Source organism: Nonomuraea maheshkhaliensis (assembly GCF_039529435.1).
GTDB lineage: Bacteria > Actinomycetota > Actinomycetes > Streptosporangiales > Streptosporangiaceae > Nonomuraea > Nonomuraea maheshkhaliensis.
The window spans coordinates 1-56,984 of record NZ_BAAAMU010000051.1 but is presented as its reverse complement, the minus strand read 5'-3'; the positions used below and the strand labels follow the sequence as shown (position 1 = coordinate 56,984).

Genomic DNA, 56,984 nt, shown 5'->3' with positions numbered 1-56,984 from the left:
GTGGCGGCCGACCTCGGCCGCGGTGTAGGCGTGCTCGCCGACCTGCAGGGCCCCAAGATCCGTGTCGGCACGTTCGAGGAAGGCCCCGTCAGGCTGGGCTTCGGTGACGTCTTCACCATCACCACCGAAGACGTCCCTGGCGATCGCGAGCAGGTCTCCACCACCTACAAGGGGCTGCCCAACGACGTCCGCCCCGGTGACACGATCCTGGTCGACGACGGCCGGCTCGTCCTCGAAGCCACCCGCGTCGACCCCGAACGCATCGTCACCCGCGTCGTCATCGGCGGCATGATCTCCGACAACAAGGGCCTCAACCTGCCGGGCGTCAACGTCAGCGCCCCCGCGCTCACCGACAAGGACGAGGCCGACCTGCGCTGGGCGCTGCGCACCGGCTTCGACATGATCGCCCTGTCCTTCGTCCGCCGCCCGTCCGACGCCGACGTGGTGCGCAACATCATGGAGCAGGAGGCCGTCCGCCTCCCGCTGATCGCAAAGATCGAGAAGCCGCAGGCAGTCGACCGCCTCCCCGAGATCGTCGACGCCTTCGACGGCATCATGGTCGCCCGCGGCGACCTCGGCGTCGAGCTGCCGCTCGAAGAGGTCCCGATCGTGCAGCGGCGCATCATCGAGCTGTGCCGCGAGAAGGCCCACCCGGTCATCGTGGCCACCCAGATGCTCGACTCCATGATGAACGCCCCGCGCCCCACCCGCGCCGAAGCCTCCGACGTCGCCTACGCCGTCATGGACGGCGCCGACGCGGTCATGCTGTCGGGCGAGACCTCCGTCGGCAACTACCCGATCGAATCCGTCAACACGATGGACCGCATCGCCTGCGCCGCGGAGAAGTCCTTCCTGCACGCCACCCACACCCTCGAACGCATGCCCGAGACCACCGGCGGCGCCATCGCCAGGGCCGCGGCCGAGGTCGGCGCCATCGTCGGGGCCAAGGCGCTGATCGCGTTCACGATGTCGGGAGAGACGGCGCGGCGGCTGGCCCGCTACCGCTCACCGATCCCGCTGCTCGCCTTCACCTCCGCGCCCCACGTGCGGGGGCAGCTGTCGCTGACGTGGGGGGTGGAGACGTTCCACGTGCCGTTCGTGCACCACACCGACGACATGGTGCGGCAGGTGGAGGCGTCGCTGCTGTCCTCGGGACGGCTGGAGAAGGGCGACAAGGTGGTCATCGTGGCCGGCTCCCCGCCTGGCACTCCGGGCTCCACCAATGCTCTGCGCGTCCACACGATCGGCTCGGCTGTCTCTCACGCACACTAAAGCGCTATTTTTTTTTTACGCTGCGACGTGGTCTGCCACCCGACGTAGATCGCTGAGGGCCCTCCAGGGAAACGGCCTCTGACCCTTCACGGGCCGGGCACCGATACGGCGCGCCCTGTGGGCCCTCTCCATGGTCGATGTGGGCTGTCGCGCGTCGTTCGCCGGCGGGGGATCGGTTGCCGGCCGGGGCACTGGCCGGTGTGCGGCGGGCTACGGCCGATCCCATGGTGAGCGACGACCGGCCACCCCATGGTGAGTGACGGCCGGTCACCAATCCCATGGTGAGCGACGGCCGCCACCCCCATGGTGGGTGAGGTGACGGCCGTCGCCGGGCCCGGGCGGTTGAGGCCCGGGTCAGTTGGCGTGGAGGGCGGCGTTGAGTTCGATGCCGTCGCCCTTGCGGGGCACCGCCTCCACCGCGCCCGACTGCGAGTTGCGCCGCAGCAGGACGCCGTTCGTACCCGACAGCTCGGCCGCCTTCACCACCGTGCCGTCAGGCAGGGCCACCTTCGTGCCCGCCGTCACGTACAGGCCCGCCTCCACCACGCAGTCGTCGCCCAGCGAGATGCCCAGCCCCGAGTTCGCGCCCAGCAGGCAGCGCTCGCCGACCGAGATCACCTGCTTGCCGCCGCCCGACAGCGTGCCCATGATCGACGCGCCGCCGCCGACGTCGGAGTGGTCGCCGATGACCACCCCCGCCGAGACCCGGCCCTCGATCATCGCCGCGCCCAGCGTGCCCGCGTTGAAGTTCACGAAGCCCTCGTGCATCACCGTGGTGCCGTCGGCCAGATGCGCGCCCAGGCGCACCCGGTCGGCGTCGGCGATCCGCACGCCCGCGGGCAGCACGTAGTCCACCATGCGCGGGAACTTGTCCACCCCGTACACCGACACCGGCCCCTTCGTCCGCAACCGCAGCCGCGTGTGCTCGAAGTCCGCCACCGGGCACGGGCCGAAATTCGTCCACACCACGTTGGCCAGCAGGCCGAACACCCCGTCGAGGTTGGCGCCGTGCGGCCGGACGAGGCGGGAGGAGAGCAGGTGCAGGCGCAGCCAGACGTCATGCGTGTCCACCGGCGGTTCGGCGAGGTCGGCGATGCCGGTGCGCACCGCCACCACCTCCACGCCGCGCACCGGGTCCGGGCCGGCCAGCTCGGTCAGCTCCCCGTCCAGTTGCCCCGCCTCCTCGGCGGAGAGCCGTTCGGTGCCCTTCACGGGCGGCGCGCCCAGCTGGGGGGCGGGAAACCAGGTGTCGAGTACGGTGCCGTCGGCGGCGATGGTCGCGAGGCCGACGCCGAAGGCGCCGGTCGAGTCGGGAGCGATAGCAGTCACGGGCCCAAAAATACCGTTTCGCAGGTCAGCCCACGGCACTTGGGAGGCCAGCGGCGCTTCGCAGGTCGGCGGCGCTTCGCGGGTCAGCCCAGGGCGCCGAGGTCCGCGGAGAGCCAGTGCTCCGGTCGCATCCTGAACGTCACCAGCACGTTCAGATCCGAGCCCTGCACATATCCCGACACGGCGTCGGGCGGCAGGTAACGCCCCGAGATGCAGGTCAGCTCCTCCAGCGTCGTCGGCCCCGACCGCACGACCGGCCCCTCCACCGAGACGTACCGGTAGGTCGGGCTCGCCCGCTGCACCAGCATCGAGAACCGGCCCGCCTTCGCGATCAGCCTGGCCTTGTGCGAGTCGCCGTCGGTCAGGAACCGGATCTCGCCGCCGGGGCTGTAGTCGTACCAGACCGGCACGGTCAGCGGCGCGCGCCCCTCGCCGGACTCCACGGCCAGGCTCGCGATGTGCGTCTCCGCCAGAAACGCCTCCCGCGCCGCGACACTCAACGGCATCCCGCCCACCCCCGTATTCATCGATCTTGAAACGGCTATTCCCCATGGGAGCGATCCCGAAAAGTCCCCACCCCGCGCACGGACCCTCCGCGCCAACTGTTAGCAGTGTTATAGTCGAAAACAAACAGTTGGAGGTCGCCGTGAACCGTTCCGCCGATCTCGCGGCACGAGGACGCCTGCGCCGCCTGATCCTGACAGTGCTTCCGCCCCTGCTCGTGGTGGCCGTTCCCATGATCACGGTCAGCTGGTACGGCGACCGGCTCCCCGACCGCGCCTACGTCGACAGCTGGTCGGCCCTGCCCCAGTACGCGCCCTCCTGGGAAGGCTGGCTCTCTCAGCAGTGGATGTCCCTGGTGGTGTTCGAGGCGGCGCTCATCCTCCCGTTCGTCTGCTACCGGAGCCTTCCCCAGTTGCAGCGCGGCGTGGTGGCCCTGGCGTTCTTCGTCGGCGTCTCCCGCGCCACGGCCGTCGTTCTGTCCGTGGCCGCGCTCGCCGGGCAGCCGGGCCCCGTTCCCTCACCACCGTGGCACCGCGCCGTGGAGATCGCCGTGACCGTCACCGCGGTCGCGGTGGGCTACCTGGCCGCCGGCCCGGTCCCGAAACCGCCCGAGGCCGAAGTCGCGCCACCCGCGCACGCGCCCGCCATGGCACTCGGACCGACGCAGCGCGCCCTCTTCGTGACGTCGGCCTGGTCGCGGCCCAGGCTGGTCGCCGCCGCCGTGCTGGGCACGCTGACCGTGCTGAGCGCGCTCACAGGCTCCGACACCTGGCAGGGCCCCGTACTGCTGGCCGCATGGACGCTCTTCGAACTGGCCCAGGCACGCACCCGCCTCCAGATCGACGACGCGGGCATCACCGTACGAGCCGCCTGGCTGCCCGCCCTGCACCGGACCCTGCCCTACCGCCTGATACGGTTCGCCCAAGCCAGCGTCGGCCGCCCGCCAGGGCGCTACCGGCTGCACGACGGCGACGACGGCTGGGGAATCACCAGTGGGAGAGGACCGGCCCTGGTGGCGAGGCTGAGCGACGACCGCCAGTTCGTCTACTCCACCCGCGGGGCCGAGACCGCGGCGGCACTCGTCAACGGATGGCTGAGCAGGCAGCGCCAGGGGGAGACGGCGTGATGCGCAGCGGACAGCGCCAAGGAGAGACCGCGTAATGCTCATCAGCATCGACCCGGCCTCGCCCCAGCCGCTCGCCGACCAGGTGGCCGCCTCCGTACGGGCCGCGCTGGCCGGCGGCACGGCCGCACCCGGCGACCGGCTCCCCTCCGCCCGCAACGTGGCCGCCGCCCTCGGCATCAACCTGCACACCGTCCTGCGCGGCTACCAGCAACTCCGCGACGAGGGCCTGGTGGAGTTGCGGCGCGGCCGGGCGGCCGTCATCACCGACAACGCCGACCGGCTCCGGCTCCGGCTCGCCGAAGCGGCCGAGGAGTTCGCCCGCGCCGCACTCCACACCGGCGCCTCGGAAGAAGAAGCCCTGGCGGCGGCCCGCACGGCCTGGCAGACCCTGCGTCGCTGAACGCGGGCCGGGGCGGTCAGTATTTGGGGCCGACATGCAGGTCCAGCAACGCCACGGCCTCCCCGCCTGGCCACGGACAACTCGTTGCGGTCGTTGAACCGCCAGGCCACGCCGAGCAGATCGAGCGCCGCGCAACACAGGGCCATGATGTCGCGGGACTCGTTCTTGAAGTGGTAGCGCGGATAGGCGTACCAGCGGACGCCGCTGGACAACTGGTGGCGGACGCGGTTGAGCCCCCGGTAGCCGTCGGAGCGGATGAGCCCTCTGAGGAACGGCCCCGGATGCGCCGAGACCACCTCTTGCTGCCAGGGATCGAGCACGATCGCGCGCTCGTGCTTCTTGCCAGGGCCGTGCTGCGGGAACAGGTGCGGCCAGTGCCTCGACATGCTCTTGAGCTCGGTGCAGCCGTTGCGCGGACGGCGGGTGACGGGGGAGGCGGGCAGCGCGAGGGCCATCGTGCGGGCGGCCTCCTCCATGAGGCCGGGCCAGTGGTCGTCGCAGTAGATCGAGAGCTGGTAGACGTTGGTGGTGCAGCGCAGGAGGTAGCCGTCGCCGAGGTAGAGGCCCAGGAGATGGGCGTAGCTGCCGGCGGGCGCCATTGGGAGGGGCACGGGCGCGCAGCGCGGGCAGACAGCCGACGCAGGCGGGGTGTCCCCGGCGCGGTCGCGCCAGAGCCGGATGATGGAGGCGCTCGCGCCGGTCTGGCGGCTGGCCTCGGCGACACTGAGCCCGAAAGCCAGCAGCCGCGGCGCCTGTTGGCGTACGGTGATGCCGTGCATGCGCAGAGTGTCGCGGCCGGGTCCGACAAAACCGCCCGGCCGAACGGCCGGGCGGCCACGTCAGTGCCCCGGGTGGGATTCGAACCCACACTGAATGGATTTTGAGGCCATCGACTCTGCCGATTGGTCTACCGGGGCGGCATATGTCCGGTCTGAGATCTCGTAGCGTAACGCCCCGAGCCGCACCGGCGTGGATCTAATCTACCGGACGTCTGTACTCTTCTGCTCGTGAGTACGCAGCGGCGAGTAGTGATCGCGGAAGACGAGGCGCTGATCCGCCTCGACCTCAAGGAGATGCTCCAGGAGGACGGCTACGTCGTCGTGGGCGAGGCCGGAGATGGTGAGCAGGCGATCCGGCTGGCCGCCGACCTGAGACCCGATCTCGTGATTCTGGACGTGAAGATGCCGGTGCTCGACGGCATCTCGGCGGCCGAGCGGATCGTGGCCGACCGGATCGCTCCCTGCCTGATCCTGACCGCGTTCTCCCAGCGTGATCTGGTGGAGCGGGCCCGGGACGCGGGGGCGATGGCCTATCTGGTGAAGCCGTTCACGAAGGCGGATCTGGTGCCGGCGATCGAGATGGCGGTCAGCAGGCACGAGGAGATGGTCGCGCTGGCGGCCGAGGTGTCGAGCCTGTCGGAGCGGCTGGAGACGAGGAAGCTGGTCGAGCGGGCCAAGGGGCAGTTGATGGCGCAGCACGGCTGGAGTGAGCCGCAGGCGTTCCGGTGGATTCAGAAGGCGTCGATGGATCGGCGGCTGAGCATGCGTGAGGTTGCTCAGATCGTTATCGACGACGCGGCGGAGCGGTCGTGAGGGAGCCGGCCGTCGATCTCAGCGCAGTACGGCCGTCAGCACGTCGGCGCCCAGTGCCGTCAGGTCGGTGAGGTTGACGCTGTAGCGGACGTAGCGGCCGTGCCGCTGGGTCGTGAGCAGGCCCGCGCGGCGCAGGACGGCGAGGTGGCGGGAGACCTCCGGGGGTGTGAGTTCCCAGGCGTGGGCCAGTTCGCCGGTGGTGTGGGGGCCGCGGGCCAGGGTGCGGAGCAGGCGTAGCCGCACGGGATGGGCGAGTGCCTCCAGGCGCAGGGTGACGGTTTCCAGCGTGACCGGTTTCGGCGGGTTCGTCGCGGTGACGGGGTACTGCACCACGGGTGGCCATCCGGGTGCGTGGATGGCGACCAGGTGTGGGCGGCCGAAGACGCTGGGCAGGAAGGTGATCCCGGTGTCGTGGGCGGTGGTGGCGTGGTCCTGGAGTTTGTCGACGGCGATGTGGTGGCCGTCGGGTGTCAGGGTGAGGGCGCCGGAGATCGACGTGAGTGCGGCTGCGATGCCCTGATGCCGCAGCAGGTCGTTCTTGACGCGCACGTCGGTGGTGAGCTGGGGGACGACGCGTGCCCAGGTGGCGTCGAAGAAGGCTTCCGCGCACTGTTCGAGGGTGTGGCGCACCCGTGCCCGTACGGCGGCGGGGTCGGCGAGCAGGCGTTCCGCGAAGGCTTCTTGGAGGGTGCCGCGGGCCTGGGCGAGGTGCAGGGCTCGCTCGCGGGCGGTGCCGTCGGTGAGCGGTGAGGGTGTGGCGAAGCGGACCCGGTTGCTGCCGCAGGTGGTGACGAGTGCGGCGGTGACGTAGGTTTCGTCGTCGATCCGGTCCACGTCGTCGAGTTCTTCGGCGAGGGTGGGCCGGGGGCGGGCGGGGACGAGGAAGTCGGCTCGTGAGGAACGCCAGAGGAACTCGGCCTCCCGCAGCCGTTCGGCGAGTTCTGGCCGCAGCCCGGCCCAGACGTCGCCGGCCCAGCAGGCCAGTTTCGGGTGGTGCCCGGGCTCGGCCAGGACGTGCAGCATCGCGGTCAGCTCGGCCAGCGGGGAGGCGGCGAACCGCAGGCTCCGCGGCGGCAGGCCGCTGATGTCGATCCTCAGCGTCACCCTCCCATCATCGCTGGTCGGAGGGGCGGTGGCGGCATCGGTTGACGGTCTCCGTCAATCGTCGGGGCGGGTCCGGTGGGCGGACGCACTGTTGACGCCATGGCTACCACCACCACGCGGGCCCTCATCCGTGCTTCCGGCGGTCCCCGCTATGTCGCCGCCCTCGGGGTGGACGCGCTCGGCACGGGCCTGCTGCGGCCGTTTCTGCTGCTCTACGGTGTGACGGTGCTGGGGCTGTCCGCGCCGGTCACCGGGGTCGCGATGACGGCCGGCGTCGTGACGGGGCTGGTGTGCGTGCCGGCGGCCGGGCGGTGGCTGGACCGGGGTGCGCGCAGCGCGGTCGTGGCGGCGTCGATGCTGGTACGGGTGCTGGGTGTGGCGCTGCTGGTGGTGACCCCGGCGGGGAACGTGGGGTTGTTCGCGGCGGCGGCGTTGTTCCTCGGCATCGGCAACCAGGTGTGGCCGGCGGCCCATGCGGCGCTCGTGGCCACGCTCGCTCAGGGGCGGGATCGTGACGCCGCCCTCGCGGCGGGGCGCGCGCTGCGTAACGCCGGGCTGGGTGCGGGGGCGTTGCTCGCCACGGCGTGTCTGGCGGGTGGCGCCACCGGGCTGCGGGTGCTGGCGGCCGGCACGGGGCTCGCCTATCTCGCCGCGGCGGCTCTGGCGTGGTCGGTGCGCGTACGCGCTCGTCCGGCCGCTGCCATGGACGGGGACGGGGACGGGGACGACGGGCCCGCGTCCGGGATGGGCGTGCTGCTGGCCGCCAACGTGATCTACGTCTTCTGTCTCAACGTGCCCGAGATCGCGCTGCCGCTGGTTCTGGTGACGCAGTTGCACGCCTCGCCGGTCTGGCCGGCGGCGGTCTTCGTGGCGAACACGGTGCTGGTGATCACTTTGCAGGTTCCGGTCACGGTGCTGTTGTCCCGCTTCCGCCGGCGGACCGTGCTGGCTCTCGCCGGTGTGGTGCTCGCCATGTCCTACCTGGGCTTCCTCGCGGCCATGTCGCTGGGGGACGGCTGGGGCGCGCCGGCCGTCGCCGTGGTGTCGGTGGTCTGCACGCTCGGCGAGATCGTCTATGCCGGCAGTGCCACCGCGCTGGTTGCCGCGCGGGCCCCGGCGCGGGTCCTGGGACGTGCGCTGGCCCGTTTCCAGCTCTCCACGGGCTTCGGTCTCGCGGTCTCCCCGGCGGTCCTCACGGCTCTGGCGCCGTACGGTCCTGCCGTGCTGTGGGGCGGGCTGGCCGGTGCGACGCTGCTGTCGGCGTCCGCCGTCGCGGTCGAGCCGTCGCCGTCGAGCCGGATCGGGGAACCGGATCGGGGAACCCGGGAGCGGCCCGAGCATGACGGGAGTTGACCGGGTAAGTCAGCGCCGGCAGCGCCGGTCGGCGGAGGCCGGGCCGGTCGCGGCAGGAGGCCGGCGCTGTTCGGGGCTCGTGACCTCACCTTTTTTGTGCCGGCGTCCCGAGGCGACATCCGCGGGTTGCGGCCGGGCCTACTCACATTTCTGTCTAGATCCGGAAATATCGGATCAGGTCATCCCATAACGGGGGGTGTCCGTAACTCTCATGAAACATACCATTACTATGGGTGTTTAGGACATTACGAATCGGCATAAAAGCCTCAGGAGAACTCCCCACAACCGCCCAAAAGGGGCATGCTGAGCTCGGAAAACTGGCGAAGGTGATCGTCACTTCGCTGAGATAGGGGGAGTCTCTTTCATGATGCGCATTGCTCCAGCGGGGCGCTTGCTGGCCGTCGCGGCCGCGGCGAGCCTGGCCCTGACGGCCTGTGGTGGTGGCGGCGACACGGCCGCCGAGCAGTCCGGGACCGCCGCGCCGTCCACGGCGGCCTCTTCGGCGCCGGCGGCTGCGGGCGACGGCACGCTGACCATCGGCACGGTGCTGCCCCAGACGGGTTCGCTGGCCTTCCTCGGCCCGCCCGAGTTCGCGGGGGTCGACCAGGCGGTCAAGGAGATCAACGAGGCCGGGGGCGTGCTCGGCAAGCCGGTCGAGAAGCAGCACACGGACTCCGGCGACACGACCACGAACATCGCCTCGCAGTCGGTGGACAAGCTGCTGACGCAGAAGGCCGACGCCATCGTCGGCGCCGCCTCCTCGTCGGTGTCGGAGTCGATCATCGACAAGATCACGGGCGCCGGTGTGGTGCACTTCTCGCCGGCCAACACCTCCGACAAGTTCAGCACGATCAGCGACAACGGCCTGTACTTCCGTACGGCGCCGCCGGACAAGCTGCAGGGCCGGGTGCTGGGCGACCTGATCGCGGCCGACGGCAACGACACCATCGGCATCATGGCGATGCAGGACTCCTACGGCTCGGGGCTGGCCGACCAGGTCACCAAGACGGCCGAGGAGGCCGGCGCGAGCGTCGTCGAGCGGGTGGACTACGACCCGAAGGCGGCCGAGTTCTCCGCCGACGTCGCCAAGATCAAGGCCAAGAACCCGAAGGCGATCGTGCTGATCGGTTTCGAGGAGGGCGCCAAGGTCGTGGCGGAGCTGGTCAAGCAGGGCCTGACCGCGGACAAGCACAAGTGGTACATGGTGGACGGCAACATGTCGAACACCAACTACCTGAAGATGCCCAAGGGCACCCTCAAGGGCGTCAAGGGCACGATCCCCGGCGCCGAGGCCCCCGACGCGTTCAGGAAGAAGCTCCTGGAGCTCAACCCCGAGCTCGACGACTTCACCTACGCCGCCGAGTCGTACGACGCGACGAACCTGATCGCGCTGGCCGCGGAGGCGGCCAAGGACGACACCGGCAAGTCGATCGCGGCCAAGCTGCCCGAGGTGAGCAAGGGCGGCGAGAAGTGCAAGAGCTTCAAGGAGTGCGCCGACCTGCTGAAGGCGGGCAAGGACATCGACTACGACGGTGTCAGCGGCCCGATCGAGTTCAACGAGGCCGGTGACCCGGCCGTGGCCACGATCGGCGTCTACGAGTACGGCGACGACAACAAGTACCCCGGCAAGGCGCTGGAGTACCGTACCGGCAACATCGAGGGCTAGGAGCCGAGCCCGCAGGCGGCCATCGCGTAGATGATGAGCCCCTCCTGCTGCGGCTTGGACGGCGTGACGATGACCACGCGCTCAGGCCCGCCGTCCACGGCGGCCCGCACCGGGAACTGGAAGGCCTTCTTGGCCTCGGCGAACGCGTGCGGGTCGCACCGGCCGGGGGTGAGCTCGACCGGCGCCTCCAGCCGTTGCTCGCCGGCTTTCAGCACGCCCATCGGCCTGTTTCGCGGGGTGGCGATGTAGTGGGTGGTGCCGCCCATGTCGTTCAGCGCGACCTCACCCGGCCCGCGCCTGGTGACCACCAGGCTCCCGCGCATGACCTTGCCCGACTCCTTCCAGTCCGGGCCGAACTCGATGCTCACCGCCTGCTTGATGAGGAACTCGGAGCATTCGTCGCGCAACAGCCTGGTGAGCAGGGGGTCGGGGTGCGGCACGTCGAAGACGACTCTGTGCGGCTGCTGCGAGCCGGTGGCGACGTGGGCCACGACGGTGGCGGGGCGGAGCTCGGGCAGGTCGCCGGTGGAGCAGTTGGCGGCGCCGTACGGGATGGGCAGGTCTGTGCGCTCGGTCTTGCCGATGACGGCGTCGGCCCGTCGCGGCGGGAGGGTCTTGAAGGACTCCGTGACGAGCTGGACGTCAGCGAAATAAACAGGTGTTTCACTAGTATTTCGGACGGCCACTTGAAGCGCGTGCACCGGCTCGTCGGAACGCCATTGGGCCAAGGAGACCGACACGCCGGGAGGCGGTCCGGCCGGCGAGGGGGACGGCAGGGGAGAGGGTCCCTGGGCCGAACCGCAACCGGCGGCGAGGACGGTCAGCGCCAGGAGGGGCATAATGCGCTTCACCCGTCGCACATTAGGCGTCCTTACGCAGGTCCGTAAGTTGAGGAGTGATTACGACTCCGCATCCAAGTGCCGACAGTTCCCACGGGGACCTAGTTACAGTCCTTCACCATTTTGTACGTTTCCGTCATTCGATCGGGAACGCTCGGCGGTGCTGACGGATCCCGGCCTGGATTGAAGGAGACACTTCATGATCCGCATTGCTCCCGTGGGACGGGCGCTGGCTGTCGTGGCCGCCACGAGCCTCGCCCTGACAGCCTGCGGCGGTGGCGGCGGCGACACCGCCACGCAAACGTCCCAAAGCGCTGCGCCGGCCTCGTCCGCGCCCGCGGCGCAGGGGGACGGCACGCTCACCCTCGGCACGCTGCTGCCCCAGACCGGTTCGCTGGCATTCCTCGGCCCGCCCGAGTTCGCGGGTGTCGACCTGGCTCTCAAGGAGATCAACGAGGCCGGCGGCGTGCTCGGCAAGCCCGTGACCAAGTACGACACGGACTCGGGCGACACGACCACCAACATCGCCTCGCAGTCGGTGGACAAGCTGCTGGCGCAGAAGGCCGACGCCATCATCGGCGCCGCCTCCTCGTCGGTGTCGGAGTCGGTGATCGACAAGATCACGGGCGCCGGTGTGGTGCACTTCTCGCCGGCCAACACCTCCGACAAGTTCACCACCATCAGTGACAAGGGCCTGTACTTCCGCACCTCGCCGCCGGACAAGCTGCAGGGGCGTGTGCTTGGTGACCTCGTGGTGGCCGACGGCAACGACACGGTCGGCATCATGGCGATGCAGGACTCCTACGGCACCGGCCTGGCCGACCAGGTCCAGAAGACCGTCACCGACGGCGGCGCCGAAGTGGTCGAGCGCGTCGACTACGACCCGAAGGCGGCCGACTTCTCCGCCGACGTCGCCAAGCTCAAGGCCAAGAACCCGAAGGGCATCGTGCTCATCGGCTTCGAGGAGACGGCCAAGGTCGTCCAGGAGCTCGTCAAGCAGGGCCTGCCCGCCGACAAGCACAAGTGGTACATGGTGGACGGCAACACGTCCAACACGAACTACATCAAGATGCCCAAGGGCACGCTCGAGGGCGTCAAGGGCACCATCCCCGGCGCCGCGGCTCCGGAGGAGTTCCAGAAGAAGCTGCTGTCGGTCAACAAGGACCTCGAGGACTTCAGCTACGCCCCCGAGTCCTACGACGCGGCCAACCTGATCGCGCTGGCCGCCGAGGCCGCCAAGAGCGACGCGGGCGTCGACATCGCGGCGAAGCTGATGGAGGTCAGCAAGGGCGGCGAGAAGTGCACCAGCTTCAAGGCCTGCGTCGACCTGCTGAAGGCCGGCAAGGACATCGACTACGAGGGCGTCAGCGGCCCGGTCGAGTTCAACGAGGCCGGTGACCCGGCCGTCGCCACCATCGGCATCTACCAGTACGGCGACGACAACAAGTACGCCACCAAGGCGCTGGAGTACCGCACCGGCAACATCGCCGGCTAGCCGGTCACCAGAACCACCGCGAGGGGCCCGGTCGTCCGCGACCGGGCCCTTTGGCGTGCGCTCAACGCATGGCGTCGAGCGCACGCGCGGCCCACGTGTGGCCCCCTGCGGCCCCCCTGCGGCCCCCTGCGGCCCCACGTGCGCTCCAGCGGGCCTCATCGGCAGCCGGCCACGATCCGGTCGGCCGCCTGCCGGTAGCGCTTCAGCAGCGCCACCTGCCGCTCCCTGGGCACGTCGTTCCTGGACAGGCTCGCGGTCGTCGTCCTGACGGTCTCCACGGCCTCCTGGAGCGAGCCGGGCAGCCTGGGGCCGAACTCCCGCGTGGTGCCGTGCACCTCCGCCAGGCGGCCCGTCAGGGCGTCCTCGAACGTCTGCCGCTCCTCCTGGCCGGCCGGCCCCAGCATGAGGCCCGCGTACCCGATGGAGGAGACCACGCGGGCGCACGGGCTGTCGGCGGGGTCGCCGCCGGTGCTGAACTTCTCGGCCGAGGAGGCGTCGTCCTGGCACCCGACGAGCAGGACGGGCAGTATGAGCGCGACTGTCGCCAAACGTTTCACATCGGGTATTAAAAAGCAGCGAAGGGGCCCCTCGGGAGGAGCCCCTTCGCCTTCTCGACCGTTTCGTTACCCGCGAACTACCGGAGAACTACCGGCCAACGCGGTCCTCCGTCATGCCTTGGCCAGCGTCCCGAGGTAGAGCTCGATGACCTTGGGGTCGTTGGCGAGCTGCTGCCCGGTGCCGGTGTAGGCGTTGCGGCCCTGGTCGAGCACGTAGCCGCGGTGGCAGATCTGCAGGCAGCGGCGCGCGTTCTGCTCCACCATGATCACCGTCACGCCGGCCTTGTTGATCTGCTGGGCCTGGATGAACACCAGGTCCTGCAGCTTGGGCGACAGACCGGCCGACGGCTCGTCGAGCAGCAGCACCGAGGGCTCGGTCATCAGGGCCCTGGCCATGGCCACCATCTGCCGCTCACCGCCGGACAGGGAGCCGGCGCGCTGCTTGCGCCGCTCCGCGAGCGCGGGGAACAGCTCGGCCACGAACTCGAAGCGCTCCTTGAACTTCCCCGGCACCTGGTAGGCGCCCATCTCGAGGTTCTCCTCGATGGTGAGGCTGGGGAAGACGTTGTTGGTCTGCGGCACGTAGCCGACGCCGCGGGAGACCAGCGAGTGCGCCTTCATGTTCGTGATGTCCTCGCCCTTGAGCAGGACCTTGCCGCTGCGGATGTTGACCAGGCCGAACATGGCCTTGAGCAGGGTCGACTTCCCGGCGCCGTTGGGGCCGATGATGCCGATCAGCTCGGCCTGCTTCACGTACAGGTCGGAGCCGTTGAGGATGTTGACGCCCGGCAGGTAGCCGGCGATCAGCTCGTCGCAGCGCAGCACCGCGTCCTCGGCCCCGGCCAGGTGGGCGGAGCGGTCGGTGACGGCCGCCTTCGACTCGGCCGGCTCTTCGGCGTTCACTTCTGCGTCTCCTCCTCGATTTCGGCCTCCAGAGCGGCCTCAGCCTCCTGCAGCTGAGACTCCAGCTCGGTGTCCGAGAGCGGAGCGTCGTGGTGGGCGCCCAGGTAGGCGTCGATCACGCGCTCGTCCGACATGATCGTCGAGGGCGGGCCCTCGGCGATGACGGCGCCCTGGGCCATGACGATCACCCAGTCGCTGATGTCGCGGACCATGTCCATGTCGTGCTCGACGAACAGCACCGTCATGCCCTGCTCGCGCAGGTCCTTGACGTGGCCGAGCAGCGACTGCGTCAGGGCCGGGTTGACGCCCGCCATGGGCTCGTCGAGCATGACCAGCTCGGGCTCGACCATGAGCGCGCGGGCCATCTCCAGCAGTTTGCGCTGGCCGCCGGAGAGCGACCCGGCGAAGTCCTCGCTCTTGGCGTCCAGCTTGAAGCGGACGAGCAGCTCCTCGGCACGCTGGGTGATCTCGTCCTCCTGGCCGCGCCAGAAGCTGGGGATCATGGCCCGCCAGAAGCTCTCGCCCTTCTGCTTCTGGGCGCCCAGGCGCATGTTCTCCAGCACCGTCAGGCGCGACAGCGCCTTGGTGAGCTGGAACGTGCGCACCATGCCGTTCCTGACGACCTTGTGCGCGGGGACGCCGTTCATGGACCGGCCGTTGAACGTCCACGCGCCGGAGTCGGCCGTGTCGAAGCCGGTGAGCTGGTTGAAGAAGGTGGTCTTGCCCGCCCCGTTGGGGCCGATCAGCGCGGTGATGGAGCCCCGCTGGATCTCGACGTGCTCCACGTCGACGGCGGTCAGGCCGCCGAAGCGGCGCACGACCTTGTCGACCACGAGGATGGGGTCGGGCTTGGGCACGCCCGGCTCGCGCGGCATGTCCTTGAACGCGGCCAGCGCGGACGCCTTCCTGCTGGCGGTCATCGTGTCATCGGGCATTGATGGCGATCTCCCTCTTGTCCCCGAAGATGCCCTGTGGCCGGATGACCAGCAACAGGATGAATCCGAGACCGACCAGGGCGTACCGGATGGGGCCTACCTGGGTGGTGGTCATGAACGGGATGAACCCGTTGCGGACCAGCTCCGCGAGGGTGTTGCCGACGAAGACGAACAGCACCCAGAAGACCATCGCACCGACGACGGGCCCGAAGACGCGGGCCGCGCCGCCGAGGATGACGATGGTGTAGGCGAAGAAGGTCATCTCGGTGCCGAAGATGTCGGGCTGCACGGCGCCGTTGTAGAGGCCGTAGAAGAAGCCGGCCAGGCAGCCGATGATGCCGCCCAGCATAAGCGACTGCATCTTGTACGAGAACACGTTCTTGCCCAGGGCGCGTACAGCGTCCTCGTCCTCGCGGATGGCCTTGAGCACGCGGCCCCACGGGCTCTTCATCAGCAGGTAGACGACGAGGCAGCTGAGCAGCACCACGGTCCAGCCGACGGTGAGGAACCAGATGACCCGCTCGTCGAAGCCGAACGGGCCGACGCCGTAGTGGCCGGGCGGGAACGGGTTCATGGCGTAGAAGTCGCCGGTGAAGCCGCGCCGGCCGTCGGAACCGCCGAAGATGTCCTTGAAGTACACCGAGCGGAACACGAGCCGGACGATCTCGGCGGCGGCGATGGTGACGATCGCCAGATAGTCGGCGCGCAGCTGCAGCGTCGGGATGCCCAGCAGGAGCGCCAGGATCGCCGCTGCCGCCAGGCCGATCACGATGCCCATCCAGAACGGCAGGTTCATGACGGTGACGGCGACGGCCAGGCCGTAGCCGGCTACGGCCATGAACGCGGCCTGGCCGAAGTTGAGCAGGCCGGTGTAGCCGAAGTGGATGTTGACGCCGATCGCGGCCAGGCCGTAGACGACGGACTCCCAGCCGATGGCGGCGTGAACGGTGGTGGTGATGATCGTGAGCCAGTCCATGGTTACCCCCGTCACCCGATCCGCTCGCGGCGGCCCAGGATGCCCTGCGGCCTGAAGAGAAGCACGATGATCAGTACGGCCAGCGCGCCGACGGACTTCAGCTCCGGCGGCACCCACAGGGTGGACACCTGGATGAAGATGCCGACCACGAGCGAGCCGACCAGGGCGCCGAAGGCCGTGCCGAGCCCGCCGAGCGTGACGCCCGCGAAGATGAGCAGCAGGATGTCCTGGCCCATGGTGAACTTCAGCGACTGCGACAGGCCGAGCATGATGCCGGCCAGCGCGGCGATGGCGGAGCCCGAGGCCCAGATGATGCGGATGATGCGGTCGACGTTGATGCCGGAGGAGGCGGCCAGGGCCGGGTTGTCGGCCACGGCGCGCGCCGCCTTGCCGGTGCGGGTCTTCATCAGGGCGATGCCCACGACGATCAGGACCGCCAGCTCGATGCCGATGGCCCAGAGGTTCTTGGGCGCGGCGCTGATCGGGCCGATCTCGATGCCGGCCTGGGTGTTGTAGTCGGTGTAGCTGTCGGTCTGCGCCCCGAAGAAGAACTGGATGAGGTTGCGCAGCAGGATCGCGACGCCGATCGAGATGATCATCATGGCGATGGTCCCGGTGCCGCGCTTGCGCAGCTGCCCCCAGAACAACCGGTCCTGGCCGTAGCCCAGGGCTCCCGAGACGATGATCGCGATGATCGCGGCCGGGATGAGCTGGAGGCCGAATCCGACGTTGAAGGCGTAGGCGATGACGGCTCCGAGCGTGATCAGCTCGCCGTGGGCGAAGTTGGTCAGGCCGGTGGTGCCGTAGATGAGCGACAGGCCGAGCGCGCCGAGGGCGATGATCAGGCCGAGGTTGACGCCCTCGAAGGTCAGCTGGGCCGCCTGCTCCCAGAACGTGCTCTGCCCGGTGTCCTCAGGGGCCGCCCCGGGGGCTGCCTTGGGCTGCAGCGCGAACAGCACGGTGGAGCAGTTGCCCTCGTAGACGGTCGGCGTGCGGACGTTGCTGCCGCCGCGGACCTCGGAGTTCGCCGGCAGGCTGCTGGGATCCAGGGTGACCTTGTACTTGCCCGGATCCTTGACCTGAACGTCCCACGTGCCTTGTGCGTTACTCGTTACCTCCTGGACGGGTTGTCCGCCTTCGGTGGTGACAGAGATCTTGGCGCCGTTCACTGGCTGGCCTTGGAGTTTGAGTGTTCCCCTCAGTCCCTGACAGTCGGCCGGATCCGCATGGGCGGGCACGGCCAGCAGGAAGATGAGTCCACCCAGGAAGGCCGTGAACGCGATCACGGCTCTGCGCAATGGTGCTCCCTCGAAAGTAAGTCAAGGCGGGGTTGTACCCCTCCATCTCGACACGCGCGCATCGCAGGCACAACTGGGATGCAATGGCGGGAGCCTATTCTGGTGCCGCCCGTTTCAGTATCGTTCGTCACCAATTAGAGACATGTGTGTGTCACTGATGTGAGCAAACGTCGAGCCAGGTCAGGGGCTAAATCGGGCTTGACGCCTGGCGCTTCGACGGAACGAATCGGTAACGATCGCGGGGGAACGCGACGAGCCCGCGGGGTGGCCTTTGGGGCCGTGTCCGGTCTCATCCCTCTACGTGCGCGGAAGACCTCCGCGTACGCGGGGCCGGACACGTTTTCTACTAAGCCTCCCCGCGGGCTCTGGTGAAACAACCGTAGCGACCCGCGGGGGGCATGCGCAAAGGGTCGGTGAAAGTGACGTAAGGGTCAGCGGTCACGCAACATGCACGTGAGCCGCGCCGTGCAGACCCGCCGCCCCTGATCGTCGGAGATCTCGATGTCGTACGTCGCCAGACTACGGCCTCCGTGCAGCCTGGTCGCGATCCCCGTGACGTGGCCCGAGGTCGCCGAGCGGTGATGGGTGGCGTTCAGCTCGATGCCGACGGCGATGCGGTCGGGACCCGCGTGCACGGCCGCGCCCACCGAGCCCAGCGTCTCGGCCAGCACCGCCGAGGCCCCGCCGTGCAGCAGCCCGTACGGCTGGGTGTTGCCCTCGACCGGCATCCGGCCCACGACCCGCTCGGGGCCGGCCTCGAGGAACTCGATGCCCATCCGGTCGGCCAGCGTGCCCTCGTGCAGGTCGTTGAACAGGGAGGCATCGAGCGGATGGTCCAGGGGATCGGTCTGCGTCAAGGGGACGCCTCCACTCTTTCGAGCTCAGGTTTTCTGTCGCAGACGCAGACTAGGCTGCGTACGTGCCGAAGAGTGAAGTGACCCCCAGCCGCCCGTGCCTGCTGCTGCTTGACGGGCATTCCCTGGCCTATCGCGCGTTCTACGCGCTCAAGGACGCCAACCTGATGACCACCGACGGTCAGCACACCGAGGCGGTCTACGGGTTCACCTCGATGCTGACCAACATCCTGCGCGACGAGCGGCCCACGCACGTCGCGGTGGCCTTCGACCGGTCGGAGCCGACGTTCCGGCACGAGGAATACGCCGACTACAAGGCCAACAGGAGTGAGACGCCCGAGGACTTCCGCGGTCAGATGCAGCTCATCTACGAGCTGCTCGTCACGCTGCGCGTGCCGCACCTGTCCAAGGCCGGCTTCGAGGCCGACGACCTCATCGCCACGCTGGCCACCCGCGCCGCCGCCGAGGGCATGGACGTCCTCATCGTCACCGGCGACCGCGACGCGCTGCAACTGGTCGACGAGCACGTCACCGTGCTGATGACCCGGCGCGGCATCAGCGACATGACCCGCTTCACGCCCGAGGCGGTCGAGGAGAAATACGGCCTCACCCCCGCGCAATACCCCGACTTCGCCGCCCTGCGCGGCGACCCCAGCGACAACCTGCTCAGCATCCCCAGTGTGGGGGAGAAGACCGCGGCCAAGTGGGTGCGCGAGTTCGGCTCGCTGACCGCGCTCGTCGACCGCGTCGACGAGGTCAAGGGCAAGGTCGGCGACAAGCTGCGCGAGCACGTCGCCCAGGTGCTGATGAACCGGCGGCTGACCGAGCTGCTGCGCGACGTCCCGCTGGAGGTGGAGCTGGGCGACCTCGTCCAGGGCGCCTGGGATCGCGAGGAGATCAACAAGCTGTTCGACACCCTGCAGATCCGCGGCGAGCTGCGCGAGCGGGTCTTCAAGGTGCTCGGCACCGGCGAGCAGGAGCCCGAGCAGGGCTTCGAGGTCGAGACCGTGCTGCTCGGCCCCGACCGGGTCCAGGGGTGGCTCTCCGCCCTGCCCGAGGGCCGCGCCGGGCTCGCCTTCAAGGGCGTCTACGGCAGCGGCACCGGCCGCATCGACGGCATCGCCATCGCCTCGCCCGACGGCACCGCCGCCTACATCGACCCCGTCAAGCTCACCGAGGCCGACGAGGCGGCCCTGCGCGCCTGGCTGGGCGACGAGACCAGGCCCAAGGCCGTCCACGACGCCAAGGGGCCCATCCTGGCTCTCTGGGGTCAGGGCATGGAGCTGCGCGGGCTGAGCTGCGACACCGCGCTGGCCGCCTACCTCGCCATGCCGGGGCAGCGCACGTTCGCCCTCGAAGACCTCGCCCGCCGCTACCTCCACCGCGACCTGCGGGCCGAGGAGGAGCCGAGCGGGCAGGCCGCGCTGTTCGGCGACGACGAGGACGCCCCGGCCAAGGACCTCGCGCTGCGCGCCCACGCCGTGCTCGAGCTGGCCGAGAGCCTGGAGACCTTCCTGGCCGGGCGCGGCGGCACCCAGCTGCTGGCCGACGTGGAGCTGCCGCTGCTGTCGGTGCTGGCCGAGATGGAACGCGCGGGCATCGCCGTCGACAGCGCCTACTTCACCGGTCTTGAGGCCGAGTTCGGCGCCGCGGTCAAGCACGCAGTCGAGGAGGCCCATCGCTCGGTCGGCGAGCAGTTCAACCTGGGCTCGCCCAAGCAACTGCAGGAGATCCTGTTCACCCGGCTCAACCTGCCCAAGACCAAGAAGATCAAGACCGGCTACAGCACCGACGCCGACCAGCTCGCCTGGCTCGCCACCCAGACCGAGCACGAGCTGCCGACGATCATGCTGCGCCACCGCGACCAGCAGAAGCTGCGCACCACCGTCGAGGGCCTGATCAAGGAGATCTCCGACGACGGGCGCATCCACACCACGTTCAACCAGATCATCGCCGCCACCGGCCGGCTGTCGTCCGAAAAGCCCAACCTGCAGAACATCCCGATCCGCACCGCCGAGGGCCGCCGCATCCGGCAGGGCTTCACGGTCGGCGAGGGCTACGAGACGCTGCTGACCGCCGACTACAGCCAGATCGAGCTGCGCATCATGGCCCACCTGTCCGGCGACGAGTCGCTGATCGCCGCGTTCGAGTCCGGCCACGACTTCCACCGAGCCACCGCCGCCCGCGTCTTCGACCTGCCGCCCGAGCAGATCGACGGCGAGCTGCGGGCCCGCATCAAGGCGATGAACTACGGCCTGGCCTACGGGTTGTCCGACTTCGGGCTGTCCGGGCAGCTCAACATCCCGGTGGCCGAGGCGCGGGCGCTGAAGGAGGAATACTTCCAGGAGTTCGGCGGCGTGCGTGACTTCCTGCACGCCATCGTCTCCCAGGCGCGCACCGACGGCTACACCGAGACGATCATGGGCCGCCGCCGCTACCTGCCCGACCTCACCAGCGACAACCGCCAGCGGCGCGAGATGGCCGAGCGGATGGCGCTCAACGCGCCGATCCAGGGCTCGGCCGCCGACATCATCAAGGTCGCCATGCTCCACGTGCACCAGGCGATCCGCGAGGAGAGGCTGGCCTCCCGGATGCTGCTGCAGGTGCACGACGAGCTCGTGTTCGAGGTGGCGCCGGGCGAGCTGGAGACGCTCAAGCAGCTCGTCCGCGACCAGATGAACGCCGCCTACACCCTGCGGGTGCCGCTGGAGGTCTCCGTGGGCGTCGGGCGTACGTGGGAGGACGCGGGCCACTGAGCCCGGCGGGCTGTTTGAGCCTGTGGCGGTGGGCCGCTTGAGGCGGCGGTGAGGTGACGGTGGCGCGCCGCCGGTCATGACGGCGGGCCACCGGGTCCTGGCGGCCGGGCGGGCGGCTTCTGCACTAGTCTGGAGCGGATTTCACCGATCGGCCGGGAGTTCTGTGCGGCTACCAGCTTCCCTCATGCGCATCATTGGGCTGGCGAACGTGGTGGTGATCTCGATCGCCATCGTCGGGCTGAGCCTCTTACCCGGCGAGCCGCGGCCGCACGCCGAGCCCCGTGAGACGGCCACCGTCGGGGGCGGCGACGAAGGCGCCCGGCCGCCCGCCACGCCCACCCCCGTCGGCCTGCCGCCCGGCGGGGTCTCCACGCCGGAGTTCGCCCGCCAGGTGCACGCCAACGAGGCGGGGCTGGTGCCGGTCCTGATGTACCACCGCATCCTGGCCAAGCGGCTCGCCTCGCTCGACCGCACGCCCGCCCAGCTCAGGAAGGAGCTGGAGAAGCTGGCCAAGCGCGGCTACGTGCCGATCACCGCCAGGGAGTTCGTCCGCGGCGAGATCCACGTGCCGGCGGGCAAGTTCCCGGTCGTGCTGACGTTCGACGACGGACATCCCAGCCACTTCGGGCTGGACGCCCACGGCAACCCCCGGCCCGACACGGCCGTCGGCGTCATCCACGACGTCGCCTCGCGCTATCCCGGCTTCCGGCCGGTCGCCACGTTCTGGGTCAACAAGGAGCCGTTCGGGCTGCGTGACCGTGACTCCCAGGCGGCCGCCGTACGGTGGCTGACCGAGCACGGCCACGAGGTGGCCAACCACACCTGGACCCACCCCAACCTGCGCGTGCTCAAACGCAAGAAGGTCCGCGAGCAGATCGTCAGGATCGAACGGCTGCTGAAGAAACTCGGCGCGCCGCCGTCGGAGACCATGGCCCTGCCGTACGGATCCATGCCGCGAGGCAAGAAGTCCGCCAGAAGCGGATCATGGGACGGTACGAGGTATGATTTCGCGGGCGTGTTCCTCGCGGGAGCCGAGCCGTCACTTTCGCCCTACGCGAAAAAGTTCGACCGTGGTGCGATCCAGCGCATCCAGAGCAACGGCAAGAAGGGCGAGTGCCGCAAGTGGTGCTCGCAGTACTGGCTCGACTGGCTGGACAGGCACCCTGGTGAGCGCTATGTCAGCGACGGCGATCCGGACCGGATCTCCATCCCGGAGAAACGACGCGGTAATATCGTCGCCAAGCGAGGGCTCCAGGTCATCGCCTACTGAGTCCTCCCCGGATTGACCCAGTGGCGATGGTCTCATATGCTGATCGCTGCGCTGTGGGCTCGCGCGCGCCTCAGACGGAGCGGGCTCGCGCTCGGTCACGTCGATGTCGTAATTCCTCGGCTTGATGCGGAAGAGGGCCTGCCGCGCATCCGCCACATCGACATCCTGTCCGCGTTCGGAGCAATTCCACACATGACGTCCAGCACTGAGGCCACCTCGAGCACCCCGCAGGTAGCGGTCAACGACATCGGGTCCGAGGAAGCCTTCCTCGCGGCGATCGACGAGACCATCAAGTATTTCAACGACGGCGACATCGTCGAGGGCACCGTCGTCAAGGTCGATCGAGACGAGGTTCTTCTCGATATCGGCTACAAGACCGAGGGAGTCATCCCCTCGCGCGAGCTTTCGATCAAGCACGATGTCGATCCTGCTGACGTCGTGGAAGTCGGAGAGCACGTCGAAGCCCTCGTCCTCCAGAAGGAGGACAAGGAGGGCCGGCTGATCCTGTCCAAGAAGCGCGCTCAGTACGAGCGGGCCTGGGGCACGATCGAGAAGATCAAGGACGAGGACGGCATCGTCACCGGCACCGTCATCGAGGTCGTCAAGGGCGGCCTCATCCTCGACATCGGCCTGCGGGGCTTCCTGCCCGCGTCCCTCGTCGAGATGCGCCGGGTCCGCGACCTGCAGCCGTACGTCGGCCGCGAGCTCGAAGCCAAGATCATCGAGCTCGACAAGAACCGCAACAACGTGGTTCTGTCGCGCCGCGCCTGGCTGGAGCAGACGCAGTCCGAGGTCCGCCAGACGTTCCTCAACACCCTCCAGAAGGGGCAGGTCCGCAAGGGCGTCGTCTCCTCGATCGTCAACTTCGGTGCGTTCGTGGACCTCGGCGGCGTCGACGGTCTGGTCCACGTGTCCGAGCTGTCCTGGAAGCACATCGACCACCCGTCCGAGGTGGTCGAGGTGGGCCAGGAGGTCACGGTCGAGGTCCTCGACGTCGACATGGAGCGCGAGCGCGTCTCCCTGTCGCTCAAGGCCACCCAGGAAGACCCGTGGCAGCAGTTCGCCCGCACCCACCAGATCGGCCAGGTCGTGCCGGGCCGCGTCACCAAGCTGGTGCCGTTCGGCGCGTTCGTCCGGGTCGAGGAGGGCATCGAGGGCCTGGTCCACATCTCCGAGCTGGCCGAGCGCCACGTGGAGATTCCGGAGCAGGTCGTCCAGGTCGGCGACGAGATCTTCGTCAAGATCATCGACATCGACCTCGACCGTCGCCGCATCAGCCTCTCGCTGAAGCAGGCCAACGAGGGCGTCGGCACCGAGGTCGAGTTCGACCCGACCCTCTACGGCATGGCGGCCACGTACGACGACCAGGGCAACTACATCTACCCCGAGGGCTTCGACCCGGAGACCGGGGAGTGGCTCGAGGGCTTCGACAAGCAGCGCGAGGACTGGGAGCGGCAGTACGCCGAGGCCCAGACCCGCTTCGAGGCCCACAAGAAGCAGATCGAGGAGGCCCGCAAGGCCGAGGCGGAGGCCGGCGAGGCCGCTCCCTCGTCCTACAGCGGCGAGACGCAGGCCCCGCAGGGCGGCTCCTCCTCGTCGGCTCCGGCCAGCGGCGCGCTCGCCTCTGACGAGGCGCTCGCGGCTCTGCGCGAGAAGCTCGCGGGCGGCCAGAGCTGAGGTCCCTGACCTCGGCCGCCTGAGGCACCGCTAGAAACGAAAGGCCCCGCATCCGTGCGGGGCCTTTCGCGTTTCCTGCCGGATCCTCTCTCGCGTGCCCGTACGGGAAACGTTCCGAGCCTTTTGCGTGCCTGCCGCATGACTTGTTGCGGTGCCTCCACGGGAAAAACCGCCGCGCGAAGACGGGTGACGCGGAAGCGGGCTTTCCGCAAGGTCTTCTACCGTCACCGGCATGGACGAGATCAACCCCTTCCGTATCGATATCCCGCAAAGCGACCTCGACGACCTGCGCGAACGGCTGCGGCGCACCCGGTGGGCGGCGCAACTGCCCGGCGGCTGGAGCAGAGGCGTGCCCGTGGCGTACCTGCGGGACCTGGCCGGCTACTGGGCCGACGGGTTCGACTGGCGCGCCCAGGAGGCCAGGCTGAACGCGTTCGCGCAGTTCACCACCACCATCGACGGCCAGCCCATCCACTTCGCGCACGTGCGCTCACCCGAGCCGGACGCGCTGCCGCTGATCATGACGCACAGCTGGCCGAACTCCGTCGCCGAGTTCCTCGACGTCATCGGGCCGCTCACCGACCCGCGCGGGCACGGGCTCGACCCCGGCATCGCCTTCCACGTCGTGGCCCCGTCGCTGCCCGGCTTCGGCTTCTCGCCGTTCCCCGGCCCCGCCGACGAGCGGCCGTGGAGCGTCGACCGCGTGGCCCGCACCTGGGCGGAGCTGATGCGCCGGCTCGGGTACGAGCGCTACGGCGCGCACGGCAACGACGCGGGCGCGCTGGTCACCCCGCGGCTGGCCGCCCTGGCCCCCGAGCACGTGGCCGGCTCGCTCATCACGGCCGGGCTAGGCATCCCCACCGGCGACCCGGCGGAGCTGGAGGGGCTCTCCGACGAGGAGCTGGCCGAGCTGAAGGAGCTGACCGCGTGGATGGGGCAGGGCAGCGGGTACGGGCCGTACCTGGCCGCCAGGCCGCAGACGCTCGCGTACGGGTTCGCCGACTCGCCGGTGGCGCAGCTGGCGTACCTGGTGGAGCGGTACAAGGAGTTCGACGGCTGGGGATCGGGGGCCGAGCCGATCGACCGGGACCTCGTGCTGACCAACGCCGCCCTGTACTGGCTGACGGAGACCGGCGGCTCCTCGTCGTGGACGTACTACGAAGGGGCGGCCGGGCTGCCCGCCGACCAGCGCGCCGTGCCGACCGGGGTGACGCACGGAGGGCCCGCGGCGATGCGGCGGATCGCGGAGCGCGGGAACGACATCGTCTATTGGGGGACGGCGCAGAGCCCCAGTCACATGGTGGCCATGGCGGCACCCGGCCCGCTGGTGGACGGCATACGCGCATTTTTCCGGATAGTTCGCTGAGGGGTGGCGAGATTTTACCCACCGCTCTTTGCAAGGCTCTGACCTGCGGGGTTGAGTCCTGGGAGACTGTCGTCCTGCTGTTGGTCACGACTTTCTCGGGGGCTACGCGGTGGGTATGGTTCAGCGATCTCTCCGGGCTGCACCCCTCCGGCCGCTCCTTCTGACGGCCCTGGCGACGGCTCTGACAACGGCTCCGGCAATGCCGCCGGCCACCAGGGTTACGGTCGGCGCCGCTACGGCCTCGCCGCCGACCTCCGGTGCGGTGACCCGCAATCACGGGTCTTCCGGGCCGCAGGTGCGTGCCTCCGGGCTTGCCGGCATGCCCGTGGTGGCCGGGCTCTTTGGTGTGCCTGCGGCGGGCGGGCTCGTGGGTGTACCCGTGGTGGGCGGGCCTGGGGGAGCGCGGCCGTGGGTTTCTCCCTCGCCGCCGCCTTCGGGTGGTCTCGTGGGCGACGGGAGCGGGGTGGTGTGGCGCGACTGCGGTGACGGGTTGCAGTGCGCGAAGCTGTCCGTGCCCGTGGACTGGGCCGCTCCGCGCGGTCCCCGTACCGAGGTCGACGTGGCCAGGATGCCCGCGCGTGACCCCGCCCGCAGTCTGGGCCCGCTGGTGGTGAACATCGGTGAGGACTCCACCGTCCAGGGTGTGCGTGCCAGGCCCGACACCGTCAGCGAGCTGGCGCGGTGGTTCGATGTCGTGTTCGTCGAGGGGCGCGGGTTCGGTGACCGGGGGAGCGCCGCCATGGTGCGGTGCTCCGTGCCGCCGCCCGACCCGCGCCGGATCCAGCTCGTCCCCGGCCCGGCCGCCTGGCGCGCCTACGCCCGCGACAACGCCGCCTACGACCGCAGTTGCCGGGTCGCCGCCGGTCCCGCGTACGCCGGCTTCACCTCCTGGCAGGTGGCGCACGACCTCGACGCCCTGCGCGCCGCGCTCGGCCAGGACCGGCTGCGGTACTTCGGCAACGCGTACGGGGCGGTGTACGGGCGGGCGTACGCGGAGCTGTTCCCGCGCCGGGTCGGGCGGATGTACCTGGAGGGGCTGCCCGACCACCCCGGGACCGGCCTGGGACGGCGGTTGATCGCCCACGCCCGCGCGGCCGAGCGCCGGCTGTCGGCCTTCGGCGACTGGTGCGCCAACCAGCCGGGCTGCCCCCTCGCGGACGACGACGCCGTGGCGGTGCTCGACGCCCTCCTCGAACGAGCACCGTCGGCCGCGAACCCGTCCGGCCGGCTGGGCCAGGCGGGTCCGGGGCAGGGGAGGGGTGTGGTGAGCGGCTACCAGGTGGTGGCCGCCGTGCTCGCCGGGCTCACCCCGCAGCGCTGGCCGGAACTGGCCCGGGCGCTGGCGGCGGCCGAGGCGGGTGACCTGCGCGCGCTGGCCGCGATGGCGTCCGTGTCACGCGCGGCGGAACCGGGGACGGTGGCCCGCTCGACGTGGTGCCACGACTTCATGCCCGTCGTGCCCGGCTACCGGCGTTTCCTGGCGATGGAGTCACGCCTGCGCGCCGTGGCCCCGCGCGTCGGCTGGCTGACCGGCCGCCACGAGCTCGCCCGCTGCCTGGGCCTGCGCCCCCTCCCACCCCGCCCCGCGACACCGGCCACAGCGATGGACGAGGGCCAGGGGAGTGCCACCGGGCGCGAAGACACCACGGCGCGGATGACGGCGCCCGGGATCGGGGGCCCGACGGTGCGGGTGCCGGCCGGGGGCGACCGCTCTGCGGTGCGGCGGGTGACGCCTGGAGACGAGGGCTCTGTGATGCCGGTGACGTCTGGCGACGAGGGCTTCGCTTTGCCGGTGTGGGCGGCTGAGGGTGAGAGATTCGTGGTGCCGGTGGTGGCTGCGGGGAGGTCGTCGGTGCTGGTCGGGATCGGCATGCTGGATGCGGGCAATCCGCCCGCCGCCGCTGCCAGGGCGGCCAGGCGGATCCCCGGGGCGAGGGTGCTGTGGCACGGCGACGGTCAGGACGCGTACCTGCTGCAGGGGGCCGGCAAGCTGCGTGCCGCGTGCCTGCGTGCCCGCGTCCACGGCTACCTCGTCAACGGCGTGCTGCCCAGGCCGCGCACCCTGTGCCCCGGAGAGCTCACAGCCGGGCGCTTCCACTGAGGCGAGCGCGCGGTCGGGCGTATCCCCCTGAGATAGGGTGCTGGACGTGGTGATCGAACGGGCGGTGGCGGCGGACGCGGGCGAGATCCTCACCCTGCAGCGGGCGGCTTACGTCAGCGAGGCGCAGCTCTACGGAGACCCGTACATCCCGCCGCTGGTCGAGTCGCTGGAGCAGGTGCGCAAGGTCATCGAGAGCGCGGTCGTGCTCAAGGCGCTCGACGGAGCCCGGATCGTCGGCGCGGTGCGCGGGCAGATGTCCGGCGCGACCTGCCTGGCCGGCCGCCTCGTCGTCGCTCCCGACCGGCAAGGTCAGGGGGTGGGTACGGCGCTGCTGCGCGCGTTGCACGAGCAGGTGCCGGAGGCGACGGCGTTCGACCTGTTCACCGGTCACCTGTCGGAGGGAAACCTGCGGCTCTACCGCCGTCTGGGCTATCGGGAGACGAGCCGCGAGCGGATGGACGACCACCTGACGATGGTCTACCTGCGCCGGACGCCGGAGGGAGCCCTTCCGCCTCGATGACGACGATCGATCTCTCGTGATGGACCCGCGCGCCCCGAGGGTGGATAGGCTGCAACGGTGCTGAAAATCGGGCTTACCGGCGGCATCGGCTCCGGCAAGAGCGAGGTGTCCAAGCGGCTGTCGGCCAAGGGCGCGATGGTGATCGACGCCGACAAGATCGCGCGTGAGGTGGTCGAGCCCGGTACGCCGGGCCTGGCCCGGGTGGTGGCCACGTTCGGCGAGGAGATGCTCCGCCCGGACGGCTCGCTCGACCGGGAGCGGCTCGGCTCCGTGGTGTTCGCCGACTCCGAGCGGCTGGCGGCGCTCAACGCGATCGTCCACCCGCTGGTCGGGGAGCGGGTGGCGCAGTTGCAGCGGGATGCCGACGACGACACGATCATGGTCTACGACGTGCCGCTTCTGGTGGAGAACAAGCTGGCGCCGATGTACGACGTGATCATCGTCGTCGACGCGCCGGACGAGCTGCGCATCAGGCGGCTGGCCGAATATCGCGGCATGCCGGAGGCCGACGCCAAGGCCCGCATCGCCGCCCAGGCGAGCCGGGAGGACCGGCTGGCCGCGGCCGACATCGTGATCCCGAACGACGGCCCGCTGGAGGAGCTGGACGAGCGGGTCGAGGAGGTCTGGGCCGAGCTGCTCCGCCGCGCAGCCCGCGGTTGACCGGGTCTGGGCCGGGCTGCTGAGGTGGCGGCCGCGGTCGAGCCGATTCGGGCCGGGTTCGCCGCACCGAGCCGCCCGCGCTGGAGCGAGTCCGGCCGTGCCGTCCGCCGGTTGACGGGATGACTTTCTTCCATGACCATCGGAAAGATCGTCCGACAAGGTTCGTGGAAGGACCCGCCGATGCCGCGCTCAACGCCCTGGCGTGCCGCCTTACTCGCCTTGACCCTCACCCTGAGCGTGATCGTCCCCGGGCTTCCGGCCGCCGCGGCGACGCAGTCGTTCCGCAACCCGGTCAACCCGTCGGCGGACCCGAGCCTGATGTACCACGCGGGCGACTACTACGTGGCCACCACGCGCGGCGACCGCATCGGCATCTGGCGCTCGTCCAGCCTGGCCACGCTGCTGGCCGCTCCCGAGCAGGTCGTCTGGCGCGACAGTGACGGCAGCCGCGACACCCAGATGTGGGCCCCGGCCTTCCGCCACGTCGGATCGCGCTGGTACATCTACTACACCGCCTCCGACGGCGTGGACGCCAACCACCGCATGTACGTGCTGGAGTCCGCCGGTGACGACCCCATGGGCCCGTACGCGTTCAAGGCCAAGATCGCCGACTTCGGCGAGTACGCCATCGACGGCGAGCCCATCACCCACAACGGCCAGTCCTACTTCGTCTGGACGGGGCCGGGACGCGGCATGGGCGGGCCCGCGCAGCTCTACATCGCCAGGATGAGCAACCCGTGGACGGTCACCGGCGGCCGGGTCTCGATCCCGGCCGACGGCGGCTGCGCGGAGGTGCGCGAGGGGCCGACGCCGCTCTACCGCAACGGCAGGACGTTCCTGACCTACTCCACCTGCGACACCGGCAAGCCCGACTACCAGCTCTGGATGAAGAGCATCGCCGACGGCGCCGACCCGATGGTGGCGGCGAACTGGCGGCAGCACGCCGGGCCGGTGTTCTCACGGAACGACGCGACGGGCGTGTGGGGGCCTGGCCACCACTCGTTCTTCCGCTCGCCCGACGGCACCGAGGACTGGATCGCCTACCACGGCAAGAACACGAGCACGTACACCTACGACTTCCGCACCACCCGGGTGCAGCGGTTCGGCTGGAACGCCGACGGCACCCCGGACTTCGGCCGGCCGCTCGCCGCGGGCGCCACGCAGCAACTGCCGTCAGGCGACCCGGGCGCGGCCACGTCGGTGATCAACGATTTCGATCCGCAGGTCGTCTACGCCGGCTCGTGGCAGTCCGGCTCGGGCTGCGGCAACCAGTGCTTCTGGAGCAACGACCACTGGAGCGGCCAGGCCGGCGCGACCGCGACGGTCAGTTTCACCGGCACCCGCGTGGCGCTGCTGAGCGTGCGCGACCGGGGCAACGGCATCGCGGCCATCTCCATCGACGGCGGCCCCGAGCAGCGCGTCGACTACTACAGCGGCATCCGGGTGGGCGAGCAGCTCAACTACCTGAGCCCGGTGCTGGCACCTGGCGCGCACACGCTGCGGGTGCGGGTGACCGGCGAGCGCAACCCCGCCTCGGGCAGCACGGTGATCAGCATGGACCGCGTCGAGATCTTCTGAGTCAGAAGGGGGAGTCGAGCGGCACCTGCCGTACGCCAGGCAGGTAGGGGTCGAGCTCGCCCAGCTCGAACCGCGACATCCCGACGACGTGCCAGAACTGCCCGGCGTAGTCGCCCTGCACCTTGTAGCGGCCGTCGGGCGCCAGGGCGGCCCAGCCCTCGGCCAGGCCGAGCAGGGTGGCCCGCCGTTCGCCGCCCTCCCAGAGGATGACCACGCCGTCGTCGCCGGCGCTGGCCAGCAGGTCGGAGACGGGGCTGTAGGCGACCGAGAGCACCCGGCGGGCGTGCCCGGCCAGGGAGTGGCGCGGCCGTCCCGTGGCGGTGTCCCAGACGCGTACGAGCAGGTCGTCGCCCCCTGTGGCCAGGTGGCGGCCGGAGGCGTCGAACGCCACGCTCCACAACCGCCCGCCGGCATGGGTGAGCGTGTGCAGCAGGCGCGGCTGCCACGGCTGGCCGGGGCGCAGCTCCCACAGCAGGGCCCGGCCGTCGTTGCCCGCGCTGGCGAGGTGGCGGCCGTCGGGGGAGAAGGCCACGGAGTAGACCCGGTCGGTGTGCCCCTCCAGGGTCGCCACCCGGCCGCCGGAGGCGACGTGCCACAGGCGGACGAGCTTGTCGTCGCAGCCGGTGGCCACGTAGCCGCCGTCAGGGCTGAACGCGATCGAGCGCACCCGCCCCCGGTGGTCGGTGAGGTGGCCCGCCAGCCGCCCGGTCGGGCGGTACCAGATGCGCACGCTGTCGTCGTCGTTGGCCGTGGCCAGCAGGTCGCCGCCGGGGCTGAACGCCTCGGCCCACACGTGCTCGGTCTCGGCGTGCAGCTCGCGCTCGTAGTCGCCGGTGGCGGCGTTCCAGAAGTGCACGCCGCCGTCGTTGCTGGCGGTGGCCAGCGTCGGCCCGGCCGGCGAGAACGACGCCGAGACCAGCCGGTCGGCGGTGCCGGTGAACTCGCGCACCCGCCGCGCCGTGCGCGGCTCCCACAGGCGCACGATGCCGTCGTTGCCGCTGGTGGCCAGCATCGTGCCGTCGGCGCTGAACCTGACCGAGGAGATCCGTCGCCCGTGGCCGCGCAGCACCCGCTGGCACTGGCCGCTGTCGGGGTCCCACAGGCGCACGGTGCCGTCGTTGCTGCTGGTGGCGAGCTGGCGGCCGTCGGGGCTGAACGCGAACGGCCAGACCGAGCTGCGGTGCCCGGTGAGCTCGATCCGCTGGCCGCCGCCGAGCCGCTGCAGGCGTACGGAGCCGTCGGAGTCGCCGGTCGCCAGCACCTGCCCGTCGGGGCTGAAGGCGACCTGGTAGACGGCCGCCGCGTGGGTGAGGTGCACGCCACGGGACTCGCCCGACGGGTCCCACAGGCGGACGCTGCCCGCCGTGTCGCCGGTCGCCAGCAGCGAGCCGTCGGGGGCGAAGGCCACGCAGTAGACGCTGCCCAGGTGGCCGTGCAGCTCGTGCAGCAGGCGCCAGGTTGTGGTGTCCCAGAGCCGGACGGTGCCCGCCTCGTCGCCGGTGGCCAGCAGCGAGCCGTCGGGGCTGTGGACGGCGCGGTAGACGCTGCCCCGGTGCTCGCCGAGGGTCTCGCGCACCTTGCCCGAGCGCAGGTCCCAGACCCGCACCACGCCCGCCGAGTCGCCGATGACCAGCGACGAGCGGCCGAAGGAGGCGGTGAAGACGGGAGCCTGGTGCCCGGCCAGCTCGTGCACGAGCCGGCCGGTGGCGCTCTCCCACACGCGGACGACGCCGTCGCCGCCGCCCGCGGCCACCAGCTCGCCCGAGGCGTCGAAGCGGACCGGCCAGACGCCGTCGGGGTGGCCGCGCAGGCCGCGCAGGGGCTCGCCGGTCATCGCGTCCCACAGCAGCACGTTGCCGTCGCTGGCGCCGGTGGCCAGCAGGCCGCCGGCGAACGTGACGGCGTACACCCGGCCCTGATGTCCCTGCAGTGTGCGCACGGGGGCGCCGCCCGCGCACAGCAGTACGCCGCCGTCCTCGTTGCCGATCGCGAGCGTGGAGCCGTCAGGGCTGTAGGCGATCGGCTCGGGCAGGCGGCTGGTCTGGAAGTGGTAGCCGTACGGGACGCCGATGCCGGCCGGCGCGAACTGCACCTCGACCGGCAGCCCCGGCAGCACGGCCGCGCCCGGCAGGTGCGGCAGCGTGCCGGTCACGTCGATCAGCGCGGCCCGGTGCCAGCGGGCGCCCTCGACCGCGGCGTCGCTCAGGTCGACCCGCGCCAGCCGCGCCCCCGACAGGTCGGCGCCGCGCAGGTCGGCCCCGGTGAGCTGGGCGCCGTCGAGCCGCGCGCCCACCAGCCTGGCTTCGCGCAGGGTCGCCCTGGACAGGTTGGTGCCCGCGAGCGTCGTCTCCGACAGGTCGGCGCCGGTGAGGTCGACCTCTCGCAGGTCTCTGGCCGACAGGTCCTCGCCCTTCAGGTTGGCGCCGCGCAGGTCGGTACGGGCGGGCGTGCGCAACCTGGCGGCGATCTTGACCGCGTTGGCCTTGGCCAGGTCGTCGGGCTGGGGATCGGCCACCCAGGCGCGCAGCGCGCGTACGTCGGCCAGGTCGCACAGGAACTCCACGGTCAGCGCCGACAGCGGCCGCAGCGACAGCAGCACCGGGTTGTCCAGGGTGGTGGCGATGTGGCGGGCGATCAGCCACTCCATCACCGACGCGTGGATGAACCCGAACATCCCCTCCTCAGTGCGGACCAGCAGGCTGCTCGAGCCCATCCGGAACGCGGCGTGGGCGGCCGAGAGCTGCCCGTCGGCCAGGTCGGTCAGCGTCTCGCCGATCTCGGTCAGCTCGTCCACGCCCAGCAGCGACTCGCCGCTCTCCCACAGCCGCACCGCCAGCGCCGTCACCACCCGCCACAGCTCCTCGACGGTCAGCGCCACCGCCGAGCCGGGGACCCGGGCCCGCCGCTCCTCGAAGGCCAGCCACGAGGTGAGGATCTCCTCGTACAGCAGGGCCGGGCTGATCGTGTGGCGGGCCTCGGCGACCGTGCGCAGCCGGTCGGCGTCGAGGTCGGCGATGAAGCTCAGCATGCGCGGGTTCTGCGCCAGCGCGAGCAGGTCCTCGATCTCGGACATCAGCGACATGCGGGCGCCGGCCTCGTCGCCGTCGGCGAACCTGTTGGCCAGGTAGGAGCGGATCTGGTCGTGCGTGAAGTCTTCAACGCCCAGGACCCGCCGCTGCGGCAGCACGCCCACCATCTCGCCGAGCGAGGTCAGCACCTGGCTGTGCGACTTGAAGTGCTGGGTGCGGCTGGCCACCACGATCTTGGCCTTGTCCTCGGCCGCCGCCAGCAGCGTGGACAAGTGGTCGGCCGCGCGGTCGTAGGTCAGCCGGGTCACCAGCTCGTCGAACCCGTCGAACAGCAGCACGATCCGGCCCTGCCGCAGCAGGTAGCGGAACGCCTTGAGGTCGATGACCTCCTCGCCGTGGCTCGCCAGATGGGCCGCGACCAGCGCGTCGACCGAGTGGGCCTTATCGAGGGCGCGCAGCTCGATCAGGATCGGCGTCAGATGCGGCAGCTCGGCGGGGATGCGGCGGGCCAGCTCGCGCAGCGCGAACGTCTTGCCGTGGCCGAAGTCGCCCAGCAGCAGCAGGAACCGGCCGTGGTCGGCGGCCAGCAGCCGCATCAGCTCGTCGGTCAGGCCGTGCTTGACCTGGCTGCCGGGGCGGTCGAGCTCACGGTAGCGCTGCGGCACGTACAGATGGGGCGGGTAGCGGCGGTCGTTGGTCAGGCGGGCGGTCTGCTCGCTGACGTAGCCGCTCAGGTCGAGCAGCCCCTGGAACTCGGTGAAGCTGCGCAGCCGCACGCCCTTGCGCATCAGCTCGTCGCGCAGTGCGCGGGAGGCGGGCGGACCCTGGTAGACCAGCTCGGCGGGCAGGCCGGCGGCGTGGGCGCGCCGGGCGAAGTCGTTCGCCGCCTCCTCGGCGGCGTCGCCCCTCCCTCGGTGCCTTCGCCCGCGTACGCGCCGATCATCGTCTGGCGGACGAACCCGTCTTCCGGGTGGGTGACCACCAGATGGGTGTCGAACCTGCGGATCCTGGCCCGCTCGTGCCGGGCCTCGCAGACCTCGGTGATGCGGTCGAGCAGCAGCTCCACCGGGCTCGGCTCGCGCTCGGCCGCCCGGGGCGCGGGCGCGGCGGCGGGCGGGCTCTGGCCGGTGAACGTGGTCCCGGCGGCCCGCCAGCGGGAGCGGACCAGCTGAGGCCGCCCGTCGGGCTGCCCGTCCGGCCGCCAGAGGCGCAGCCCGTCGGGGCCGATCTCGACGACCTGGTGCCGCCCCGAGCGCGGCGCGGCGATCCGGCCTTCGGTCCCCTCCCCGGTGCCGCCGTGCAGGAGCAGGTTGAGCCGGTGGCCCAGCAGCCGTTCGAACGTCTGGAGGTCGCGCAGCTCGCCCGGCGGATGGCCGAGCACGCCGAGACGCAACCAGGCGTCCTCCTCGAACTGCCGCAGCCGCTCGGCGAACCACGCCGCCTGGCCCTCCCCGAGCAGCGCGTACGCGTCGCGCTCCAGATGACTCATCGCCATCGTCGAGTTGAGCCCCGCCACGACCACCTTCAGATCGGGCACCTCGAACAGCGTCCACGGCTGCGCGGCGTCGAACACCCGGTCGTCCAGCCCCTGGTAGACCTCGCCGAACAGGGTCGCGAAGTGGCGCCACTTGGGCCAGTAAGGGGGTTGCGGGCTGACGTCGTCGGCCTCGCACGTCATGAAGTACGCGCTCGCGGCGGCCTTGGTCACGTCGCGCGGGCCGGGCAGCAGGATCAGCCGGTGCGGCTCCAGCCCGATCAGCAGCCGCAGGTCGGTGATGAACCGGGTCGCCTGCCCGAACTGCCCGAGACTGCCCGACTCGGTCAGGTCGCCGCTGACGACCATGAGGTCGGGGCGGGGCATGCCGCGGTCGTACATGGCGGTCAGATCGGCCCAGATGCGCGCCTGCATGTCCTCCGGCGTGAACGGGTCGCCGGGGTCGGGCAGCGCCCGGCCGAACCTGGGGCCGCCGATGTGCAGCACGCTGATCGACTCGCGCCCGCGGTCGTCGCCCGCCGCCGGCGGGAACTTCGGCGCGGTGACCGGCGAGCGCCGCGCCCTGGCCCGCTCGGCGGGCGGCGGCAGTGTCGGCGGGGACGGCGGCACCCGGGACCCGTCGGGGAAGGCCGGCGCGGCCTCCGGCTTGGCCCGGCCGGACATCGCCTCCCCGACCCGGCTCAGCAGCTGCGCCCTGGCCTGGCCCGGGTCGGTGACGCCGAGCAGGTCGACCCACGTGATCGTGGACAGCAGGCCCTCGACCTGGACGTCCTCCAGCCTGATCGTGACGAGCTTGTTGGACGGGTTGTCGGGGTCGGCGCGCAGCGCGGCCTGCCACTCCATGCGCCCGTAGCGGGAGCCGAGATAGTTGCGCGAGAGCACGGCCACGACCAGCTGCGCCTCGCTGACCCCGCGGTCCATGAAGTCGATGAAGTTGGTGCCGGGCACGAAGTCCCACGCCTGGATCATGGTCTTGTAGCCGGCCGCCTCCAGCTCCCAGGCGATCCAGGTCGCCCATGCCGTGTCGGCGGGGGAATAGCTGACGAAGATCTCGGTCGGCCTGCCGTCACGTGCCATCTGCCCAGTATCCCCCGGGGATGCGGGCACGGGATCGGCATTTTTCCCTGCGGTGGTGCTCAGGTGTCGCGGCCTCCTGGTGGTGTGCCGTCATCCTCGGGTATCGCGTCTCCCGGCGGTGTGCGATCATCGTCGGGTGTTGCGGCGTCTCGGTGTGCTCGACCTGATCAGGGTCGGGCTGCTGCTTCTCGGCCTGGTCTTCGTGGCGACCGGGCTGCTGCCCTGGGCAGAGGCGGTCGAGAGCCTCACCGAGATCGGCCCGCTGCTGGTCTTCCTGGTCGCGATCATCCTGCTGGCCGAGCTGACCAAGGAGGCTCAGGTCTTCGACGCCATCGCGGCGAGGATGGCGGTGCTCGGACGCGGCAACTACGCCGCCCTCTTTTTTCTTTGTACCGCTTTCGCGTCTTTTGTCACGATATTTCTGAACTTGGACACGACGGCGGTCCTGCTCACCCCCGTCATGCTCGCCCTCGCCCCGCGAGCCCGCATCGCCGCCCTTCCCTTGGCCATGACCACGATCTGGCTGGCCAACACGGCCAGCCTGCTGCTGCCGGTCTCCAACCTGACGAACCTGCTCGGCATCAAGAAGATCGGCCTCGACGCCCAGGAGTTCGCCGCCCGCATGTGGGCCCCCCAGATCGCCGCCATCGCGGTCACGATGGCGTTCCTGTGGGCGTTCTACTGGCGCCGCGGCGAGCGCCGCGACCTGCGCTATACTCCGCCGATCCTGGAGCCCGTGGCCGACCGCGCGCTGTTCGCCGCCGCCTCGGCCGGATGCCTGCTGTTCATCGCCCTGCTGCTGTTCAAGGCGCACGTCGCCATCGCCGCAACCGCGGCGGCCGCCATCGTCCTGGCGGCCTTCCTGCTGCGCGCCCGCGAGCGCCTGACCTGGAGCCTGGTGCCCTGGCAGCTGCTCATCTTCGTGACCGGCCTGTTCCTGGTCGTGCCCACGCTCAGCAACCACGGGCTGTCCGCCCTCATGAGCTGGATGATCGGTGGCGAGGGCGACCCCTACCGCACCGCCGCGGTCGGCGCGGGACTGTCCAACCTGATCAACAACCTGCCCGCCTACCAGGCCGTCCAGCTCGTCATCCCGGCCACCGACCGGGACCTGCTGCTGGCACTGCTCGTCGGCACCAACGTCGGCCCGGTCGTCACCCCGTGGGCCTCGCTGGCCACGCTGCTGTGGTTCGAGTCGTGCCGCCGCCACGGGGTCAAGGTCCCGATGCGGCGTTTCCTGCTCGCCGGCGCCGGGCTGGCCGTCGTCGGCCTGCTCGTGACGGTGTGGACACTGGTCCGGTTCGGCTGATAGGGCTCAGGCGGCGGCCGGCTCGTAGGCGACGGCGACCGCGTCGAGGGCCCAGCGCATCCGGCGCACGTACGTCTCGGGGTGGTCGCCGGCCTCCTGCGCCACGTACGCCGCGCACCCGGCCGGGTCGCCGCCGCACGCGCACAGCCGCTCGTCCACGGCCGCGCGGATCCGGTAGGCGGACAGCTCGTCGGACGGCTGCAGGGTGGTGGCGAAGAGCACCTGCGCCAGCTCGGTCGTGGTCATCATGTCGGGCTCCTCTCCGCGTGGTGCCGTTGCTGCGGCACTCTCTAATAAGACGACGAACGGCGGCGGAACTCATCGACAAAAGACACACATTATCCGTGCACTTTTCCTCACCCCAGAAGGGAGAGAAGTGCAGGCATGGTGCCGGGGTGGGCCGCGACGAAGCTGCGCGTCTGCGAGGCGTCCACACACTCCTCGTAGGGCCCGCCGTCCAGCTCCCTGATCTCGGCCCCCGCCTCCAGCGCCAGCAGCGCCCCCGCGGGCAGGTCGACCACCCCGGCCCGGTAGCCCACGACGCCGTCGATGTCGCCGCGCGCCAGCATCGCCCACGCCAGCAGCGGCGCCCACAGTTGCAGCACCCGGCGCGCGTTGAGGTCGAGTGCCGTCCTCAGCCGCCGCAGGGTGGGGTCGTCCCTGGGGATGCCGTACCCCTGGATCCAGGCCAGCAGCGGCCCCTGCGGGTGCGGCCGGTGCACGGCGGACAGGCGCGCGCCCGACGAGGCCACCGCGCCCCGCCCCCGCACGGCCGACCACGTGCAGGCCGAGACCGGGTCGTGCACCACGCCGAGCTGCGGCAGCCCGTCGCGGCACAGCGCCAGGCCCACCACGTAGGCGGGCAGCCCGATCGCCACGTTGTTGGTGCCGTCGAGCGGGTCGACCAGCCACGTCCACTCGCCGCCCGCCGCCCCGACCAGTCCCGACTCCTCGGCGATCACCGTGTGCGACGGGTACGCCGTCAGGATCCGGTCCAGCAGCAGCCGCTCGGAGGCCAGGTCGAGATCGGTCACCACGTCACCCGCCTCGCCCTTGGCCCGCACGCCCAGCGCCCCCCGCGTGCCCTTCAGCAGCAGCGCGCCCGCCGCCTCCGCGGCCTCGACAGCGATCTTGCGAGCGTGGTCCAGGTCCATCGCAGTGCCCTCTCAGGTCAGGTGCGCGGTGATCAGGCGGACGGCCGCGGCCGTCTCGCCGGGGTCCAGCGGCTGCCTGGACACGTGGTGGGCGCCGCCGTCGAGCGGGCCCAGGGACAGGTCGCGGCTGCCGGGGCGGCCGCTGCCGAGCGCGATCGTGGCCGCCTCGCCGCCCTCCGGGACCACGCTGCTGTGGAAGAGGCCGGCGGCCAGCGTGTAGGTGTCGCCTGGGCCGAAGACCTCCACCAGGCCCGTCCCGTGGCGCACGGTGCGGGAGGTGGGCGAGATGCGGTCGCCGTCGGCCCCGCTCACCACCTCGTAGACCCGGTGCGTGGCGTCCGCGCCGGCGTCGGTGACCACCGCGTGCACGTTGCGCATCTGGCCGTAGAGCACGTGGCTGACCAGGTCCCAGCTGTGGCAGTGGATCTGCGACGTGGTGCTCTCGGCGTGCGCGAGCGAATCGGACCACAGATGGAGGCATACCCCCTCACCGCCGTCACGCTCCAGCGGCAGGCAGACGAATCCCAGCGGATGCCGCACCGCGCCCAGACCGGGCCTGGCCAGCACGTCGAGGGTCCACCGCCTGGCCTCCCCGGCGGCCAGGACGTCGCGTACGCCGGCGTAGCTCATGACCCGTAGGGATCGACGGCGCGCAGCGCCTTGCGGGCGATGTCGACGACGTCGCGGCCGTCGTACGACCTGGGCAGGGACACCCCGATCCGCGCGAACAGCTCCTGCACCTCCTCGATGGTGGGCTCGTCGCCGAGCGGGACCTTCTTGTACATCTCCAGCGGCACCCGCCGCGCCTGCTCGAAGCTGAGCCGCAGCTCGGTGTCGCAGTTTTCGTAGTAGAACGTGTCGGCCAGCGCGGTCATCGCCATGTTAGGGTCTTCGACCGTCATGATCAGGCGGGTCGTGGACAGGTCCCAGCGGAACGTGGTCATCGTCGACGACAGGCCGACCCCGATGTCGAGCAGGCCGTAGCGCTGGCGGTGCCAGAAGGCGGCCAGGATGGTCGCGTACGACTCCTTCCTGGCCCGGTCGGTGGTCCACGACTCGCCGGTGGCGTCGGGATGGTCCTCCAGCGAACGGCGGTAGTGGGCGTACGTCTCGCACACCTCCAGGTTGGTCGGGTCGATGACCTCGACCCTGACCGTGAGGTGGCGTTTGTCCCTGCGCGCGGCCGCCACGCAGGCCGGCAGCGTCACCGCGCGCAGATAGGTGCCGGTGCCGCCCTTGAAGCTCCACCTGGTCGTGTCTCGGCGGGCCTCGGCGTGGGACTGGGCGATCTCCTGCCTGCTGCCCAGCACCCGGACGAGTTCGAGCGCGTCGAGGGCCCGGCGGGTGCTGTGCGCCAGACTCTCCAGCTCCTCCAGCCTGGCCAGGCGCAGCGGGAGCTCGGCCAGCGCGCCCGAGGTGATCGTCTTCTCCACGGGCGCCTGCCGGACGCGGTCGCGCAGCAGCGCGGTGGCCACCAGCGCCAGGATCACCAGGGTCGCGGCGGTCACGAGCTGACGCTGGATGTCCTCGCCCTCGGGGCCGAAGATCTCGTCGGGCATGATGCCCAGCACACCGACCACGATCGCCAGCCCGAGCGCGATGGCGCCGTCCGCGTTGTGCGCCGCCCATGGGGCGGCCCGCTTCAACGCCGCCATGAACCGTGCCATCGCTCGCCCCGCCGTCCGACGATCAGTCAGTTCCCGACGTCATGGTAACGACCGCGCCATGCGACTGCCAGCACACGCAAAGGAGCGATCTCCTGTCGGAAGGTGGCCCGGAATATTGCCTCGCCTGCGCGAAACCGGCGATTGTAGGATCCGGCGGCATGATCGAGGATCCCCGTGTTCTGCGGTACTACGAGCAGGGCGGCGAACTGACCAGGCTGCGGGAAGGGCGGGGCCGGCTGGAGTTCTGGCGTACGCGTGACGTGCTGCTGCGCACGCTGCCGCCGGCGCCGGCGAAGGTGCTCGACGTGGGCGGCGGCACCGGCGTGCACGCCGCGTGGCTGGCCGCCGCGGGTTACGACGTCGAGCTGATCGACCCCGTGCCGCTGCACGTCGAGGAGGCCGCCGTGCTGCCCGGCGTGCGCGCCCGCCTGGGCGACGCCCGCGACCTGCCTGTTCCCGAGGGCGCGGCCGACGCGGCGCTGCTGCTGGGCCCGCTCTACCATCTGCACGAGCGCGCCGACCGCGTCCGCGCGCTGAGCGAGGCCCGCCGCGCCGTCCGCCCGGGCGGGCTGGTCGCCTCGGCCTGCATCAGCCGCTACGCCGCCCTGCACGACAGCGTCCGCCTGGGCACGCTGCCGCGCGAAGGGCGTGTGGAGGTCGAAGGCCGCACCCTGGAGACCGGGGAGATCATCGCGGCGCGAGAGGACGGCTTCCGCGGGTACGGCCATCGCCCCGAGGAGATCGCCGCCGAGTTCACCGACGCCGGCCTGCCCCTGCCGGACGTGTACGGCCTGGAGGGCGCGTTCTGGCTCTACGGGGACGTGGACGACTGGCTGGACGACGACGGGCGGCGCGAGCTGCTGCTCGACGCCGCCCGCCGGCTTGAGTGCGAACCGTCGCTCTTGGGGGTCAGCGGCCACCTGCTGGCAGTGACCCCGGCTGACCCCTGCGGAGACTAGAACCAGCCGCGGTGGCGGGCCATCTGCTCCAGGCCGCGCTGCAGGGCCGCGTCCGCCGAGTTCGGCGGGTCGTCGTAGCGCACCGTGAAGCGGTTGTAGGCGTCGTGGCTGGAGCTGAGGAAGCCGCCCCGCTTGTCGGCCTCCAGGATCACGTCCATCTGCCGCGGGCCGGCGATGAACGTCAGCTCCAGCTCGTTGAAGTGCCGCCGCCACTGACCACCCGCGTAGTACTCGATCTCCTGGAAGAACGGCATCGTCGAGCCGTACAGGGTGCCGCGTTCCAGGTCGGCCTTCTTGAACTGGAAGCCCAGCCGGTCGAGGGCGCCGAGCACGTGGTCCTGCGCCGGCAGCGGGCTGACGAACAGCGGGTCGAGGTCGCCCTTGTCGAGCGCCCCCGCCAGCGCCAGCTCCGTCTGGACGCCCAGCCGCATGCCGTGCAGCGGATGCCCCGCGATCGCGCTGATGGGCGTCTCCCACGGGACCGGGATCTCGAACGGGTGCTGGTGCTGCGCGCCGGCGGCGAGCTGGAACGTCCCCGCGACCTGCTGGCGCAGGAAGCTGTAGGACGTCTTGTACTCGTTGTCGCCCTGCTCGACCTCGACCACGGCGGTGAGGTCGATGTGGATGCCCTCGACCTTGTACTCGGAGTTGCCGCCACGGAAATGGACGACGCCGCGCAGCAGCTCGCCAGGGCGCACGCCCGTGTTGGTCAACACCGTGTCAACCTCGACGCCCGCGCCGAACGCGGCCATCAGCTTGCGGAACACCATGGGGTTCTCCTATGCGGAAGGTGTACGGCCGTTCACTTGATCCGTTCCCGTGCCCGAGATGCGGGGGAGCAACTGGGCGAGCAGGAGGGTGGACAGCGCGGAGTCGGCCTGACCCTGCTGGGTGCGTACGACCAGCGGCTGGGGGGCATTCTCCGCCAGTTTCGCGCCCACGTCGAGGCGCTTGCGGGCCAGCTCGTACTGCAGCACGGCCCGGTTGTCCCGGTACGACTCGGCCAGGCGGCGCAGCGCCTTGGCCTCGTTCTCGGCGGCGGTGAGCTCGGCCCGGCCGCGCGCCTCGATCTCCCACGTCACCCGCTGCGCCTCGGTCTCCTGCTCCTCCAGCATACGGGCGACGTCCTTGCGGGCCGTGTTGTGGGCGGCCTTGACCTCGACGACGCGGGCGTCACGGGTCTTCTTGGAGCGCTCGATCTCCATCAGCAGGGTGTCGATGCGGCGCTTGCGGGTCAGCTCCCACTCGCGCTCGTAGGCCGACAGCTCCTTGGCCACCTTCTCGCGGGTGGCCAGGTGCTGCTGGTACTGGTCGGGCAGCTGCACGTCGGGGATGTTGGAGCCGGTGACGCGCACGCCGTAGCGGCCCAGCTGGCGGTTGAGCGCGTCCTGCATGTCGCCGACGTCGGAGCCGCGCAGGTCGTACGCGCGCTCGGTGTTGACCCGGCGGCTGCGCTGCCGGATCGCGTCCTGCACCGCGCTGGACAGCACCAGGTCGAAGTTGCCCGCGCCGATCGTGCGGACGAACGCGACCGGGTCGACGATGCGGAACTTGAGGAAGAACTCGATCGACTTCAGCGGCACGTTCTCGGCGGTCGGGCAGGCCACGATCGGCGCCGAGTACGGGATCTCGGTGGAGGTGTCGACGACCGCGTCCACCCGGTCCCACGGCAGCCAGAGGTAGTGGCGGCCGGGGGGCAGCGTGCCGGTGATGGCGCCCCAGCGGCTGCGTACGCCCGTGGTGCCCTCCTCGATCTCGATGATGGCCTTGCGCCACATCGTGATCAGGGCGATGAGCAGGAAGAACAGCGCGGCGAGCGCCGCCGTGACGGTGAAGTCGGTCAGCGCCGCCATGCCGGCGAAGTAGAGCGCCAGGAAGATCAGCGTCATCCAGGCGAAGCCGCGCCGGTCCTTGGGGATGACGACGGGCACGAGCTGGCCCTGCTCGCCGCCGCGCAGGAGCTGGCGGATGTCGCCCCAGGAGGCGACCGATTCCTTGATCTTGGAGAAGTCGCGGCTCATCAGATCCCACTCCCAGCCTGTCCGTGGTGCTTGCCGCCGGGCAGCAGCCGTTCGACGGTGGTTTCGAGGTCGGAGTCGGGCGCCGGCACCTGCGGCGGCTGCTCCACGTCGGCGGCCGTCTTGGCCAGCAGCGCGGCGATCTCGCCCTCGCGGCCCCGTACGCGCTGACCGATCTCGTCGAGCCTGGAGCGGATGGCGGCCATGTCCTCGGCGGAGAACAGCGCCGTTCCCTTGCCGCCCACGAGCTGCTGGGCCAGGGCCAGGAAGTCGATGTCGGTCTGGTCGCCCACCTGGACGACCTGCGGCAGTCTGGTGGCGACCGACTCCAGCTTGGTCAGCAGGTCCTGTTGGAAGCGGTAGTCGAGGATCTCGGGCGCCTCGGCGGCCGACAGCGCTCTGATGTCGAGCGCCTGGGCCTCCAGCAGCGCGGCGTTGGCGTTGGCCGTGGACTCGGCCTCGACCAGGCGCTGCCTGGCCTGCGCGGTGGCCTGGTGGCTGGCGCGTTCGAGCGCGGTGTCCATGCGGGCCTGGTAGCCGGCGATCTCGGCCTGGATGGCGCTCAGCGTCTCCTGGAGGCCGGCCAGCTCCTTGACCAGGTCGCCCTCGTTCTGCTCCTTGCGCAGCTGGAGCTCGTACTCGTAGGTGTAGGCCTCCTTGGCGACGCGGACCATCTCGGGCGCGGCCAGGTCCATCCGGTATTCCTGGCTGGACGGCTCGGCGTGCGTGATGTTGACGTCGGTGAGCCGCACGGCGGGCAGGAACTGCTGGTTGAGGCTCTCCAGCATGCCGAGCGTGCTCTCGCCGACCAGGTCGTAGATCTCCTCGGCGCGCTGGGCGTAGATCAGGGAGCGGGTGACCTCGCTGATGGCGTTCTGCAGCTTGGACTGGAAGCCGCTGACCGAGCCGAGCACGAAGATGAACTCCGCCGGGTTCTCGATCCTGAACTGCAGGAACAGGTCCACGCTGGCCTTGACGCCCTGCTGGGTGGGCGCCTCGCTGATCGGCGCGTTGAACGGGTATTCGCGGGTGGTGTTGACGATGTAGCTGACCCGCTTCCACGGGTTGAACAGCGTCACCCGGCCCGGGTCCGCGATGTGCACCAGCTTGCCGAACTGGGTGATCAGGGCCTTGCAGCCCTCGGGGACCATCACCACGCTGCGCCGCCACCACAGGAACGCGGCCGCCAGCACCAGCACCACCCAGTAGTGCGGGCCGAACACCACGTCCGCCTGCGGGACGATGTTGCCGAGCGCGCCGATGAGGCCGAGCAGCACGAGGATGCCCAGTGGCACGATCACCTTGGCGGTGCTGCCCTTGGGGATCACCACGGGGGAGATGACGTGCATGCCGTTCTCGGCGAAGCTGCGGTTGACGATCTCGCCGGCCTCGTTGAGCGAGGCGCTGCGCGCCTCGATGAGGGTTCCGACGGACACACCGCCGTCGCGGGCCGCGGCGAAGTCGTGCGGGTTGAGCGCGAAGCCCTGGGCGGCCTGGCTCTGCAACTGCCCGGCCTGGCCGGCCACCTGGCCCACGGCTTGGCCCACCGCCTGGCGTACGTCACCCCCTTGGGCCACCGTTCGGGCTATGCCCTGTCCTGCCTGGATCAGTGCCTCTCTGGGTCGTGACATGAAACCTTCCTCTTCCGCTACAGGCGAATTCGACCGTATCGGGTATGACTTACTGTTCGCTTGCAATGCGGTGTCACAGGTGTATTGCTGTTTGTCGCAGGTATGCTATGGATGTCAGAGCCCTGCTATCGGGGGGTGCGATGAGAGGGGCTGGGAAGTCACGCCGTGATGAGCGAGAGCGTCCACAACCGGATCGCGCTGCTGCGCGCGGAGCGCAACGTGACCCGCAGGCAACTGTCCGACGCCCTGGGGGTGCACTACCAGACCATCGGCTACCTCGAACGCGGCGAATACAGCCCCAGCCTGCACCTGGCGCTGCGGATCGCCGCCTATTTCGAGGTTCCCGTGGAGGTCGTCTTCTCCACCACGCCCTTCCCCCGGATCGGCGAGCGACCGGCCTGACGCTTTCTGTCGGTGGCGCCACCTACAGTGGGCATCATGCGACCGGTCACTGATTTGCAGCGGAAGGTGGCGCCCTTCGAGGTCGTCACCGAGATGACTCCATCGGGCGACCAGCCGACGGCCATCGCCGAGCTGGAGCGCCGCGTCAAGGCCGGGGAGAAGGACAACGTCCTGCTGGGCGCCACCGGCACCGGCAAGACCGCCACCGTGGCCTGGCTGATCGAGCGGCTGCAGCGGCCCACCCTGGTCATGCAGCCCAACAAGACCCTCGCCGCGCAGTTCGCCAACGAGCTGCGCGAGATGCTGCCCAACAACGCGGTCGAATACTTCGTCTCCTACTACGACTACTACCAGCCCGAGGCCTACGTCCCGCAGAGCGACACCTACATCGAGAAGGACTCCTCGATCAACGACGAGGTCGAGCGGCTGCGCCACTCGGCCACCAACTCGCTGCTCACCCGCCGCGACACCATCGTCGTCGCCTCGGTGTCGTGCATCTACGGCCTGGGCACGCCGCAGGAATACGTCGACCGCATGGCCCGGCTGCGCGTCGGCATGGACGTCGACCGCGACCAGCTGCTGCGCCGCCTGGTCGACATGCAGTACACCCGCAACGACCTGGCCTTCACCAGGGGCACCTTCCGGGTGCGCGGCGACACCATCGAGATCATCCCGAAATACGAAGAGCTGGCCGTCCGCATCGAGATGTTCGGCGACGAGATCGAGAAGCTCTCCACCATGCATCCGCTGACCGGCGAGGTCATCACCGAGGACGAAGAGCTCTACATCTTCCCGGCCTCCCACTACGTCGCGGGCGAGCAGCGCATGGCCGCCGCCGTGGCCGGCATCGAGGCCGAGCTGGCCGAGCGGCTGTCGGAGCTGGAGCGGCAGGGCAAGCTGCTGGAGGCGCAGCGGCTGCGGATGCGCACGACGTACGACATCGAGATGATGCGCCAGATCGGCACCTGCTCCGGCATCGAAAACTACTCGCGCCACATGGACGGCCGCGAGGCCGGCAGCGCGCCCAACACGCTGCTCGACTACTTCCCCGAGGACTTCCTGCTCGTCCTCGACGAGTCCCACCAGACCGTCCCGCAGATCGGCGCCATGTACGAAGGCGACGCCTCCCGCAAGCGCACCCTGGTCGACCACGGGTTCCGGCTGCCGTCGGCGCTCGACAACCGGCCGCTGAAGTGGGAGGAGTTCCTGGAGCGCATCGGCCAGACCGTCTACCTGTCGGCCACGCCCGGCCCCTACGAGCTGGGGCGGGCCAAGGGCGAGGTGGTCGAGCAGGTCATCCGCCCGACCGGCCTGGTCGACCCCGAGATCGTGGTCAAGCCGACCAAGGGCCAGATCGACGACCTGGTCCACGAGATCCGCGAGCGGGCCGAGCGCGACGAGCGGGTCCTGGTCACCACGCTGACCAAGAAGATGTCGGAAGACCTCACCGACTACCTGCTCGAGCTGGGCATCCGGGTCCGCTACCTGCACAGCGAGGTCGACACGCTGCGCCGCATCGAGCTGCTGCGCGAGCTGCGCTCGGGCGAGTTCGACGTGCTCGTCGGCATCAACCTGCTGCGTGAGGGCCTCGACCTGCCGGAGGTGTCGCTGGTGGCGATCCTCGACGCCGACAAGGAGGGCTTCCTGCGCTCGGAGACGTCGCTGATCCAGACCATCGGCCGCGCCGCCCGTAACGTGTCGGGCCAGGTCCACATGTATGCCGACAAGGTCACCCCGTCGATGGAGCGGGCGATCGACGAGACCAACCGGCGCCGGGCCAAGCAGATCGCCTACAACGAGGCCAACGGCATCGATCCGCAGCCGCTGCGCAAGAAGATCGCCGACATCCTCGACTCGCTCCAGCGCGAGGACGCCGACACCGACAAGCTGCTCGGCGGCAGCGGCCGGCAGCAGTCGCGGGGCAAGGCGCCCGTGCCCGGCTTCGCGGCCCGCCAGGCCGGCCAGCACGCCAAGGCCATCGCCGGTGAGATGCCGCGGGCGCAGATGGAGTCGCTGATCGAGTCGCTGACCGAGCAGATGCACCAGTCGGCCGCCGACCTCCAGTTCGAGGTGGCTGCACGGCTGCGCGACGAGATCAAGGAGCTGAAGCGGGAGCTGCGCGACATGCGCGAGGCGGGGGTCAAATAGACCATACCCCTCCTGAACTGGGCGAATGCTTTGCCATGTGGCGGGCAGCGTCCAGACATGAACAAGACGATCATCGGTGCCCTGGTCGGTGCAACGGTGCTCGCGGGTGGCTGCGGCACCGCGATCCACGGCGTGGAACGGCTGGCCGCCCAGCCCTCCCCCTCCATCGGCACCCCCACCTCGACCACCGCCCCAGGCGCTCCGGGAAGCCCCGGCGACTCGCCCTGCCCAGGCTGTCCCGGCGGGCCTGGCGGTCCAGGTGGCTCCGGCATGCCGGGCGGGCCGGGTGGGTCTGGCATGCCGGGTGGACCGGGTATGCCGGGCGGGCCGGGTAGCCCCGGCAATCCCGGCCAGAACGCCCTGGCCGACCTGAAGCAGGCCGGCCAGGCGGCCCTGGCGGCGGTGCCCGGCTCCACCCTCATCTCGATCGAGACGGAGGAGGGTGGGCGCGCCTGGGAGGTTCAGGTGGTCGGCAAAGACGGAACCGAGCACCAGGTGGACGTCGAAGCGGGCAAGGTCGTCAGCGGCCCCACCATCGGTAGCGAGGACCAATCGGACAAGACGAAACACCGGGAACGGGTGGCGGCCGCCAAGCTCGGCTACGCCCAGGCCGCCGACAAGATCGCAGCCGCGGTCCCGGAGGGCCGTGTCACGGAGCTCAACCTGGACACGGAGCAGGGCAAGACCGTGTGGGAGTCGGACGTGATCACCCCGGACGGCACCAAACACGAGGTGACCGTCGACGCCACCACCGGCCAGGTCATCCAGTCCAACAGCACCACAACCTGACCCTTCGCCTCCCGGCGATCACCGACCAGGCCGGTGCGCCGCCGAGGGAGCGGCCGGCGACCGGTCGCGGCGGAGAACGCCGTCCGGTGCGGCAGCCCGGCCGCCGCCAGCAGGCGGGACAACCCGGGCCGCGCCCGAACCTGGCCCGCCCTCGTAAGGGTCCGCTTCGGCGGGGTCCGGTCCGACGGGGATTCGGCCTCGGGAGGGTCCGGTTGGGTGGGGTCCGGTCCGACGGGGTTCGGCGTGCCGCTGGCCCGTCGCGCTATGGGTCCCGCCACGTCATCGGCCCCGCCACGCCATCGGCCCTGTGAGCGCGCGCTCGGTCAGCACCAGGGGTTGCCTGGAGTCTTCGGTGGGGTTGGGGGATCAGGGGAGGAGGGTGCGCAGGGTGTGGGCGAAGGCTTCGGGGTTGTCGAGCATGATGTTGTGGCCCGACTCCGGGATGGCCAGCACCCGCACGCCCGCCTCGCGGAGTTCGTCCGCCCCGGCGGGTGCGTCGCCCTCGGGGTGCAGGAAGGCGCGGGGGATCGGCAGGCCGAGGAGCAGCTCGCGCGTCGTGGGAGTGGTGTTTCTGGCCAGGCTGACCGCCGTACGGTGCAGGCCGCGCGGGTCGGCCAGGCGCATCGTGGACCACCAGAGCGGCCCCACCCGGTCGCGTACGTCCTTCCAGCCCTCCGTCACGAACTCCTCCTCCTCGTAGGCCGCGATGCCGCTGGTGCCGGGCCGGACGGGGGAGGGCGGGTAGGGGTCGAGGTTGGCGTCAACCAGGATCAGGCCGGCCACCAGATCGGCGCTACGGGCGGCCAGCGTCGTCGCCACCGCCCCTCCCATGCTGTGCGCGATCAGCGACGCGCCCTCGACCCCAGCCGCCCGCAGCGCCGCCGCCAGTGCGTCGGCGTGGGCCTCAAGCGTGTAGGAGAAGTCCGCCGGACGGTCGCTGATGCCGAACCCGAGCAGGTCGATCAGCAGGGAACGGTGGCGCGGCAGCAGCGGATGGGCGGCGACCTGGGCGTAGTAGGGGGCCGAGGTGGCGCCGAGGCCGTGAACGTAGACGCGGGCGGGCTCGGCGCCAGGCAGCTCCACCCAGCGCATGCGAGCGCCGCTGGGATGGACGATGGCATCGTGCATGGCGGGTCTCCTTGTGTATCGGGCTCAATATACATCGGCTTCGAGGTATAGTTGCAGACGTGTTGGAGCTGGCCATACTCGGGTTCCTCAGGGATCGGCCGTTACACGGTTACGACCTGCGCCGGCGCATCGCGGCCCTGATGGGGCACGTGCGTCCGGTGGCCGACGGCACGCTCTATCCGGCGATCAAGCGGATGGAGGCGTCCGGCCGGCTGATCAGGAAGGACGAGCCGGGCATCGCCGCCGCACCCCGGCGCACGCTCTACCTGACACCCGAGGGGCAGGCGGAGCTGGAGCGACGGCTGCGCGACCCGGACGACCTCGACATCAGCGATGAAAACCGGTGGTTCGTGCTCCTGGCCTTCCTGCGCCATCTCGACAAGCCCGGAGACCAGGCGGCGGTGCTGCGCAGGCGGCTGACCTTCCTGGAGGAGCCGACGAGTTTCTTCTACGACGACGGCGACCGGCCGATGGGGGCCGAGGAGTTCGGCGACCCGTTCCGGCAGGGCCTGCTGACCATCGCCCACGCCACCAGCCAGGCCGAACTGGCCTGGCTCCGCGCCACCATCGAAGCCCTGGAACGCGGCGACACAGGTGCTGAAGCAGGCGGGGGCACAGCTACGGGGTAGGGGGTGCGGGTAGAGGTGCAGGCCCGGGCACAGGTGCGGCTGGGGGCACGGGTGCTGGGGTTGGCATTGGGGAGTGAGTGGCGGGGCGGGTGGAGCGGGAGCCTGCCGATCCTCGATCAGCTGGGCGGCCGGTCGAGATGGAGGTCGATGTCGACGTCGAAGCCGATGTGGGTTTGCAGCCGCTTGTGATGGATACCGGTCGGGACGTAGGCCCTGACAGCGGGCTCCAGTTCGAAGGTGTATACGACAGGCGAACCGTTGTCTTTCTCCACCCTCCAGAAGTGCTTGATGCCGGCGTTGGAGTATTTGATCGGCTTGGTCGTCCTGTCTCGGTCGATGGACTCGGCTGAGACCACTTCGACCACCAGGTGGACGTCTTCCGGTCTGAACGATGTGGTGTCGTCCCTGATCGACACCTCTCGACGAGCATGACATCGGGCTCGGGGCGCTGGCGCAGTCCGAGAGTCACGGTCATTTCGCGAATAATCGCAAGGCTCGGCGGTGGTTTGAGGCGATTCTCAAACAGCTGAATCGCGTAGAGGTGAAAGCGGTTTGGGGCGACACCATGACGAGTGATCCATCGATCAGCTCAACGTGCCGAGGCGTGTCAGGGGGGAAGGCGGTCGAGCATGTCGGCAGTCCAGCCACCGGGAGGGCCGGGGTAGAACCAATCCGGCAAGGCAGTGCTCATGAGAGCGCCTCCTCAGTGAATCTCACACGACGTTTCCATGATGCCCCAGTGTGTAATCGTCAGGGACGATCTTTGCGTTCCTCCATCGTGCGGCGGTAGAGCTCGTCGATCTCGTCGAGCGGGTCCTTGACGGGGGCCTGGCGGCGGGCCTCGATCTCCAGGTCGGTGCGGGAGCTGAGGTCGGCGATGCCGGTCGCCGTGTGGGTCACCTGGTCGCCGAGCAGGTCGGCGCGGATGCGGGCGCACATGGCCGTCAGTTTGGCCTGGTGCTCCCTGAGCCGGTTGAGGGTGGCATGGTCGACATAGGGGGACACGCGGCGCTGCTGGGCGTACATGCCGAGCTGTCCGTCGTGCACCTCGGCCTGGGCCGTCAGGTCGGCCAGCAGGTGGGGCAGCTCGCCCAGGCCCCAGCCCTGGCGCTGGGCCTGCTCGACGGCCTGGCGGGTGAGGGAGACCTCGCGGCGCAGGTCCAGGCGCAGACGTTCGACCTCGGCGGCCTCGCCGGCGCCCATGGCGTTGACGTGTGTGGTGAGGCGGGTCGTGGCCTCCTTGGCCTTCACCGCGGCCTTCTTGCCCAGCTTGACCAGGAGGTAGATGCCCACGCCTCCCAGCAGCAGGAGGAACGCCAGGATCACCAGCACGATGACTAGGAACTCGCCGATCTCCGCCACCTCCCGTTGGGGTTGATGCCTTGAAGGATAGTCCGCCGGACGGGATCCGGCGCGCTTGCCCAAGCAAGCCCTTGATCAGGGCAGAACGGTGTGTTTCAGTTCACATGATTCCTGAAACACCCCAGAAAGGGCAGCGCGTGCTGGACGGCAGAGTTGTGATCATCACCGGCGGAGCCCGGGGCATGGGGGCGGCCACCGCCCGGCGCTGCGTCGCCGCAGGAGCACGGGTCGTCATCACCGACGTCCTCGTGGAGGAGGGCACCGCCACCGCCAAGGAGCTGGGCGCCCGCTTCGTCGAGCACGACGTGACGAGCCAGGACGGGTGGGCGGCGGTGGTCGCCGGGACCACGCGGGAGTACGGAAGGCTCGACGGCCTGGTGAACAACGCCGGCATCGCCTCCGTCGCGATGATCGAGGACCAGTCGCTGGAGGAGTTCGAGCGGGTGCTCCAGGTGAATCTGGTCGGCACCTTCCTGGGGCTCAAGTCCGTGGTGGGCGCCATGCGCGAGTCGGGCGGCGGGGCCGTGGTCAACCTGTCGTCGGTCGCGGGGCTGTTCGCGCTGCCGAGCACGGGCGGGTACGGCGCGTCCAAATGGGGAGTGCGCGGGCTGACGAAGATCGCGGCTCTGGAGTTCGGGCGCTATCGCATCCGCGTCAACTCCGTACATCCCGGGATGATCGTCACCCCCATGACGCAGCCGCTCGGCGCCCGCTCGGGCGACGGCACGTTCCCGCTGGCCCCCGCCGGGCGCTGGGGCGAGCCCGAGGAGGTGGCGGAGGCGATCGCGTTCCTGCTGTCCGACGCCGCCTCGTACATGACCGGTGCGGAGCTGGCCATCGACGGTGGCTGGACGGCCGGGGAGAGCGCGCTGATGCCCCAGCTTGAGGGCCTGGCAAGGCCGGGAGAGCCGGAGGGGCCGGAAGGGCCGGAGGGGAGCGCGGGGTAGATGCCGTACGCGGAGGTCGGGCCGGGCGTCAGGCTCTTCTACACCGACGACGGGCGGGCGGAGGACGACCGCCCCCCGTTACTGCTCGTCCACGGCTGGGGCGCCGACTCCCACCAGTGGTCCTGGCACATCGACGCGCTCGCCGCCCACCACCGCGTGATCGCCGTGGACCTGCGCGGCCACGGCTACTCCTCTGTCCCCGAGACGGGCAACACCCCGCGCATGATGGCCGGCGACCTCGACGTCCTGCTCGACCGGCTCGGCATCCCCCGGGTGATCGCCGTCGGGCACTCCATGGGCGGTCAGGTGGTGTCCATCCTGGCCGTCGAGCACCCCGAGCGGGTGCGCGCGCTCGTCACCCTCGACCCCGGCTACGGCATGACGGCCGCCCTGGCCCGCGGCTTCCCCCAGATGATCGCCTCACTGCGCGGCGACGACCCGCACGCCGCCGCCGAGCGCATCGACGAGTGGTGCACGAACGCCGGCACCCCCGACGTCATCAGGCGCTGGCACAAACGCCGGCTCCACGGCATGGCGCCGCACGTCCTGGCCGAGGCGTTCGAGGCCATGTTCACCGGGCCCGAGGCGATCGGGGTGCGCCCGGCCAGTGACGGCTACCTGGCCCGCAGGCGCTGCCCGGTGCTGTCGATCTGGGCCGACCCGGGGCGGGCCGCCTGGGAGGCGGGGCTGATCGAGGACTCCGGCTCCGTGGTGGTGTGCTGGGAGGGGGCCAGCCATCGGCTGCACGAGGAACGGCCCGAGGACTTCGTCCAGACGCTGGAGGGGTGGGTGCGCAAGCTCTGACCGCCGCGAAGGCCCACCTCAGGGGTAGCCCTTGGCCGCGCGTTTGCGAGCCCGGCGGCGGCGTACGCGCCGCAGCACCCACCAGGCCAGCGCCGCCATCAGCAGCAACCCGAAGATCACCAGCACGGGCAGGAAGATCGCGATCAGGCTCATGCCGAGCGCGCCGGCGTCCTCGGCCGTGCTCACGACCGGCGCGCCCGTCCCCGCCGTGCTCACGTTGACCACCGGCCGGGCGACGGTCTTGATCACGTGTACGACGAGCGCCAGCCCGATGCCGAGCACCCAGCCGGCCCACGGATGCTCCGTCATCCAGGTCGAGCTCTCGAACTCGGCCGCCGCGCTCGTGGCGGAGAAGACCACGCCGCCCGAGGCCGGGCGGATCACGGTCTGGATGGCGTCGTTGACGCTGTCGACGGCGGGCACCTTGTCCAGCACCATCTCGGCGACCAGCAGCACCGCGATCACGGCGAGCACGCCCCAGTCGGACAGCCAGGAGTAGCCGTCGGGCAGCTTCACGGCGTCGGTGAAGTTCGCGAGCACCCCCACGACCAGCAGCGGGATGTACGCGTTCAGCCCGGCGGCCGTGGACAGGCCCATACCGGTCAATGCGGCGAGCATGCCCCTAGTCTGCCCGGGTCGCCTCGTCCATGAGGCTGATCAGCCCGGAATGAGTGAATTCCGTCACCGCCCGCTCGTACTTCTCCATCCCCCACGACCAGAAGTCGAAGTCGATGGTGGAGTTGGCGCCGTCCTGGATGGAGGCCCAGAGCGTCCAGCCGTATTTCGACATGAGGCCCAGCAGCCGCGCCCTGGCGATCTTGTGGCGCAGGCGGCGGCCGTAGTAGGCCGTGACGAGCTCCTCCAGGTGGCCGAGCGGCAGGTCGGACTCGCTCCAGATGTTGCCCAGCTCGAAGCAGGGGTCGTTGTTGCCCGCGTACTCGTAGTCGATCAGCCAGAGGCGCTCGCCGTCGTCGAGGATGTTGCCGGGCAGCAGGTCGTTGTTGCACGGCACGGTCCCCTCGTCACGCACCGCCAGACATTTCTGGATCTGGGCGACGGTAGGCATGAAGTCCAGATAGTCCGGCGGCAGCCGGAAACCGCGCTCACGCACGATGTCCAGGTAACGCCGCTGCACGTCGAACATGTCGAAGTCGCGCACGAACCGCGGCCCGGCGTGCAGCAGGCGGCACGCCCGCGCCACCCGCGGCAGGTTGGCCGGATCGCGCAGGTCGGCCTCCGTGAACGTACGCGCCGGCACGTATCCCACCACCAGCACCCCCAGCTCGGGCAGGTAGGCGTGCACCGGCGCCCCGACCCCCGCGCGCGCCGCCGCGATCGAGTCGGCGTGCTCGGCGTCCCTGTCGATGGCGAGCAGCGCCCCGTCGCTGGCCGACACGCGCACCACGTAGGTGCCGGCTGGTGTGGTCACCTTGTAGTTGTGGTTGGTGAGCCCGCCGGGCAGCTCCTCCACGGAGCGCGGCAGGCCGGACAGCAGGGGGATGCGATCGAGGACCTCGGGCGCGGCCATGCTCGATGCTAGGCCGCCCCGCCGCGAACGGTCTAGACCTTTACCGGCGCGCCGGTTAGCCTCGCGACCATGAGCGACTCGGCCCGCATCGTGATCATCGGCGGCGGGGTGGGCGGCGCGTCCGTCGCCTACCACCTCACCCAGCTCGGCGAACGCGACGTCGTCCTGCTCGAACGCGACGAGCTCACGAGCGGCTCCACCTTCCACTCGGCCGGGCTCGTCGGGCAACTGCGCGCCGACCCCACGCTGACCCGGATGAACCAGTACTCGGTCGAGCTCTACCGCACCCTGGACGCCGGATGGACCGAGTGCGGCGGCATCAAGCTGGCCTCGACGCCCGAGCGCATGGAGGAGATCCGCCGCCAGATCGGCTGGGCGCGCACGTTCGGGCTGCCGCTGGAGGAGATCTCGGTGGCCGAGGCGGTGGAACTGTTCCCGCTCATGGACCCCGAAGGCGTGGTGGGGGCGGCGTACCTGCCGACGGACGGTCAGATCGACCCCTCCCAGCTCTGCTACGCGCTCGCCACCCGCGCTCGCGAGGGCGGCGCGCGGCTGCGCACCCGCACCCGCGTGCTCGGCGTCAAGACGGCCGGCGGCCGTGTCACGGGCGTGCGCACCGACCAGGGCGACATCGACTGCGAGATCATGGTCAACTGCGGCGGCATGTTCGCGGCCGAGATCGGCCGCATGGCCGGGGTACGCGTGCCGATCGTGCCCATGTCGCACCAGTACGTGGTGACCGACGCCTTCCACGACCACGCCGGCCTGCCCACGCTGCGCGACCCCGACCTGCTCGTCTACTACCGCCAAGAGGTCCAAGGCCTGGTCATGGGCGGGTACGAGCGCACCTGCGCCCCCTGGACGGCCGGGACGAACGCCTTCGACGCCGTGCCCGCCGACTTCAACGGCCGGCTGCTGCCCGAGGACTATCCCAGGTTCGAGGAGATCTCCGACAACTCCAGGGTCCGGGTGCCCGCGATGGCCGACGTCGGCATCCGCAAGCTGATCAACGGTCCCGAGGCGTTCACCCCCGACAACGAGTTCTGCCTGGGCGAGACCGAGGTGGGCGGGTTCTACGTGGCGGCCGGGTTCTGCGCGCACGGCATCGCGGGCGCGGGCGGCATCGGCCGGATCATGGCCGAGTGGATCGTGGACGGCGAGCCGAGCATGGACGTCTGGCACATGGACGTGCGCCGATTCGGCCGCCAGTACCGTTCGCCGTCGTACACGCTCAAGCGGGCGGTCGAGAACTACGAGACGTACTACGACATCCGCTACCCCGGCCACGAACGGTCGGCGGGGCGGCCGCTGCGGCTCTCACCCGCCTACGGCTGGCACGCTGGACACGGCGCCGTCTTCGGGGAGAAGTCGGGCTGGGAGCGGGTCAACTACTACGCGTCCAACGAAGAGGCGTCCAACGAAGAAGTGGGCAAAGAAGGCGCCGACCATGGGACGGGCGAGCGGCCGCGCGGATGGGCCGGGCGGCTCTGGTCGCCCGCGATCGGCGCCGAGCACCGGGCCACGCGCACGGCCGCCGGGCTGTTCGACGAGAGCTCGTTCGCCAAGATCGAGGTCACCGGGCCCGACGCCGCCGAGCTGCTGGAATGGGTGTGCGACAACCGGGTCGCCCGCGAGGTCGGCGCCGTCACCTACACGCAGGCGCTCAACCGGCGCGGCGGCATCGAGTGCGACTTCACCGTGACCAGGCGCGGCGAGGAGGAGTTCCTGATCGTCACCGGCACCGCGTTCGGCTCGCACGACCTCGGCTGGCTGCGCAAGCAGGCCGCCCGCACCGGCGCCACGGCCCGGATCGCCGACGTGACCGGACAGTACGCCTGCTTCGCCCTGTGGGGGCCGCGCGCCCGCGACGTCATGGCCGGGCTGACGCCCGATCCGCTGGACTTCCCGTTCATGTCGGCGCGGGAGCTGACCGTGGGCGATGTGCCGGTGCTGGCGCTGCGGGTGACGTTCGTGGGGGAGCACGGGTGGGAGCTCTACTGCTCCACCGAGTACGGGCTGGGGCTGTGGCAGACGCTGTGGCGGGCGGGCGAGCCGTACGGGCTCGTGGCCGGCGGCTACCGGGCCATCGACAGCCTCAGGCTGGAGAAGGGCTACCGGGTGTGGGGCGCCGACATCGGGCCCGAGACCACGCCGTACGAGGCCGGGCTGGGCTTCTGCGTCAAGAACGACAAGGAGTTCCTCGGCCGCGACGCGCTGGACCCGGCGCCGCCGCGCAGGCTGCGCTGTGTGACGCTGGACGACCCCAGGGCGGTCGCGCTGGGCAACGAGCCGGTACGGGTGGCGGGCGAGGTGGTCTCCCGGGTCACCTCTGGCGGCTACGGCTACACCGCCCGCGCCTCCATCGCCTACGCCTACCTGGAGGCCGCCCCCGGCACGCCGGTCGAGATCGAGGTGGAGGGCGCGTGGGTGACGGGGACCGTGGTCAAGGGGCCGGTGGTTCCCTGACGCCGCTGCGCACCGAGACGCGCACCCGGTCGGGGCGGAACAGGTCGAGCGCGTACTCCACCGGGGTCCCGTCGCCGGCGTAGGCGGTGCGTTCGATCAGCATGAGCGGCCTGCCCGGCTCGATGCCCAGCTCGGCGGCCTCGGCCGGCCGGGCGATCACCGGGTCGAGGTGTTCGACCGCCGTACGCGGCTCCAGGTCGTAGCGGGCCGCCAGGAGCGCGTACAGGGAGCCGGTGAGGTCCTGGTCGAGCAGGCCGGGCAGGTCGGGGAAGTAGGAGCGCTCCAGCGCGACCGGCGACCGGCCGGCCGAG

General features: G+C 70.5%; 49 protein-coding genes, 1 tRNA gene and 1 pseudogene (1 of these 51 running past the window's edge). 24 read left to right on the top strand and 27 right to left on the bottom strand.

Annotation, left to right across the window (positions count from 1 at the left end; all coding sequences use genetic code 11):
- Window positions 1-1,272: the 3' portion of a pyruvate kinase gene (gene pyk, locus ABFX54_RS30075; RefSeq protein ID WP_346109928.1), read on the top strand. 159 nt of this gene lie to the left of the window's left edge; the window shows 1,272 of its 1,431 coding nt (coding positions 160-1,431); its start codon lies off the left edge, out of view; its stop codon occupies window positions 1,270-1,272.
- 354 nt (window positions 1,273-1,626) lie between these two features.
- Here the strand turns inward: pyk and dapD are convergent, their stop codons facing one another.
- Both dapD and ABFX54_RS30065 read right to left on the bottom strand, forming a co-directional pair.
- A complete protein-coding gene (dapD, locus tag ABFX54_RS30070; protein WP_346109927.1) occupies window positions 1,627-2,601 on the bottom strand; it encodes a 2,3,4,5-tetrahydropyridine-2,6-dicarboxylate N-succinyltransferase in 975 nt (324 codons plus the stop codon).
- A gap of 83 nt (window positions 2,602-2,684) precedes the next feature.
- Window positions 2,685-3,107 carry a pyridoxamine 5'-phosphate oxidase family protein gene (locus tag ABFX54_RS30065; protein WP_346109926.1) on the bottom strand — a complete coding sequence of 141 codons (423 nt, stop codon included), beginning with the start codon at window positions 3,105-3,107 and terminating at the stop codon, window positions 2,685-2,687.
- Between the two features lie 140 nt (window positions 3,108-3,247).
- Between ABFX54_RS30065 and ABFX54_RS30060 the strand changes: the two genes are divergently transcribed.
- Complete coding sequence (locus tag ABFX54_RS30060) at window positions 3,248-4,231, top strand: hypothetical protein (protein WP_346109925.1); 984 nt, start codon at window positions 3,248-3,250, stop codon at window positions 4,229-4,231.
- Between the two features lie 34 nt (window positions 4,232-4,265).
- Window positions 4,266-4,433: pseudogene (locus tag ABFX54_RS30055) on the top strand (GntR family transcriptional regulator); the annotation flags it as partial.
- Here ABFX54_RS30055 and ABFX54_RS30050 read toward each other — a convergent pair.
- Both ABFX54_RS30050 and ABFX54_RS30045 read right to left on the bottom strand, forming a co-directional pair.
- On the bottom strand, window positions 4,433-5,410 hold the full coding sequence (locus tag ABFX54_RS30050; protein ID WP_346109941.1) for a hypothetical protein: 978 nt from the start codon (window positions 5,408-5,410) through the stop codon (window positions 4,433-4,435). The pseudogene ABFX54_RS30055 and the gene ABFX54_RS30050 sit on opposite strands and share 1 nt — an antisense overlap.
- Before the next feature lie 64 nt (window positions 5,411-5,474).
- A tRNA-Leu gene (locus tag ABFX54_RS30045) sits at window positions 5,475-5,548 on the bottom strand.
- 90 nt (window positions 5,549-5,638) lie between these two features.
- Between ABFX54_RS30045 and ABFX54_RS30040 the strand changes: the two genes are divergently transcribed.
- Entirely contained in the window at window positions 5,639-6,223 is a 585-nt protein-coding gene (locus ABFX54_RS30040) for an ANTAR domain-containing response regulator (RefSeq protein WP_346109924.1), read from the top strand.
- An 18-nt stretch (window positions 6,224-6,241) separates the two neighbouring features.
- Here the strand turns inward: ABFX54_RS30040 and ABFX54_RS30035 are convergent, their stop codons facing one another.
- On the bottom strand, window positions 6,242-7,327 hold the full coding sequence (locus tag ABFX54_RS30035) for a DUF5937 family protein (protein ID WP_346109923.1): 1,086 nt from the start codon (window positions 7,325-7,327) through the stop codon (window positions 6,242-6,244).
- 99 nt (window positions 7,328-7,426) lie between these two features.
- Here ABFX54_RS30035 and ABFX54_RS30030 point away from each other — a divergent pair, with 99 nt between their 5' ends.
- Window positions 7,427-8,680, top strand: a complete 1,254-nt coding sequence (locus ABFX54_RS30030; protein WP_346109922.1) for an MFS transporter — start codon at window positions 7,427-7,429, stop codon at window positions 8,678-8,680.
- Between the two features lie 364 nt (window positions 8,681-9,044).
- Window positions 9,045-10,346, top strand: a complete 1,302-nt coding sequence (locus ABFX54_RS30025) for an ABC transporter substrate-binding protein (protein ID WP_346109921.1) — start codon at window positions 9,045-9,047, stop codon at window positions 10,344-10,346.
- Here ABFX54_RS30025 and ABFX54_RS30020 read toward each other — a convergent pair.
- Window positions 10,343-11,197 carry a hypothetical protein gene (locus tag ABFX54_RS30020; protein WP_346109920.1) on the bottom strand — a complete coding sequence of 285 codons (855 nt, stop codon included), beginning with the start codon at window positions 11,195-11,197 and terminating at the stop codon, window positions 10,343-10,345. The genes ABFX54_RS30025 and ABFX54_RS30020 overlap by 4 nt on opposite strands.
- Before the next feature lie 187 nt (window positions 11,198-11,384).
- Here ABFX54_RS30020 and ABFX54_RS30015 point away from each other — a divergent pair, with 187 nt between their 5' ends.
- Complete coding sequence (locus tag ABFX54_RS30015; RefSeq protein ID WP_346109919.1) at window positions 11,385-12,680, top strand: ABC transporter substrate-binding protein; 1,296 nt, start codon at window positions 11,385-11,387, stop codon at window positions 12,678-12,680.
- Window positions 12,681-12,835: 155 nt separating this feature from the next.
- Here ABFX54_RS30015 and ABFX54_RS30010 read toward each other — a convergent pair whose 3' ends face one another.
- From ABFX54_RS30010 to ABFX54_RS29985, 6 genes are all read right to left on the bottom strand, one after another.
- Window positions 12,836-13,228, bottom strand: coding sequence for a hypothetical protein (locus ABFX54_RS30010; RefSeq protein ID WP_346109918.1), 393 nt, complete (start codon window positions 13,226-13,228; stop codon window positions 12,836-12,838).
- 120 nt (window positions 13,229-13,348) lie between these two features.
- Entirely contained in the window at window positions 13,349-14,140 is a 792-nt protein-coding gene (locus tag ABFX54_RS30005; RefSeq protein WP_346109917.1) for an ABC transporter ATP-binding protein, read from the bottom strand.
- A complete protein-coding gene (locus tag ABFX54_RS30000; RefSeq protein WP_346109940.1) occupies window positions 14,137-15,060 on the bottom strand; it encodes an ABC transporter ATP-binding protein in 924 nt (307 codons plus the stop codon). The genes ABFX54_RS30005 and ABFX54_RS30000 overlap by 4 nt, the downstream gene beginning before the upstream one ends.
- 4 nt (window positions 15,061-15,064) lie before the next feature.
- On the bottom strand, window positions 15,065-16,051 hold the full coding sequence (locus tag ABFX54_RS29995) for a branched-chain amino acid ABC transporter permease (RefSeq protein ID WP_346109916.1): 987 nt from the start codon (window positions 16,049-16,051) through the stop codon (window positions 15,065-15,067).
- Window positions 16,052-16,062: 11 nt separating this feature from the next.
- The gene (locus ABFX54_RS29990; protein ID WP_346109915.1) at window positions 16,063-17,349 is read right to left on the bottom strand and encodes a branched-chain amino acid ABC transporter permease; all 1,287 of its coding nucleotides are present in this window, start codon (window positions 17,347-17,349) and stop codon (window positions 16,063-16,065) included.
- Between the two features lie 431 nt (window positions 17,350-17,780).
- Window positions 17,781-18,125: a PaaI family thioesterase gene (locus ABFX54_RS29985; RefSeq protein WP_428834591.1), complete on the bottom strand. Its 345-nt coding sequence runs from the start codon at window positions 18,123-18,125 to the stop codon at window positions 17,781-17,783.
- A 143-nt stretch (window positions 18,126-18,268) separates the two neighbouring features.
- Here ABFX54_RS29985 and polA point away from each other — a divergent pair, with 143 nt between their 5' ends.
- The 8 genes from polA to ABFX54_RS29945 all read left to right on the top strand — a co-directional run bounded on the left by polA (window position 18,269) and on the right by ABFX54_RS29945 (window position 30,131).
- On the top strand, window positions 18,269-20,959 hold the full coding sequence (gene polA, locus ABFX54_RS29980; RefSeq protein ID WP_346109914.1) for a DNA polymerase I: 2,691 nt from the start codon (window positions 18,269-18,271) through the stop codon (window positions 20,957-20,959).
- Between the two features lie 184 nt (window positions 20,960-21,143).
- Window positions 21,144-22,229 (top strand): polysaccharide deacetylase family protein, encoded by a 1,086-nt coding sequence (locus tag ABFX54_RS29975; RefSeq protein WP_346109913.1) that lies wholly within the window; start codon window positions 21,144-21,146, stop codon window positions 22,227-22,229.
- A 192-nt stretch (window positions 22,230-22,421) separates the two neighbouring features.
- Window positions 22,422-23,906, top strand: coding sequence for a 30S ribosomal protein S1 (gene rpsA / locus ABFX54_RS29970; RefSeq protein WP_106244732.1), 1,485 nt, complete (start codon window positions 22,422-22,424; stop codon window positions 23,904-23,906).
- 232 nt (window positions 23,907-24,138) lie between these two features.
- A complete protein-coding gene (locus ABFX54_RS29965; protein ID WP_346109912.1) occupies window positions 24,139-25,272 on the top strand; it encodes an epoxide hydrolase family protein in 1,134 nt (377 codons plus the stop codon).
- Between the two features lie 445 nt (window positions 25,273-25,717).
- On the top strand, window positions 25,718-27,373 hold the full coding sequence (locus tag ABFX54_RS29960; RefSeq protein WP_346109911.1) for an alpha/beta fold hydrolase: 1,656 nt from the start codon (window positions 25,718-25,720) through the stop codon (window positions 27,371-27,373).
- A gap of 49 nt (window positions 27,374-27,422) precedes the next feature.
- Window positions 27,423-27,893 carry a GNAT family N-acetyltransferase gene (locus ABFX54_RS29955; RefSeq protein WP_346109938.1) on the top strand — a complete coding sequence of 157 codons (471 nt, stop codon included), beginning with the start codon at window positions 27,423-27,425 and terminating at the stop codon, window positions 27,891-27,893.
- Window positions 27,894-27,950: 57 nt separating this feature from the next.
- On the top strand, window positions 27,951-28,553 hold the full coding sequence (gene coaE / locus ABFX54_RS29950; protein ID WP_346109910.1) for a dephospho-CoA kinase: 603 nt from the start codon (window positions 27,951-27,953) through the stop codon (window positions 28,551-28,553).
- Between the two features lie 180 nt (window positions 28,554-28,733).
- Window positions 28,734-30,131 (top strand): glycoside hydrolase family 43 protein, encoded by a 1,398-nt coding sequence (locus tag ABFX54_RS29945; RefSeq protein WP_346109909.1) that lies wholly within the window; start codon window positions 28,734-28,736, stop codon window positions 30,129-30,131.
- A 1-nt stretch (window position 30,132) separates the two neighbouring features.
- Here the strand turns inward: ABFX54_RS29945 and ABFX54_RS29940 are convergent, their stop codons facing one another.
- Together ABFX54_RS29940 and ABFX54_RS29935 are read right to left on the bottom strand one after the other, a co-directional pair.
- On the bottom strand, window positions 30,133-34,008 hold the full coding sequence (locus tag ABFX54_RS29940) for a WD40 domain-containing protein (RefSeq protein ID WP_428834590.1): 3,876 nt from the start codon (window positions 34,006-34,008) through the stop codon (window positions 30,133-30,135).
- Window positions 33,948-35,732: a TIR domain-containing protein gene (locus ABFX54_RS29935; RefSeq protein ID WP_346109907.1), complete on the bottom strand. Its 1,785-nt coding sequence runs from the start codon at window positions 35,730-35,732 to the stop codon at window positions 33,948-33,950. The genes ABFX54_RS29940 and ABFX54_RS29935 overlap by 61 nt, the downstream gene beginning before the upstream one ends.
- Window positions 35,733-35,868: 136 nt before the next feature.
- On the opposite strand from ABFX54_RS29935, the gene ABFX54_RS29930 reads away from it, so the two are divergent.
- Window positions 35,869-37,041: an ArsB/NhaD family transporter gene (locus tag ABFX54_RS29930; protein ID WP_346109906.1), complete on the top strand. Its 1,173-nt coding sequence runs from the start codon at window positions 35,869-35,871 to the stop codon at window positions 37,039-37,041.
- A 6-nt stretch (window positions 37,042-37,047) separates the two neighbouring features.
- Here the strand turns inward: ABFX54_RS29930 and ABFX54_RS29925 are convergent, their stop codons facing one another.
- From ABFX54_RS29925 to ABFX54_RS29910, 4 genes are all read right to left on the bottom strand, one after another.
- A complete protein-coding gene (locus ABFX54_RS29925; RefSeq protein WP_346109905.1) occupies window positions 37,048-37,290 on the bottom strand; it encodes a hypothetical protein in 243 nt (80 codons plus the stop codon).
- 107 nt (window positions 37,291-37,397) lie between these two features.
- Window positions 37,398-38,195, bottom strand: coding sequence for an inositol monophosphatase family protein (locus ABFX54_RS29920; RefSeq protein WP_346109904.1), 798 nt, complete (start codon window positions 38,193-38,195; stop codon window positions 37,398-37,400).
- Between the two features lie 12 nt (window positions 38,196-38,207).
- Window positions 38,208-38,825, bottom strand: a complete 618-nt coding sequence (locus ABFX54_RS29915) for a hypothetical protein (RefSeq protein ID WP_346109903.1) — start codon at window positions 38,823-38,825, stop codon at window positions 38,208-38,210.
- On the bottom strand, window positions 38,822-39,862 hold the full coding sequence (locus ABFX54_RS29910; protein ID WP_346109902.1) for a hypothetical protein: 1,041 nt from the start codon (window positions 39,860-39,862) through the stop codon (window positions 38,822-38,824). Before ABFX54_RS29910 ends, ABFX54_RS29915 begins: the two co-directional genes overlap by 4 nt.
- A gap of 158 nt (window positions 39,863-40,020) precedes the next feature.
- Here ABFX54_RS29910 and ABFX54_RS29905 point away from each other — a divergent pair, with 158 nt between their 5' ends.
- Window positions 40,021-40,821: a class I SAM-dependent methyltransferase gene (locus ABFX54_RS29905; RefSeq protein WP_346109901.1), complete on the top strand. Its 801-nt coding sequence runs from the start codon at window positions 40,021-40,023 to the stop codon at window positions 40,819-40,821.
- On the opposite strand, the gene ABFX54_RS29900 is transcribed toward ABFX54_RS29905, so the two are convergent.
- From ABFX54_RS29900 to ABFX54_RS29890, 3 genes are read right to left on the bottom strand one after another with little or no spacing between them, the layout of a single operon-like run.
- Window positions 40,818-41,591: a sporulation protein gene (locus ABFX54_RS29900; RefSeq protein ID WP_346109900.1), complete on the bottom strand. Its 774-nt coding sequence runs from the start codon at window positions 41,589-41,591 to the stop codon at window positions 40,818-40,820. The genes ABFX54_RS29905 and ABFX54_RS29900 overlap by 4 nt on opposite strands.
- 9 nt (window positions 41,592-41,600) lie before the next feature.
- Window positions 41,601-42,842 carry an SPFH domain-containing protein gene (locus ABFX54_RS29895; protein WP_346109899.1) on the bottom strand — a complete coding sequence of 414 codons (1,242 nt, stop codon included), beginning with the start codon at window positions 42,840-42,842 and terminating at the stop codon, window positions 41,601-41,603.
- Entirely contained in the window at window positions 42,842-44,470 is a 1,629-nt protein-coding gene (locus tag ABFX54_RS29890; protein ID WP_346109898.1) for an SPFH domain-containing protein, read from the bottom strand. Before ABFX54_RS29890 ends, ABFX54_RS29895 begins: the two co-directional genes overlap by 1 nt.
- 168 nt (window positions 44,471-44,638) lie before the next feature.
- Between ABFX54_RS29890 and ABFX54_RS29885 the strand changes: the two genes are divergently transcribed.
- Genes ABFX54_RS29885 through ABFX54_RS29875 form a run of 3 tightly spaced genes read left to right on the top strand, consistent with a single transcriptional unit; the run spans window position 44,639 to window position 47,809 of the window.
- A complete protein-coding gene (locus ABFX54_RS29885; protein WP_106244753.1) occupies window positions 44,639-44,872 on the top strand; it encodes a helix-turn-helix transcriptional regulator in 234 nt (77 codons plus the stop codon).
- Window positions 44,873-44,908: 36 nt separating this feature from the next.
- Complete coding sequence (uvrB, locus tag ABFX54_RS29880; protein ID WP_346109897.1) at window positions 44,909-47,020, top strand: excinuclease ABC subunit UvrB; 2,112 nt, start codon at window positions 44,909-44,911, stop codon at window positions 47,018-47,020.
- Window positions 47,021-47,077: 57 nt separating this feature from the next.
- Window positions 47,078-47,809 (top strand): PepSY domain-containing protein, encoded by a 732-nt coding sequence (locus ABFX54_RS29875; RefSeq protein WP_346109896.1) that lies wholly within the window; start codon window positions 47,078-47,080, stop codon window positions 47,807-47,809.
- A 366-nt stretch (window positions 47,810-48,175) separates the two neighbouring features.
- Here ABFX54_RS29875 and ABFX54_RS29870 read toward each other — a convergent pair whose 3' ends face one another.
- Window positions 48,176-48,937 (bottom strand): alpha/beta fold hydrolase, encoded by a 762-nt coding sequence (locus ABFX54_RS29870; RefSeq protein WP_346109895.1) that lies wholly within the window; start codon window positions 48,935-48,937, stop codon window positions 48,176-48,178.
- A 59-nt stretch (window positions 48,938-48,996) separates the two neighbouring features.
- Here ABFX54_RS29870 and ABFX54_RS29865 point away from each other — a divergent pair, with 59 nt between their 5' ends.
- On the top strand, window positions 48,997-49,566 hold the full coding sequence (locus tag ABFX54_RS29865; protein WP_346109894.1) for a PadR family transcriptional regulator: 570 nt from the start codon (window positions 48,997-48,999) through the stop codon (window positions 49,564-49,566).
- Between the two features lie 116 nt (window positions 49,567-49,682).
- Here the strand turns inward: ABFX54_RS29865 and ABFX54_RS29860 are convergent, their stop codons facing one another.
- Together ABFX54_RS29860 and ABFX54_RS29855 are read right to left on the bottom strand one after the other, a co-directional pair.
- Window positions 49,683-49,982, bottom strand: a complete 300-nt coding sequence (locus ABFX54_RS29860) for a Uma2 family endonuclease (protein ID WP_346109893.1) — start codon at window positions 49,980-49,982, stop codon at window positions 49,683-49,685.
- 334 nt (window positions 49,983-50,316) lie between these two features.
- Complete coding sequence (locus ABFX54_RS29855) at window positions 50,317-50,928, bottom strand: hypothetical protein (protein ID WP_346109892.1); 612 nt, start codon at window positions 50,926-50,928, stop codon at window positions 50,317-50,319.
- 137 nt (window positions 50,929-51,065) lie between these two features.
- On the opposite strand from ABFX54_RS29855, the gene ABFX54_RS29850 reads away from it, so the two are divergent.
- Both ABFX54_RS29850 and ABFX54_RS29845 read left to right on the top strand, forming a co-directional pair.
- On the top strand, window positions 51,066-51,875 hold the full coding sequence (locus tag ABFX54_RS29850; RefSeq protein WP_346109891.1) for a glucose 1-dehydrogenase: 810 nt from the start codon (window positions 51,066-51,068) through the stop codon (window positions 51,873-51,875).
- Window positions 51,876-52,679 carry an alpha/beta fold hydrolase gene (locus tag ABFX54_RS29845; RefSeq protein ID WP_346109890.1) on the top strand — a complete coding sequence of 268 codons (804 nt, stop codon included), beginning with the start codon at window positions 51,876-51,878 and terminating at the stop codon, window positions 52,677-52,679. It abuts the gene before it with no gap.
- 18 nt (window positions 52,680-52,697) lie between these two features.
- Here ABFX54_RS29845 and ABFX54_RS29840 read toward each other — a convergent pair whose 3' ends face one another.
- Window positions 52,698-53,297 carry a DUF4126 domain-containing protein gene (locus tag ABFX54_RS29840; protein ID WP_346109889.1) on the bottom strand — a complete coding sequence of 200 codons (600 nt, stop codon included), beginning with the start codon at window positions 53,295-53,297 and terminating at the stop codon, window positions 52,698-52,700.
- A gap of 4 nt (window positions 53,298-53,301) precedes the next feature.
- Window positions 53,302-54,207 carry a choline kinase family protein gene (locus ABFX54_RS29835; RefSeq protein WP_346109888.1) on the bottom strand — a complete coding sequence of 302 codons (906 nt, stop codon included), beginning with the start codon at window positions 54,205-54,207 and terminating at the stop codon, window positions 53,302-53,304.
- A 69-nt stretch (window positions 54,208-54,276) separates the two neighbouring features.
- Here ABFX54_RS29835 and ABFX54_RS29830 point away from each other — a divergent pair, with 69 nt between their 5' ends.
- The gene (locus ABFX54_RS29830; protein WP_346109887.1) at window positions 54,277-56,673 is read left to right on the top strand and encodes a GcvT family protein; all 2,397 of its coding nucleotides are present in this window, start codon (window positions 54,277-54,279) and stop codon (window positions 56,671-56,673) included.
- Here the strand turns inward: ABFX54_RS29830 and ABFX54_RS29825 are convergent.
- The coding region (locus tag ABFX54_RS29825) for a GntR family transcriptional regulator (protein ID WP_346109886.1) at window positions 56,651-56,984 on the bottom strand (334 nt) is incomplete at its 5' end. The genes ABFX54_RS29830 and ABFX54_RS29825 overlap by 23 nt on opposite strands.

Bases quoted from the DNA above. Each gene is read 5' to 3' on its own strand.
- ABFX54_RS30065 (WP_346109926.1), bottom strand. From the start codon at position 3,107: ATGCCGTTGAGTGTCGCGGCGCGGGAGGCGTTTCTGGCGGAGACGCAC.
- ABFX54_RS30050 (WP_346109941.1), bottom strand. From the start codon at position 5,410: ATGCACGGCATCACCGTACGCCAACAGGCGCCGCGGCTGCTGGCTTTC.
- ABFX54_RS30030 (WP_346109922.1), top strand. From the start codon at position 7,427: ATGGCTACCACCACCACGCGGGCCCTCATCCGTGCTTCCGGCGGTCCC.
- ABFX54_RS30025 (WP_346109921.1), top strand. From the start codon at position 9,045: ATGATGCGCATTGCTCCAGCGGGGCGCTTGCTGGCCGTCGCGGCCGCG.
- ABFX54_RS30015 (WP_346109919.1), top strand. From the start codon at position 11,385: ATGATCCGCATTGCTCCCGTGGGACGGGCGCTGGCTGTCGTGGCCGCC.
- ABFX54_RS30000 (WP_346109940.1), bottom strand. From the start codon at position 15,060: ATGACCGCCAGCAGGAAGGCGTCCGCGCTGGCCGCGTTCAAGGACATG.
- ABFX54_RS29995 (WP_346109916.1), bottom strand. From the start codon at position 16,051: ATGGACTGGCTCACGATCATCACCACCACCGTTCACGCCGCCATCGGC.
- ABFX54_RS29985 (WP_428834591.1), bottom strand. From the start codon at position 18,125: ATGGGCATCGAGTTCCTCGAGGCCGGCCCCGAGCGGGTCGTGGGCCGG.
- ABFX54_RS29975 (WP_346109913.1), top strand. From the start codon at position 21,144: ATGCGCATCATTGGGCTGGCGAACGTGGTGGTGATCTCGATCGCCATC.
- rpsA (WP_106244732.1), top strand. From the start codon at position 22,422: ATGACGTCCAGCACTGAGGCCACCTCGAGCACCCCGCAGGTAGCGGTC.
- ABFX54_RS29965 (WP_346109912.1), top strand. From the start codon at position 24,139: ATGGACGAGATCAACCCCTTCCGTATCGATATCCCGCAAAGCGACCTC.
- ABFX54_RS29945 (WP_346109909.1), top strand. From the start codon at position 28,734: ATGCCGCGCTCAACGCCCTGGCGTGCCGCCTTACTCGCCTTGACCCTC.
- ABFX54_RS29935 (WP_346109907.1), bottom strand. From the start codon at position 35,732: ATGGCACGTGACGGCAGGCCGACCGAGATCTTCGTCAGCTATTCCCCC.
- ABFX54_RS29925 (WP_346109905.1), bottom strand. From the start codon at position 37,290: ATGATGACCACGACCGAGCTGGCGCAGGTGCTCTTCGCCACCACCCTG.
- ABFX54_RS29920 (WP_346109904.1), bottom strand. From the start codon at position 38,195: ATGGACCTGGACCACGCTCGCAAGATCGCTGTCGAGGCCGCGGAGGCG.
- ABFX54_RS29915 (WP_346109903.1), bottom strand. From the start codon at position 38,825: ATGAGCTACGCCGGCGTACGCGACGTCCTGGCCGCCGGGGAGGCCAGG.
- ABFX54_RS29910 (WP_346109902.1), bottom strand. From the start codon at position 39,862: ATGGCACGGTTCATGGCGGCGTTGAAGCGGGCCGCCCCATGGGCGGCG.
- ABFX54_RS29905 (WP_346109901.1), top strand. From the start codon at position 40,021: ATGATCGAGGATCCCCGTGTTCTGCGGTACTACGAGCAGGGCGGCGAA.
- ABFX54_RS29900 (WP_346109900.1), bottom strand. From the start codon at position 41,591: ATGGTGTTCCGCAAGCTGATGGCCGCGTTCGGCGCGGGCGTCGAGGTT.
- ABFX54_RS29895 (WP_346109899.1), bottom strand. From the start codon at position 42,842: ATGAGCCGCGACTTCTCCAAGATCAAGGAATCGGTCGCCTCCTGGGGC.
- ABFX54_RS29890 (WP_346109898.1), bottom strand. From the start codon at position 44,470: ATGTCACGACCCAGAGAGGCACTGATCCAGGCAGGACAGGGCATAGCC.
- ABFX54_RS29885 (WP_106244753.1), top strand. From the start codon at position 44,639: ATGAGCGAGAGCGTCCACAACCGGATCGCGCTGCTGCGCGCGGAGCGC.
- uvrB (WP_346109897.1), top strand. From the start codon at position 44,909: ATGCGACCGGTCACTGATTTGCAGCGGAAGGTGGCGCCCTTCGAGGTC.
- ABFX54_RS29875 (WP_346109896.1), top strand. From the start codon at position 47,078: ATGAACAAGACGATCATCGGTGCCCTGGTCGGTGCAACGGTGCTCGCG.
- ABFX54_RS29870 (WP_346109895.1), bottom strand. From the start codon at position 48,937: ATGCACGATGCCATCGTCCATCCCAGCGGCGCTCGCATGCGCTGGGTG.
- ABFX54_RS29845 (WP_346109890.1), top strand. From the start codon at position 51,876: ATGCCGTACGCGGAGGTCGGGCCGGGCGTCAGGCTCTTCTACACCGAC.
- ABFX54_RS29840 (WP_346109889.1), bottom strand. From the start codon at position 53,297: ATGCTCGCCGCATTGACCGGTATGGGCCTGTCCACGGCCGCCGGGCTG.
- ABFX54_RS29835 (WP_346109888.1), bottom strand. From the start codon at position 54,207: ATGGCCGCGCCCGAGGTCCTCGATCGCATCCCCCTGCTGTCCGGCCTG.
- ABFX54_RS29830 (WP_346109887.1), top strand. From the start codon at position 54,277: ATGAGCGACTCGGCCCGCATCGTGATCATCGGCGGCGGGGTGGGCGGC.